Raw genomic sequence first — 57671 nt, 5'->3', positions numbered from 1 at the left:
AACTGAAGGCTCCTCCCTTGTCAATTCTTCTATTTTAGGATACATACTAAAAATTCCAATAGACATTATTATAAATATTAAAAACGATATTATATTCTTACTATAAGTTCTTATACCCTTTTTTAATTGTATTTTATTATTTATATCACTCATTATATAACTCCTTTAAACTCTATTAATTTCCATTTCAAACTTACATGTTGCACTATAATTTAAAGCATTGTAAAATCTAATAATTTTTATTTTTTACTCGAGTATTAATCTTATTATAATTCAATATCTTTAAGAATTTCGGACTATAAAAATAAAGAAATTCTAAAGAAATCATAAATGATAATTTAAAATTATTATACCAAAAATAAATTTTCCAAATTAAATAAAGGTAACAAAAATTAGTTAATGTTACCTTTTAATTCGTTATTATTATTGTTTTTCAACTTTGTATCCAATTCCCCAGACTACTTTTAAATATTTAGGATTTTTGGAATCAATCTCTATCTTTTCTCTGATATTTCTGATGTGAACCATTACGGTATCTGTATTAATAGCGGCTTCATTCCATACTCTTTCATAAATTTCCTCTGCTGAAAAAACCTTTCCTGCATTTTTCATTAATAGATGCAATATTTTAAATTCAATAGGAGTAAATTTCACTAACTCACCATCCAAAAATACTTCTTTAGTATCTGTATTTAATTCTAATCCCCCAATTGTGAAGTTATTATTTTTTTCTTCGAAATTATTTAATACACTTAAGTACTTAGAATACCTCCTAAGCTGCGAATTCACCCTAGCTAATAGCTCCATTGGATTAAATGGCTTAGTCACATAATCATCAGCCCCAATATTGAGCCCCATTATTTTATCCATTTCTTCTGATTTAGCTGTGAGCATTATTACAGGAAAATCATAATTTTCACGAAGTTTCATGACCATAGTTATTCCATCCATTTTAGGCATCATAATGTCTACAATGGACAAATGCAGATCTACCTTCTTAATAATTTCAAGTCCTTCTTCACCATTACCAGCCTTAAATACATTATATCCTTGATTCTTCAAATAGATTTCAATACCATCACATATTTCCTTTTCGTCTTCCACAATTAAAACATTATATAAATTCATCATTATTTTACATCCTTACATATTTAATTCATAAATGAAAACTTTCACTTCTATTATGTATATTTAATTTGTCTATACTTACCTAATACTTTTGAATATATTAAAATTATATACAACTAATATAAAAATAACTATGAGAACTTTCTAAAGAATTTCTAAAGTTTTCTTAAATCAATAATAAAAAAGATTATCTTGCAATAAAAAATTCTTTTTAAATAACAAAACAATCCTTTGATTTTTTATTAAGTTTTAATAACTACTTAGGCATAATAATTTAATAGCTCTCTATATTCATCATTTAAATTTAAATACTTGTCCATCAAGTCTTTAGAATCCTCCAATGCCTTTTCAATAATATAGTCATAATTTTTTATAAATAAATTTGTTATACTAGAATCTATTTTATTAAGATTTATCATATTTTTAAGTATTTTAATTACGTTATCTTTATCAAATTCGTTTTTATAGCTTCTAATTCCAATTAGTGCACTAACAATATCACTTATTGCTACAATCCTCATTTCCTTAGTAATCTCTTTTTCTCTTAGACCAAAAGGATATCCTGTTCCATCTAATTTTTCATGATGAAGGGTACCAATATCTCTTATATCATCTATATTTAAATCACTTAGTATATTATATCCTATAATTGCATGGCTTTTCATAATTTCAAATTCTTCATCTGTAAGTTTTCCTGGTTTTTCCAATATATCTACTGAAATTCCTATCTTACCTATATCGTGAAGTGCTGCAGCAAGTTTTATTTTTAGTAGACTTTCTTTGTTTATGTCAAACAATTTAGCTATTTGATAACTTATAGCTTCAACAATTATTGTATGTTTAACAGTTGCTTCACTTCTAAAATCGATACAATATGCTAGCATTTTACTATATGCTATTACTTCTTCTCTACTAAGGACTTTGCTATCAAAAAATCCGTATAATTCCTCAACATATGAACCATTAAAAATCTTATTTAAAAAATCAAATCTTTTATCTGCTTCTACAAATAACGAAATATGCTCTTTTAAATAATCATTTTGCCTTCCTAATATGTAACTTTTAACTGAAGTCTTCTCATTTTGATATACAAAATCTATATCATCTGCAAAGTTTAGCAATAATCCTTCTTTAGATATTACTTTCATATTCTTTCTTTTGAAGAATTTATGTGAAAAATGATGAGTTAATACTATTTCATATAAGTCACTAAGAGGTGAAAAATATTTTATAAATAATGAGCCATAAATAGCATGTTCAAATGGCGTTGTTGATTGATCAATTTCTGCTAATTTATCACTTTCTCCTACCTTATATGCACCTATATCATGAAATATAGATATAGCACAAATATTAATGATTTCTTCATCACTATAATTTCCTTCTGCTCTTAATAAATTCAACATTATATATGCAACTTTTTCTCCATGGTTCAAAAGTTTTGTCTCTGTTGAATTAATAGCCCTATGTATGATTGTTATCATTTGTCTTAATGTAACTTTTAAATTCTCTTTCATCTGTCCCCTCCGTATGTTGCCGCTAAATTCATCTATTCATTCCAATATAGGCCTTTTTTTCATTATAGCATCATACTTTACCATAAAAAAGCTTTTATTAATCATGTTTACTAAAATAGAAAATATCTTGGTTTGTTTACCTAGACTTACATGCAAAAAAGCTGCGGATATTACTCCACAGCTTAAAAATTTAACAATAAATTAAATGCTTATTTCAAAATTATCATGTCATGTTAATTATTGTTGAGCATTATAATGATTATCTTTTAATACTACATCATGTGAACTTCCTTCTACAATACTGGTTGCAGAAACTAATGTTATCTTTGCCTTTTCCTGTAATTCAGGGATAGTAAGCGCTCCACAATTACACATTGTAGATTTTACTTTATTTAAGGATATTGTAACATTATCCTTTAGACTTCCTGCATATGGCACATAGGAATCTACGCCTTCTTCAAAAGATAGCTTTTTATCTCCACCGAGGTCATACCTTTGCCAATTTCTTGCTCTATTAGATCCTTCTCCCCAATACTCCTTCATATAGTTTCCATTAATATTAACTTTATTAGTTGGACTTTCATCAAATCTAGAAAAATATCTTCCAAGCATAATAAAATCTGCTCCCATAGCTAAGGCTAAAGTCATATGATAATCATGAACAATACCACCATCTGAGCATACAGGTATATAAACTCCTGTCTTTTCGAAGTATTCATCTCTAGCCTTTACTACATCTATAAGTGATGTTGCCTGACCACGACCAATTCCTTTTTGCTCACGTGTTATACAAATTGAACCTCCACCTATGCCAACTTTAATAAAATCAGCTCCTGCTTCAGCTAAGAATAAGAAACCCTCTCTATCAACAACATTTCCAGCACCAACTTTAATATTTTCACCAAAGTTTTTATGTATATAATCTATTGTTATTTTCTGCCACTCGGAAAAACCTTCAGATGAATCAATACATAATGCATCAGCTCCTGCTTCAATTAAAGCTGGTACTCTTTCTGCATAATCTCTAGTATTAATCCCTGCTCCTACCATATATCTTTTTTGTGAATCAATAAGCTCCTTTGAGTTTTCCTTATTAGCTGAGTAATCTTTTCTAAACACCATATACTTTAGTTTTTGATCTTTATCAACTAATGGCAGCATATTCAACTTATTATCCCAAATAATATTATTTGCTTCCTTTAAGCTTATATTAGCATCAGCATAAATCAGTTCATCAAAAGGTGTCATAAATTCTGAAACTTTGGTGTTTAAGTCCATTCGAGTTATTCTATAATCTCTGCTTGTAACTATACCAAGGAGCTTTCCATTAGGAGTTCCATCTTCAGTTACCGCCATAGTAGAGTGACCGGTTTTTTCCTTTAAGTCAATGACTTCCGCAAGTGTAGTATCTGGTTTAAGGTTTGCATCACTTGTAACAAATCCAGATTTATAATTTTTAACTCTTGCAACCATAGCCGCTTCATCTTCAATTGATTGAGAGCCATATATAAAAGAAATTCCTCCTTCTTTTGCTAAAGCAACTGCCATTTTATCATCTGATACTGATTGCATGATTGCTGAAACTAAAGGAATATTAATGCTTAGAGATGGTTCTTCCCCTTTTTTAAATTTAACAAGTGGTGTTTTTAAGTTTACATTTTGTGGAATACAGTCCTTTGAGGAATATCCAGGAACTAATAAATATTCTCCAAAAGTATGTGACGGTTCATTAAAATAATATGCCATTTTATCTTACTCCTTCTTCACAATTTATAGATATTTTATTGATAATAATATCTATATTTCCTGCCATTGTCAATATAAAAACTTATAGAGCATTTAAATATCTTGAGAAGTTTTCTCTATCCATTAAATAAATATTTGCTTTTCTATCAATTTTAATACTTAAAATTTCAACTTATTGTATCCATTTTTTGCCTCATTGAAAAATATTTATTGCGAACTACTCAATTCTCTAACTATTCCTTATCAAAATCTCTTCCAACATCACTGGCTGTATGAGAATCTGACCCATAAACTTTTTTTACATCATATTGATCTACCAATTCTTTAAAAATGCCAGATACATATATTTCACCACAATATGGTTTTCTAAGGCCAGCTGTATTTACATCCACTTCATAATCTCTATTTTTAATTTCCTTTACTATTTCTTCTAAAAGCTCTTTGTTTTTATATTCTATCGGATATAAATTATTAAATATTCTTATTAAGTTTGGATGTCCAATGCGGTGCGGCTTATATTTTCCTAAATCTGCTTTTACTGCTTTAAGTAAAGTCTCATAATATGCATTATAAACTTTTTCTGTAGTCCCCAAGGCTTTTAAAGCTGCCTCAAATCCATCTTTTCCATCAATCGCTATATATTCATCTCCTATTTTTATGAAATGTACAGAAAGCAATCCATCATCAAGCTTTGGACCATAAGTATTTAAAAGATTCTTTGTCTTCTCTTCATATCCTTCAATAAAATCTACTTCTAAACCTAAATTTATTTTTATCTTTGCTGAATATTTTTCTTTTAGCCTTTCAACATCTCCAAAATACATGGTTATAGCTTCATCATTTGGAGCACATTCATCTAAAAATTCTTTATCTTCTATAAAATACCCTGGAAAAGGCATATGTTCAGTAAAAGTCATTTCTTCTATTCCTTCTCTTAATGCCTTTTCTATGTATAATTCAAAATCATCTTTAGTTCCATGAGGACAATATGGTGAATGAATATGTCCATCTCTTACTATTTTTTTCTTTTCCATAATACTCTTTTAAAGAAAGATTAATTTTCTTCATCTCTCTTTAAATACTCACATCCCTTCTATTCAAATTTATTGTACTAATTTCATTCTATTTTTCATATTCATACATGTGATAATTGCATTCACTCATTCCCAAGGGCTCATATGTAGCTTTAGCATTGTGATTTTCTTTTTCAACATATAACCTGATTCCTGCTAATTCTTTATTCTTATCACATGTATTTTTAACATAAGCATATAACTCTTTAAATATACAGTTTCTTCTATACTCCTCATCAACATATACACTTTGAACCCAGAGAAACATTCCATTTCTCCAATCACTCCATTCATATGTATACATAATTTGTCCAACCTTATTGTTAAATTCTTATTTATATTATCTATAATACCTCCAAATTTTCTTTATTATATATATTTTAGCATTATAAAATAATCATATACAGCATTTTTTATTAACGATTATGAAAAAACAAAACCTATGTTTAGATTTTGCTAAACATAGGTTTTAAATTTTATATTACATCGCTATCTAAATTGCCTCCGCTAAACTGGCTATTATAAAGATCAGCATAAAAGCCATTTTTATCTAACAACTCTTGATGATTACCCATTTCAATTATACTTCCTTTATTCATAACAAGTATTAACTCAGCATCTCTGATTGTAGAAAGTCTATGAGCAATTACAAAACTTGTTCTATTTTTCATAAGATTATTCATAGCTTTTTGAATATATACTTCTGTTCTTGAATCAACACTGCTTGTAGCCTCATCAAGTATCATTATTGTAGGATTCGCAAGTATTGCTCTGGCAATAGTTAGAAGCTGCTTTTGACCTTGAGATATATTTGAAGCTTCTTCATTTAATATTGTGTTATATCCATTTGGAAGAGTTTTTATAAAATGATGAGCATGAGCTGCTTTTGCTGCCTGAATTATTTCTTCTTCTGTAGCTCCTTCTCTTCCATAAGCAATATTATCCATTATAGTACCATTAAATAACCATGTATCCTGAAGAACCATTCCAAACATATTGTGAAGCGCTCCTCGTTTTATATCTTTTATATCAATCCCATCTATTGTTATGCTGCCAGAATTTATCTCATAAAAACGCATTAGCAGATTAACAAGAGTAGTTTTGCCTGCTCCAGTTGGTCCAACAATTGCAATTGTATGACCCTGTTTTACATCCACGTTCATATCTTCAATAAGTGGTTCTTCCTTCTTGTAACTAAAATCAACATTATTGAATTTAACATCACCTTTAGGAAATTCTATAACCTTCGCATCTACTGAATCAGGCACTTCTTCATCTTCATCTAAAAGTTCAAATACACGTTCTGCAGATGCTATTGTAGATTGAATTACATTAGCAATATTAGCTGTTTGAACTATAGGCTGCGTAAATTGATTAGAATATTGAATAAACGCTTGTATATCACCAATACTAATTTTACCTAATGTAGCCAAATATCCACCGACAACACAAACTATCACATAACCTATATTACTTACAAATCTCATCATTGGCATTATTACGCCGGATATAAACTGTGCTTTCCATCCAGCTTTATAAAGTCTATCATTAATATTTTGAAACTCTTTAATTGAATCTCTTTCATGACCAAAAACCTTAACAATTTTATGACCTGTATACATTTCTTCTACGTGACCATTAAGAGCTCCAATTTCTTTTTGCTGAGCTGCAAAATATTTTTGAGAATACTTTGCAATTAAGGTAGTTATACCAATATAAAGAGGTAATGTCAAAACTACTACTAATGTAAGCAATGGACTTATAGTTAACATCATTATAATAATTCCAACTATTGTAACTAAAGAAGTAATAAGTTGTGTAAGACTTTGTTGCAATGTTGTTGCAATATTATCAACATCATTTGTTACACGGCTTAAAATTTCACCATGAGTTCTTGAATCAAAAAATTTGAGAGGTAAACGTGAAATTTTATCTTCAACTTCTTTTCTTAAATTATAAACAGTCTTTTGAGCCACACCTGCCATAATATATTGTTGAAGAAAACCAAAAATTGTACTGATTAGATATAATCCTAAAAGTAATAAGAGAATATTTCCTATATAACTAAAGTCTATCCCTGGTACTTCAATATTCGCTGGCCTTCCCGCTTTAAGCAATTGAGTATTTTGAGCTATTGCAGTGTATTTACCTACTATACCTTCGACTAATTTAGTTATAGCTTTACCTGATATTTTAGGTCCTACTATATTGAATATAGTGCTCATTATGGCAAATATAAAAACTAATATAAAATTCATTCTTTGCGGTTTCAGATAATTTAAAAGTCTTTTTAACGTTCCTTTGAAATCTTTTGCTTTAACTACTGGTCCACGTGCAAAAGAGCCCATTGGTCCCCCGCCAAAACCGCCTTGTCTTCTGTTTCCTTTATTACGATTTTCACTCATGATAATTCCTCCTCTGATAGTTGTGATGAAACAATCTCAGAATATACTTTGCAGCTATTTAATAGTTCCTTATGAGTTCCAATACCAGCAATTTTGCCTTCATCTAAAACCATAATTCTATCCGCATCCATAACAGTTGCTACTCTTTGAGCAACAATGATTACTGTAGATTTAGAAGTCTCATTTTTTAGTGCTGCACGAAGTTTTGCATCAGTTTTAAAATCAAGTGCTGAGAAACTATCGTCAAAAACATATATTTCCGGCTTCCTAACAAGAGCACGCGCTATTGATAAACGCTGTTTCTGTCCTCCTGATACATTAGTTCCTCCTTGTGCTATTATATGATCATATCCATCTTCCATTCCATTTATGAAATCTGCTGCTTGAGCTACAGCTGCTGCATGTCTAATTTCTTCTACGGAAGCATCATCCTTACCATATTTGATATTTTCAGCAATAGTTCCAGAAAAAAGAACAGTTTTTTGAGGAACAAATCCTATTTTAGCTCTTATACTTTCTTGACTCATCTGTCTAACATCAATACCATCTACAAGAACTTCTCCATTAGTTACATCATAAAAACGCGGTATCATATTTATTAATGTTGATTTTCCAGAACCAGTACCGCCTATTATAGCTGTTACTTCTCCAGGCTTAGCACTAAATGATATATTACTAATAGCATCTTGTTCCGCACCTGGATATCTAAAGCTTACATCTTTAAATTCAACATAACCACCTTCATTTTCATTTATCACTGGCTTTTCTGGATCTAAAATTTCCGATTTCATGTCTAATACTTCATTTATTCTAACTGCTGAAGCTTGTGCTCTTGGAATCATTATAAATACCATACCAAGCATTAAAAATCCAAATAAAATCTGCATTCCATATTGCATAAATGCTATTAACGAACCAACTTCCATGCTTCCTGAATCTATTCTTATGCTTCCAAACCAAATTACTGAAACTGTTGTAACATTCATTATAAGCATCATTATTGGCATTAAAATTGCCATTATTTTATTTACCTTTATAGCATTATCCATTAAATCTCTATTTGCATCATCAAATCTAACTTTTTCAGTATTAATACGATTAAAAGCACGAACTACTCTAATTCCTGTAAGATGCTCACGTAATACTAAATTTAACTTATCTATTTTAACCTGCATCAATTTAAATAGAGGCATTGCAAATTTTAGAGTAAGTAAAATGATAATTGCAAGTAGTGGAATTACTACCGCAAATATCCATGTCAAAGTTTTATCTTCTCTTAAGGCCATAAAAACTCCGCCTAAAGCTGTTAATGGTGCAAAAAGCATAATTGAAAACATCATAACCATCACTGATTGAACTTGCGTAACATCATTTGTTGTTCTTGTTATTAAAGTTGCTGTTCCAAGTTTATCAAATTCATGTAGTGAAAAACTTTCAACCTTTGCAAATAACTTATTACGAATTATTCTTGCAAATCCTATAGCTGTTCTTGATGATAGAAATGAAGAGACAATTGAACAAATTGCACCGCCTAAAGAAACAAGCAGCATAATTGCTCCTATCCTTAAAATATAATCTACTCCCTTATATTCTCCAGTATAGCCCCAAAATGAGATAGTTTGAACTACGTCCTTTTGAACAATTCCTTTATCAACTATATCCGCCATCAGTGTAGGCAAATACAAGTTTGCAAGTACTTGTGTAAAAGTTAATAAAACTATTATTGTTATATGAATTGCATATTGTTTTAAAAATTTGAACAATTTTATCATTAGCGCTTTCTCCTTTAATTATTATTCTTTTTCCTGCTCGTTTAAAAGCTTTTTTAAAATATATAATCCTTCAAAAATTTTATTAAGTTCTTCTGTGTTTCCCTTGCTTAATATATTTTCAATATTCTTTTCTATCTTTTTATGAAAATTTTTATATAGCTCTTCAGATTTAGGGGATATACTCACATACACAACTCTTTTGTCTTCTTCACTTCGTTCTCTAATAACCATTTCTTGTGCTTCAAGCTTATCTATAAGTCCGGATACTGTACTGTTTGATAAATGAAGATGATTACTTAATTCTGTGACCTTCATTTTTTTATTGTGAGCTAAAAGCCCCATAATCATACCTTGAGGCATTGACATACCAGTTCCTTTAATTATTTTCTTCATATTATTTCTGAATAAACCCATTACTTCTTGAAATAACCTTGCGACTTCTATGCTTTCATTAATACTTTCCATATTCCCCACTCCCTAGAATTTATTTCGATTTAGAATATTTCACTATCGAATATTTCGCTTTCGAAATAAATTATATACTCTTAAATATATTTTGTCAAACAATTAAAATAGAGAGTATCTAACATTATAAATTATCATTAAAATAACTTCTTAATTTTAATAGATGCCGTTCTGTAAAATACTTATTTTAAATATAAAAAGCCAGTAGAACAAATATACTATTATAATATATATATCCTACTAGCCTTTATTAACTGTGAGGAAAGGAATCACAGCCTTTGGAGAAATAGTTATTCGCTATGTTTTTAGCTTACTTATTATTTTAAGCCTTGTTCATAGCTTTCAATCATGTGTTTAACCATGAAACCGCCAACGCTTCCATTTTGTCTTGAAGAAAGGTTTCCTTTATCTGTGCTCTCATAGTTACTTAATCCTATTTCTGAAGCCACCTCAGTTTTTAAAGAATTTAAACCTTGTTTTGCTTCTGGTATTAATGTTCTGTTTCTTCCACTATTATTAGACATATATATCTACCTCCCTTAAATTTAATAAATTTTGCTTGGCAGTAATATATTAACCAATACCACAAATTATAATCTATTAAAATGTTAACAAAAGTAGTATTAATACCTTCTACTAGATAACTTTAGATTTTTTCTTTTTTCACACTAAATTTTTCTATATATTGCTTAAGATGCTCATAAATGTGATTAATCTCTTCATTTTCTGGCAAACAGTTAATTAATATTTTTAAAACTTTTTTCTCTCTTATATAATTAAAAGAAGCAAAATAATTCAAATCTTTTATCCAACTTAATTCATATAATTTCCTATCATTATAATTTTTTAATGAAGAATTGCTAATTCTTTTTCCAGAGAGAATATCTTCTAAAAATTCACTATTATAACCTGATGTAAAAGGTAAATTATCCAAAGCAGGATTGGGATTCTCTTTTCGCTCTTGCTCATATTCAGCAATTATTCTAAAGATATCCAGCTTATCAGCATCTCTAATCAGTTTACAAAACACCTTATCTTCTTCATTTAATGCTTCTGGTAGTTCCTTCGTATTATGAAGACCTATAGCCTTCATAATAGTTTTTTTCCTCCATTCTTTTAACTCATCTAATACCTTGTTTTCTTTTAAAACCTTAATTCCAAGAGATGCGTGATTTACAGATATAAAATCCTTAAATGTTTTATATGTTTTAAATTGTTCAAATCGCCCTACATCATGAAATAAACCTATTATTTCTGCTGTGTTAATTTCATCTTCTGATAAATTTAGAGACTTAGCTATATTCACACAATGTTTTGCAACGTTCAAAGTATGTTTCGCTTTAAGCTCTATATTTTGATTTACTACACTATCTTCTCCGTAAAATTTCTTAACATATGAATTAAACCAATCATAATATTTTTCAACTATTTTATCGTCCATACTAATCTCCTTACACAACTCTAATTAATCACCTATTTTTTCTGTATTCACCTATTATAATATACTTATTGTCACAAATTAAAAAGGCTATTTATTTTAATGTTTTATTAAAATAAATAGCCGGACTGCATAAGGTTAAGATATATAGTTAGAGTTTTATATTTATTAATGATATTATCTTATTACCTTTACACTAAGTGCTTCTATAACGTCTAGAGCCTTATTATGCAAACTTTCGTCAAAGCTTGCGCAAAGTGTTCCATCGACAGTCAAATTAGCATTTATATATTGAGCTTGAAATATTATAACATTGCTTATAACACACATATTAGTTACAACACCTACAAATTCTATTTCATCCAAATCTTCTCCAAGTTCTGACGCTATTTTAAGCATATCTTTTGGAGCTATTCCAAAAGCACTCTTATTATAATGCATAGTATTTTCAGATCCCACAAATTCCTTCAATTTCCCATATAATTCATGCCCATCAGTATGAATATAACAATGTGGAACTGGCAAGCTTTTTCCTTCCCTTGTTTCCAAGTAATTCTCAAAATGAGTGTCATAAGTAAATAATACCTTATTGTCATTGTCTAAGTACTTTTTCACTTTTATATATATTCCTTCTTCTAAAGTCTCAGCCTTCTTAAATCCCAATGCACCATCAACAAAATCTTTTTGATAATCAATCACAACCAGTAATTTTTTCATAATATTCTCCTACTCTCATAATAATTTATTTTCTAATACCATTGTATATAATCTCTGAACAGGAAATTCTAAAATCTTACTCATGTGTTGACCTTATATCTATAAATGTTATTTGTCAAGTTTTAAGTAAAATACTTGGATAAGGTCCTATATAATTAAACTAGTTATCTTATATAACTTTATATAACAATCATCTGCAAAAAAATCCAAAATTCTCCTTTTTATTTATCACAATAATTTCACATCATGCATAAATTAATTATTAAGTAAGTAAGCCACTAATGAAGGAGTGAACCCCTTATGTACAGACATGATGACTGTATGTGTAAACAAAAAGAATATGCTCGTGCATATATATTACCTCAAAAATATGAAAATCTCTTTTCTTGCAAAGAAGGATTTTCTAAAGGAACAATATTTAAAGATCTATATAGACCATACCACGATCACCATCACCATGATCACGACTGTGAATACGGCTGTGAAAAAGGCTATATGCCCAACTATGAATATAAAAAAATTAAATATGAGAGGTGATAGTATATGAGTCCGAGAGATATGTTAAATAGTATAATGATATATCAGTTTTGTGCCGTAGAGCTAAATTTATTCCTTGATAATTTTCCAGAAGATAAGAATGCTAGAGAAGATTATTCCAAAGTATCTTGTAAATTGACTAGCTTAATTAATGAATATGAAAAAAATTGTGGCCCTTTAACAAATTTCGGTTCAGCTTTTGTAGAAAATCCAAAAGCATGGGTTGATCAGCCTTGGCCATGGGAAAATTATAAATAGGAGGAATATGAGTTTATGTGGTACTATGTAAAAACCTTGGAATATCCTGTAAATCTTAAATGTAAAGATCTTAATATGGCCAAATATTTAATAACACAATATGGTGGTCCGGATGGAGAGTTAAGTGCTGCTTTAAGATATCTCGATCAACGCTATACAATGCCAACAGGCAAATCAAAAGGATTACTAACTGATATAGGCACAGAAGCAACAATGACGTAAAAGTAGAAACACTTTTCTAAAATATTCATAAAAAACATACATGATTTATTAACATACAACTAAAAATAAGATATATGGCTTGTAATTGAGCCATATATCCTACTAAATTCTTATTTATAGAAAGCTATTTACAGAAAAACTTTCGCATACTCTATTAGACTATTATCATGAAAAGATGCTTACGAAAAACTTTTCATACAGTCTTTCATACTTTTTTTCTATCTTCTACTTTTTTAGCTATTTCCTTTGCTTTTTTTTCTGCAATTCGTGATGCTTCTGTCATTGCTTTTGCTTGTCTTTTTCCTTTCTCTTGAGCATTTTTCTGTGCTTCTTCTGCCATTCTTCTTGCTTCTTCCTTCGATCTGTTAGTTGCTTTTGCCCCCATTTCTATATTAGCCTTAGCTTCTTCTATCGATCTCTTTCTAGCAGCTTTAGCTGCTTCCTTTGCATTCCTACCAGATTGGCTGACTGATTTCTTTATACTTTTTAACATTAAAAATTCTCCCTCCTGATTTAATTAATTTAAAATAAATATTTATAATTAATTATGTTATAAAAAATTCATTAAAAATTATCGTTAGGATTTCTTATTATAAATATATTCAAAAGTGAAAAATTATTTAAATAAAAATTAAAGCATACTTATATCATTTAGAAAAATAATGATAGCAAACAATATTTCTACTGTTAACTATCATTATTTTTTGGTACTAGATTTGTGTCTTTTTTATCTTCTAGGGAATTATACTTATTACAACCTAATAATAGCATAATAATTTAATAAATAATTACATTTTTCTTAAAACACCTATTATCATGCTTAAAAGATACATATTTAATTCTTTCACTTTTACTGCTATAACTTTTCTTTTTATACCAATAAACTATTCTCAATAAAGTAAGAGGCAGCAATTAATTTACTCCATTTCTATACCTTTTCTTTTTAATCTTATATATACTTCTTTACGAAACAAGACATAAGCAACTGAGGAAATAGGAATAAATATAATCATGCCAGCTACACCTAATAATTTGCCTCCTAAAGTAATTGCTACTAATACCCAAATAGCTGGTAACCCTACTGAGCTTCCTACGATTTTGGGATAAATTAAATTATCCTCTATTTGTTTGATTACTAAAAAAACAAGTAAAAAAATTACTGCCTTCACGGGATTAACCATTACAATTAATAATACACTTAAGATACATCCAATTGCTGAACCTAATACAGGGATAATAGATAAAATAGCAATTAAGATACTAATTACTAAAGCATATGGTACTCTTAGTACCATAGTTGCAATCAAAAACATTATTCCTAAAATTGCAGATACAGTACATTGGCCTATAAAAAAATTTGAAAATGTCAAACTTGTAAATTTTAATACAGACAAAATAGAATCTACTTTTTCTTTTTTCATAAAAGCATACAATGCTTTCTTAAATTGGCTTCCCAACTTATTCTTTTCTGCTAATAAATATATAGCAAATATAAATCCCAATATAAGTTCTAAAGTAGTACTTGCAAAAGCAGTTGCTGCTTCTATTGTTGATATTAATGCTGAACTCATGCCATTAAAAATAGTTGACTTCACATTATTTAAAATGTTGTTCCAATCAATTCCTGCATTATTAATTAAATCCATAAAATTATTAGATAGCCAGCTATTGCCATCCAACCATTTTTGGAACATTGTTACTGATCCATCAAAAGCAATTGGCAATATTTTAGCGGTTTCAATAATATTGGGAATAATTATTGCTGAAATTAATGTAAAAATTACTATTATAATGATGCATGAAATTATTATACTTATAGCTGTGATATGTTTCTTAATTATCTTTCCTATACTATTATTAGGTAAATGTAATAGCTTTTGAGAAAAAAATGTAACTGGAATATTTAGAATAAATGCAATACATCCTCCTAAAATAAATGGAAAAACCAAATCATATATTTCTGTTAATATGCCTGTAATATTGCTCCAATAATTAAATACTATATAAAGTACAAACGCTAATACTATAATAATAGCAATTTTGTTTCTAATTTTTTTTTCTAATTCCACTATTGTATCCTTCCTTCTATTAATTGTATTTTTTATATTCCCATTTACTCAAATTTAAACTAATATCATATTTTTATATTATCATATCAATGTATAAATTATAACATAATATAGAAGTTTGTTTATTTAACCAAAAATATAATATTAATTAGGTAAATAGAATATTAAATTAACAATAAAACACTTGTAAGATGGATGAATAAAATTCTATCTTACAAGTGTTTTATTGTTACCTATCCTTATTCACATGGATATATATAGTTTGCTTTGGTGCGGACATTTAATTTATCAAGATCACAACTATAATTTTCTGGAATCACAAATACTATATCACGTTCAATAGTTCCACATGACTTTGTACTACTAGCATCTCTAGAAACCGTTGTAATAAACCCTTTAAATGCAAGTATTTTATTATTTTCATCATATACAACACATGCAACAGCAACTTTTTTTCCAAGGCATACATTATTTATTTTTACTTTTGCTGTAACTAATTTCGCACCATGTCTTTCCATATCTATTGGATCTGCATTAATTGTTCTACATAATTCACATGAATCTTTGGTACATCTAGTAGAATTAAAATATTTCCTCATTCAATACAACTCCTTTGTACTTCTAAATTTAATATAAGATAATCATTTGAATAATTCGTAATTTTATATATACATATATCTTAGTATAATTTTTAATACGATATATGTTTCCATTGTAATATTAATATCTGTAAAATTTTTCTTATACAAAATTCAGAATAGTTCTATCAATGAGTTTATATAAAGTTTTTATTCTATACCACAATATATAATTATAATCACTATTTTGTGCTTTCAAGATGTATATATGTTTATTTATATAAATCATTTCACATGCCTATCAAGCATATATTTAAATTAACCATATGAAGTACTATATATTTTACTACAATAATAACAAATGGGGCTGTCGCATTAAGAAATGCAGCCGCAATATGTTGTTTTGAAATTTAAAAATCTAATACAACATATTGTGGTTTTTATTCATTGTGCGACAGCCTCATTTAATAAATATAGGTATATAATAGGAGTAATTCCAATGACATAATAAGGGGTACTGTTATTGGAATTTATCCTTTCAATATAATATACATTCAAAAATTTCATTTTCCGTCCTAAAAAGTCGAATTTAAGAAAATTTATAATAAAAGATAAGTTCCATAATACAATTTAATATAATATACTTAATATTTAATATTGTTTAAATTCATGAGTCTAATCAGCTTTTTTACTAAGTTTTTTTAATTTTCTTTTTCATATATTCAAATAATTCGTCTACTTTTTTTTCTCCTAGCTGTTTTTCTAAAATATCAATCATAGCTTCTGCTTGAGACTTCTTTAGTAGCTCTATTCCTTCTACTGTTTCTGGGTAATGAACTCTCACTGTTATAGCTTGCTTAGATTTCATCTTATTCCTCCATTATATTTGCTTTTATAATATGCAAATATAAAAAAATAGTTCCTAACAATTCTTTTTACAAATTTGCTTTTGCTTATAGTATTTTTAACTATTATTCTATTAAGTCAGGACCACCTGTCAAACGGGTGGCTTGCTCTGCGGCTGTAAGCCTAAAAAATACCTCAAATTCAATTTTGAATATTGAGGTATTATAAAACTCATTATATCTTCAGAATATGAGCGGTAATTGTAAATCTGATGCAATTTGTTTTTTAGTCTTTTTGTCCAAAACACCACCTGAAACAGCATTAATAATATAGTTGTCTATCTCATCATTTGCTTGATTCTTTTTAATCAATATTAGAGCATTCAATATGTCCATCAATATAGGTTTTCTCATTGTTTCTCTAAGATTCCAAATGTTTAAAGACATAATCTTATTTGCGATTCTATTATTTAAATGCTCCTTATATGGAATTATATTTTGTATTGATTGTAATCCTTGCCGTATTATTATTAATTTATCATCATTTAGAAAATTAAAATATTCATCAAATATTTTTTCAAACTTATTATCTTCATCCCACTTTACATTATCTGCAATAAGCTTTAATCCGATAATTCTTTGATATGAATTTTTGTTCCTAAGTTTTTCTATAAATACATCCCAAAAGAAGTATACGTCCTTAAAATATGCTGAGTAATTCTCTAGCAGTAACAATGAATTATATCTTACTTTATCATTTTTTTCAGATAGCCATTCAACAAATTGTGATATGTCATTTTTGTTAATAACTTTAGATATATTCTGTATATCATTCTCTTTTAAAATCATTAATTGATCAGCTGTAATCATTATAACTCTCCTCGTATAATTTATTACTCATTAAATCTACTATATCATAATAAAATCGAATTGTTAATCATTTACATTTAACTATTTAATATAATATTTTATTAATATTAAGGAGCATCTGCATTTCTACAAATGCTCCAAGAAGTCAAATAGCATTAATATTTAAAATTAGTAAGTATATACATGACTTTTCGATAAATTATCTTATTTTTTTATTTTCACCTATATTATTTATAATAGTTTACTATTTTGACTTGCAGTGCTTTGAAGTAGGTAGAAATTAACTTAAATATTATCCTTATCTTCTAAATTTCTTATTTTAATTAACAGTCTTTTCTTATCACTTTTTAATGATTTATTTCTCAAAATAAAATATACAAACAACAAAATAATAACTAATGCAATTAATTTGCTTACAATTGTGGATCTTACTTGTGTTATGATATCGTAATTTACCTTTAATTTTTGAAGCTTAGCTATCAAGTTTCCATCATCTATATTAAGTGTATATAGTGTTTTAGCTTTGTATTCTGAATTATCTCTTGGTGTTATTTTTATTTCCTCATCCATTATAACAACTTTTGAAACTTGATTCTCATCTAGTAGACTCATGAACTGATTGTAGCTAATCTCTTTAGTTGTATTTGGTTTTCTTAAATAGTTAAATCCAATTAGAAAGACTACTAATATTGTAAGAAATATAACAACCATTTTCATAACCTTGCGTTTATTTTTATGCATTTATCTTTACTCCTTTCAAAAAACAGTGCCATATACAATCTCTATTTATTTTCAGTAAAATATTGTAATTACTATAACATACATATTAAATTAATATTTTATTCTTAAATAGTTCAACGATCCATCTTTAAATTTCCTTAAGTATGCATTAGCATATAATAACAAAAATATTTTCTAGAACTTATAATTGTATTCTAAAAAATTACACCTTTATAAATATCTATATTAGGTCATTTATCCCCTCCCATCCTAATAAGATAACTATAAATAAGTATTTAAATTTAATTACTATAAGCTCTAGAAAGGATTGATTCAGATTGAAAGCAGCAATATATTCTCGTAAAAGTAAGTTCACTGAAAAGGGTGAATCTATAGATAATCAAATTAATATGTGTATACAATATGCTAAAAGTATTGGCATAGATGAATATGAAATTTATGAAGATGAAGGTTTTTCTGGTGGTAATACGAACAGGCCTAAATTTCAGAAACTTATGAAAGATATAAAGTCTAAAGAATTCACTCATCTTATATGCTATCGACTTGATAGGATATCTAGAAATGTTGGTGATTTTGCAAGCACTATAGAAGTATTAAATGAATATGATATAGCATTTATATCAATTAGGGAGCAATTTGACACCTCTTCTGCTATGGGTAGAGCTATGTTGAACATTTCTGCTACTTTCGCTCAGCTTGAAAGGGAAACAATTGCTGAACGCATACAAGATAACTTACGAGAATTATCAAAGACTGGAAGATGGCTTGGTGGTCCTCCTCCACTTGGTTATAAATCTATTGAAATCCTTAATAACAACTTAAATGGTAGAAATAGAAAAAAACATATTCTTGAAGTTAATCCTGCTGAAAGTCATATTCCCAAACTTGTTTTTGAATTATTCATGAAATACAAAAGTTATCAAAAAGTAAGTAGATTATTAGAAAGCAAAGGGATACTTAGCAGAAAAGGCTCTCTTTTTTCAAGAAATCTAGTTAAGCAGACTATTAATAATCCTACTTATTCAATTGCAGATAAAAAAATATTAAATTATTTTAAAATGTGTGGTGCCGAAGTATTTGGATATGAAAACATAAATGGTATTAATGGCGTTATGGCTTATAATAGACGAACTGAAAAAGGAGGCTTTGCTCCAATTAAAAAGTGGATTATCTCTGTTGGCGAACATCCAGGAATAATTTCTAGTGATACGTGGCTTAAATGCCAAATGATTGCTGATGAAATAAAAGAATCTAATACATCCAATAGGAAAGGAACAAGTCAACAAGCTTTATTATCAGGATTAGTTATATGTAAAGAATGTAACTCAGCTATGGCTCCTAGGCAAAATTTAAATGGCAAATATACATATAGGTATTATTCATGTAATTTACGGAATTCTAACGCTAATAATTGCAGTAATGATTCACTGAATGCCTATGATGCTGAAGATTACGTGGTGACCACCTTAAAATCATTAACTCATGAAGATATAATAAAAAATTATGAGGAACTCAAGAAAAAAAATATAATCCAAATTAATGATCAATCTGAGCTTACTTACTTTACAAAAGAAATTGAAGGCAATAAGAAATGTATTAATAATTTAGTATCAAAAATGATTTATCTTGATAATGATCCAGAATTACTTGAACCATTTAAAATAGAACTAAAAAAGCTTACAGACAGAAATAAAGAACTTAATTCATTAATTTATCACTTATCATCAGCCAATAGACAAATTGAAAATACTGATGAATCTTTAGATGAAATTTTGAGTATTTTAGATAATTTTAAAAAGTTCTATGATTTTGTTGAAGAATTTGAGGATAAAAAAAGATTAATCAAGAGTCTTGTTAAATATGTTGTTTGGGATAGTAAAACAAGAACTTTAGATATTATATTAATTGGTTCAAGTAAAGAACGTCCACGACAAGTTCTTTTACCTTTAAGCAATAGTAGCAGAAGAAATGGCTCATGTTGAGATTATTGCCACTATGGTATATCAACTTATGGAAAATGCAACTATAGAAGAAATAAAAAAAGCTGGACTTGCTGGACATTATGCTGATCATAGAAAGGCGCTATTTTATACCGATGCAACTGGTAATCCATGGACAGCAACGTATATACAAGCAAAAGGCGATGCTATTGCAGATTTGCATGAAGATTTAGCTGCCGAACAAAAAGCTAGAGCTACTTATGAAAATTTAATACACCTAACTGATGAACCTCAAATTAAAGAAATATTAACTTTTCTAAGAGAGAGAGAAGTCGTTCACTTCCAAAGATTTGGAGAGTGTTTAGACCATGTTCAAGATGCTATGTGCATGAAAAAATAATTTGTATTTATATAAAGTATTATATAAATAGAAGACTGCCTTAAAATGATATAACTCATTCTAAGGCAGTTCTTACATTAATAACTTATAAACTATTTTATAATTAGTGTTTTCAATTTATAATATAAATTTCCTACGTTTATCATACATTAAAATATTAACTTAGCTTTTCTTCCAATTGTTCTAAATCTCGTATAATCATATTTATTACCTCTATCTTTGATTTAGCATATTCGTTTTGTGGCAACCATTTCAATCCACTTTCTAAACATTCCCTTGTATTTCTATACTCAGCTAATAACTGATCTATATTTTCTGCCATTCTTTTAAACACATTCCTCTCTGAAGCAATCTAAAATCATTTTATTTTCTTTGATATCTTATTTTTATTATTTCCTCTTTTAATAAAATTTATGCTATTCTCTACATTTATATAAATTTTCTGTGCCATATATTCCAATATAATACTTTTAAATTATCAAATAAATCGATTTCTAAGAAACTATAGTTTAATATATAACCTACATTAAACAGTAGTGAACTCTTTGATTCCATGTTATACTCAGGCCATATCCTTAAGTTAATATTATACCTTAGTTCACGCTACCTAATACTTACTACTTATTGAACATTTATACCATATTATTCATTCATAAATTCAATGAATTTTTCCTTCTTCATTAATAATGATAAATATGCTCCTGATAAAGTAAAAAATATATTTATTATTGGCACAATAGCAATAACAATTAAACTAAGTAACATCTTCCTATTATATTTACTATTTTTTAAATTAATATTTTTCTTATTTAAAAGTATTCTAATTAGAAATAATATTAATACTATAAAGCTAAATCCTATTGATAACGAATATAAATAGAACATGACATCCAACTCCTTTAAATATAATTCTCTCTCATTTCTTATTTACATTTTATACCATTACATAATCCTTTTCTATCACAATTATGTACTTATTTTCACTTTTTATCCTCATTTTTTTCGTATTTATCACATGTTCCTCCAATTCCACTTTTAGATATTGAATTATATTCTATTTTATTTTGGTAATAACTTACATTGTAGGTAAAATTATATTGGGTAAGTGAACTTATATTTGAAATACATAATAATATTAATTTTCTAAAAAAGAAGCTGCAAATTTACATGCTTACTTTAAGACGTGTAAATTTGCAGCTTAAACTTTTCCATTTAACTTAAAATTGATATTTTCAAAAAAATATTCACCATTCTCAACCTTTGATAATTCCCAAAACATCTTATGCTTCTTTGATTCGTTATTGAATTCCTCTTGAATATTTTTGTTGCTATTTTTAATAGAATTTATAATTTTATTAATATTACTTCTTCTCCAATTATTATAATCAAATTCCATTTCAGAAAGTACTTTAAATGTTGATGATATTTCAATACTTGGGCCTCCAAGGTCCCTCTCTAGATTCCTAAGGGTATATGAATTTTGACCTGGATCTAAAATTATAAAGTATCCATAATCAAAAGTGCTTCGGATTAATCTTCCATATATCTGCTTAGTTTTTACGCATACTTGAGGATAATTTACATCCTGATACCCCTTTTTCTGATATGTAGTTACAGCTCTTAAAATAGGATATTCAGGACTATAATTCGGAATTTTATCTAACATAACACAGCTTAATGCATCCCCAGGTATATCTATTCCTTCAAAAAAACCCTTACTTCCAAGTATTATCACTTGTCTATTTTTATCGTTAAGAGCTGCTACAGATTTTTTGCTATTATGAACTTCTATTTTAGATCCCCTTGTAATTAAATCTAATTCCTCACTTACAGCATTTCTCCTAGCATTATTATTAAATAATACAAGTATATGGCCATTTATTTTTTGTGCAACATTATATATGAATTTTGAAACATTTTTTATATAAGAAAAATCATCATATCTTCCTACATCATTTATTGCAAAAATTTTTGTTCTTCTTTTCAAATCGAAGGTTGGTGGAATGACAAATTCTTTGGCTTTTTCCTGACCTAAATGTTTTTTTATCTTATTAAATGAATTTTCTATTCTAAATGTAGCTGATAAAAAAGTTGTACTTTTCACATCTTTAAGCATATGCTCATTGACTAATTCCCCAACATTCAGAGGAACACTCCTAAATTTAAATTCCCTATATTCAGAATCTACTTCTAAAATTTTAGCATAAAAAACTGAACTTTCTAAAAATCTATCAAGCATGTCGAAATTAGCTTTGAGCTTTGCTATATAATCAGATAAATTTTTATTATCCGTGTCTCCACTCACTTCATCATCCAGTGTAATATTAGAAACATAGTCATTTAAAATTTTATATAGCGGATATATACTTTCTTTTAGAACTGAAATTTCAGTTCCAATAGCTTTTGTTAGTCCTTTTAGTTCTTCCCTTGGAAGAAAAAATTCAGTCGTAAAATTGTATTCGCCACTAACAAGCCTCATGCTCCTAAAATCATTTAGTAATATATTCATATTAACTATTATTTCACTAACTAAATATGTAAGTTTATCTTTTTCTATAGTTTCTCTGTATCCATAACTTGCATTTAAATTTAGAAGCATTCCTATGATACTTGGATGCCCTTTTTCTATCATATCTAGAAGCTCTAAAAATTGCAGATATGAAAACTCTTCTGCAAAAAAGTCATAACATTTTTCCATTAAATTATGACCTTCATCAATTATAATATGATTTATTTTCTTTTTTTCACCATAAGGCCAGCAGGATAATAATGAATGATTTATCACAGTTATATTTTCTTCTGGAAGCTCATTATACCTCTTCCTCAAAAAACATGCTCTTGTACATTTATCTAGCTTGCATTGCTCACTATCACAATTTATTTCATTAATGTATTTATCCAATTCAAAATATTTCTGCATAGAATAATTTATATTTTCCATGTCTCCATAATTTCCATTTTCACAAAGTCTTCCAAGAAAAAGCTTTGTCAAATTGCCTTTTTCACTGAACTCAAAATCTTCACATTTGCTCAATCGCTCTATGCAGAGATAATTTCCTTTCCCTTTTATGGCACCATACTTTAATTTGTCTTCTAATCTTAACTTTTTAAGTATAGTTGGGATATCTCTTTCTATGAGCTGATTTTGAAGTTCTTTTGTGTTCGTAGATATAATAAAGCTAGAATCATCTTTTCTATTCTTCTGTTTATTTAAATAAGTTTCTATTGCTGCTATTATTACATATGCAAAAGTCTTACCACTACCTGTTGGAGCTTCGATAAATATTCTCTCGCCTTTTTCAAAATTCTCTCTTATTTTTCTTGAAAATTCCTTCTGATCCTTTCTGTATTGGTAACCAAAATCTCCTCCATTATTCCAAATATCTTCATTCTCAAGTAAATTCTCATATAATGTATAATCTATAGGAATTTTCTTTAAGTTAGTCTCTTCCTTCTTACTATCCTCATAATTTACATATTCATGTTTTTCGTATGTAAAAAATGGAGGTTTTAATAAGTACTTAGTCCATGACCAATTATTTAGATATTTATATTCTTTTATTATAATTTCATATAACGATTTATTTCTCTTTATATACTTCTCTTCTCTTGCCCATTGCCTTAATAGAAGGGCATTTACTACCTTTAACGTATCAATTGAATCTGATAATCCTCTATGGTTTTCATCTTTTCCTAAGTTAGTAACTTCCTTTATTAATGAATCCAAATTAAACTCTTTTCGCCATGGTTCCAAAATTGCTGCAAGCTCCATTGAATCCATTATAGCATTCTTAATTTCAGGGATATGAAAACCTAAGAATTTCTTTTCAAAGGCTGCATTATGACATACTAAAGGGAAATCTTCTAAAAATTCTAGGATTTCTTGTCTTATTGAATTTAAACTTGGAGCACTTAACAACTCTTTTTCATTTAATCCCTTACATAAACTATAAGTACTTACAGGCACTCTTCCTCTTGGTCTAATTAAGGTTTCATACGTAGTAATAATTCCATCCTTAACCTTAACGGCACCAATTTCTATAATTTCTGAACAACTTTCATCGAGCCCAGTTGTTTCAATATCCAAATATATAACATTATCTAAAATACTACTTAATTTGTTTAGCATAATTTCTCCTAATTAAACACCTTCCAATTCCTATTCCCTTATATTTTTATTTAATCCATTATAACATAAATAGAATAATTGAACATCTGTTCTTATTATTTTTTACACTAATTTATAAATTAATTTGTATGTATTTAGTATATACAAAAACTGGAACAAAATACTTATTTTGTTCCAGTTTTTGATAAGTTATTATTTCTATATAGATAATCCTGAGATACTCTAATAAATTCCTGCATATTACAATTTCCAGACCTTTCTCCAATACCATCTAGAGTGCAATCTACATATTTAGCTCCACTTTTTACAGCTTCTAATGAAATAGGAATTGCCATCCCAAAATCATTATGAGCATGTATTTCAATCTCCATACCAGTCTCTTCAATGATTGTTTTAATCGGTTTTTTAACTAAAGAGGGCATTAATATTCCTACTGTATCTGCATATCTTACTCTTTTTACCCCCATTTCTCGAACTATTTTACATAAGCTTATAAGATAACTTGTATCTGCCCTTGAAGCATCTTCAAATCCAATCGTAACTTCATAATTTTTATCTCTAGCCAAAAATACACATTCTTTTAAATTCTGCCTAACCCATTCTTTATCTTTATTTAAATTTGAATAAATCTGTATATCAGATGTTGGAACACTAATATGAATAATATCAGGTTTACAATCTATTGAGTTTAAAATATCATTTTTATTCATTCTATTCCAGGTTGATATTAATGAATTTTGTCTTATATTTAAGATTCTCTTAATACACTCTTTTTCTATATCTCCCATAATTGGTATTCCTGCTTCTATTTGATAAATATTATTTTCATCCATATATTTTGCTATTTCTACCTTTTCATCAATTGAAAAAGCACGTCCAGCACATTGCTCCCCATCCCTTAATGTAGTATCTACAATACGTATATAATTATTGTATTTTTTTTCAAAAATCATAGCCTCTCACCATCCTTATGGTAAATCTATCCACAGCATTTCTTATAAATTTCTTTAATTTCTTCATTATTTAATCCTCTGCGTTTCTGCATACTGACCTTTCTTACATCATCTAGCATAATCTGCAGATTTTCAGAATTGTAATGTATATTTAATTCTTTAAGCTTTATTTCTAGTGAACTAATTCCAGAATGTTTTCCAATTATAATATTTCTCTTCCTTCCAATTTCACTAGGATCATAAGGTTCATACGTACTTGGATTTTTAGCAATTCCATTTACGTGAATTCCGGATTCTACATTAAAAATATCTTCCCCTATAAAAGGCATATTTGAGTGGAGTTTAGTTTCTATTATTTCTTCAAAAATACTAAGTGCTTTTGGAAGTACTTTAGGATTTCCATGCATTTTCATTTTTTCTAAAAACATAAGTGAACCTAAAACTTCTTCTAAAGGCGCATATCCACCAATTCCTGCAAAGGTTGTAACAACCTGTTTCCCTCCTGATTTAATCCATTCTAAGGTCATTGCTATTGCTGAATCATATTTATTTCTAATACACAATTCAACATTTTCTCCAAAGACATTTTTTATTGTTACAAATATTTTCTCATATTCATCAAAAATCAAATCATCTAGACCAATAATTCTACGGAATTTTCTATTGTTCTTCTTTGCATCTTCAATAACCTTATGAATATCCCTGGTATCCTTTATTTCAATAATGTTATTACCGCATATGGTAAATTTAATTTCTTCAGGTAATGGTGATAATTCAGCATGGAGTTCTGGAGTGATTTCTATATAATCACTCCCTATTGTATGCAGAAGTTCAATTAACTTTTTAATTTCGGGAATTTTTTCTTTTAATTTGCTACCGTAAATTTCCTTTAAGACAACTATAGTCTTATCTATAATCTCTACCATAATCTCACTCCCATAATCTTTATGAAAAAATTAATTTCTTCCTGTCTATGCTCTAAGCATTTCCTTAACCTCAGTCCCCTTTAAAATGGCTTCAGCAGCTTTTACAACTGCAGTTTCGATAGTTTCACAGGTCATAAACACTTCTACGCCCATATTTTTGAATTTATTTTTAGGTTCATCCCCAATTCTAAGGCATATAACTCCTGCACAATCATTAACTACTTTGGAGAGTTTAGTAAATTTATCTTCTTCTTCTTCACATACTTCCTTACCATTGCAGAATTTATCTACATCCCTTTTTTCAATATATTTCGCATCTCCGTTTTTATATTCATAAATAAGGAATTCTGTTGCATGTCCAAAATGCATATCTACTCCAACCCCACTCTTTGAAGCTATTGCAAATCTAAGAGTTTTTTCCTCTATATCCTTAATTTGAGGCTTATTAAATTTTTGAGATTGATCATCACCAAGTAATCCAATAGCATCAGCTCTGCATTGCTTACAATGATACATCTGTTCTAAATGTTCACCGCATTTATTTCTTAAGTCCATTATTTCTTTATTGCTTGTAAGAGGCATGTTTTCAAACACACTTCCCTTTACAGGTATCATTTGCATTATATTTGTAATTCTAGCACCTAATGTTTTAACTTTCTTAACAACTTCTTCTATGTGCTTATCATTAATTCCTTTAAGCATCACTATATTAACCTTACACATTATACCTCTGTCAGCTAAATATTTAAGCCCAGACAATTGATTGTTTAAAAGAATTTGTGCTCCTTCTTCCCCTGTATATGTAACCCCTAAATAATCTACGAATTTATATACCTTAGCAGTTATTTTAGGATCAATAGCATTCATAGTTATTGTTACATGGCTTACTCCTAAATCAATTAACTCTTGAGCATAGAATGGAAGCATTAAACCATTTGTTGATAAGCAGAAAGTAACTTCTGGATCATGTTCTCTTATAAGTTCAAGAGTCTTTTTAACATTATCAAAATTTGCAAGTGCATCACCTGGACCTGCTATTCCGACAACCTTTAGATTATCCATTTTAGATTTTACTAACTTATATTTTGCAAATGCCTCTTCTGGCGATAGTACTTCTGTTGTAACTCCTGGTCTGCTTTCATTGACACAATCAAATTTTCTTAAACAGTAATTACAACTTATATTACATTTTGGAGCTATTGGAAGATGCATTCTTGCATACTTATGAGCTGATGAACAGCTAAAACAAGGATGGGTCTTAGTCTTCTCTTCTACTACATTTCTATCTACAACTTTAAATTCCACTTTTTTCTCCCCCTTAAGTTCTAACTCTTCACTTTTTCCAGTTAGTTCTATGTTTTTTTCTTCTTTATAATATTCATTATACAAATCTTCTCTAAACGTTGATTCTGTTTTAGCTAGCATAACATTTGCAATTTTATCGCTTAAATCAAGAGAACCTTCATATCCAATGGATAATATTCTCTGTCCGCCAACTCTGTCATGTATTGGGAATGATGCCCTTACTAACGGCACCTTATGTTTCTCTTCTATTCTCCTTCCATCAGAGCTTCCGAGCATGACATTTACATCGTTATTTAGTACATAATTTTCTATATCTTTAAAGTCTGCTTTATCTAAAATTGTACATTTTTCTGCAAATAGGTTATCAGAAAGTTCATCAACTTCTTTTCTCAAACTTTTTTCAAGTCCTGGGCATACATCTGCTGTTGCAATTAAAGCTGGAACTGATCCATTTTCCACTGCTAATCTTGCACAAGAATAAACAAAATCTGGTTCTCCAAATATAGCTATTCTCGCTTCTGCATTATATTTATGAGAATCAATCATAGCATCCAAATATCGTCCTCGTTCTTTTATATACTTTTCTGGAATTTCTTTTCCAGAAATTTCAGCTAATACTTTTAAGAAATTATCAGTATCTCTAAGACCTCTAGGCATGTTGATTCTATGATTTGTTACTCCAAAAGCTTTTTCTAAGTAGCTGCCAACAGAATATTCTTCCTTTATAAATGTAGAAAGTTCTATTGTAGCTTTGGCACCTCCCATATGTTTGATTTCGTCTATACTGGTTCCATTACTTGGCAGTCTATTATACTTTTTACTATGAACGCCATCTAAGTTTTCAGATATATCTGGAAGTAATATATAATCTATATTAAAATCCTCTAGCATTGTCTTTAAATATCTAGTATCTGCACTACTTATTGGTCCAGTAACCACGTTCACTTTTTGATTCTTAGTACTATCCATTTCTGTATTTTCAACTACCGCTCTTAATGCTGTAAAATATCCACCATATTGAGTTCCTCCATATCCTGGAGATTGTATTGGTATTAATTTAATCTTACTTTCAGGATGTTTTTCATAAAATATCTTAGATAATCTTTTTACATCTTCTCCAATGGTTTCAGCAAGACAAGTTGTCCCTATTCCTATTACCTCTGGATTATATAATTTAATTAAGTTTTCTACACCCTTAATTAAGTTATTTTCCCCTCCATACACAGTACCTTCTTCTGTCAGTGAAGATGAGGCAATATCTACAGGTTCATTAAAATGAGTTGCCATATGTCTTCTAATATATGTGCTGCAGCCTTGTGAACCATGTAAAATCGTCATACAGTTTTTAATTCCATAAAGTGCTGTAGCAACTCCCATAGGCATACACATTTTACATGGGTTAACAGTTAGATTTACAAAACTTTCTTTAGCTGTCTTCATTATCTTCACTCTCCTTTACATATTTCCATACAGGACTGTTTATTGAAAGATTTATCTCTTTAGCAAAATTTACTGCTCCGATAAAGCCACCAAGAGGATGCTTTCTTTCATGGTTATGATCGCAAAATGCTACTCCTAATTTATAAGCAAGAGGCCTTTCCTTTACTCCTCCTACTAAAATATCAACATCCTGTTCAATCATAAATTTTTCTAATTCATAAGGATTTGCATCATCTAAAATTACAGTTCCTTCATTAACTAAGGAATTTATAATCTCATAATCTTCTTCCTTTCCAGTTTGTGTTCCAACCATTACTGTGTCTATTCCAAGTTCATTAAATTGTTTTATCAAAGATATAGCTTTAAAACCGCCACCTACATATATAGCAGCCTTTTTGCCTTTTAAATTTTCTTTATATTTATTTAAAATAGGCATTATCTTTTCTTCTTCCTCTTTAACTAAAGCTTTAGTCCTTGCCATCATTTCTTCATCATCAAAAAGACTTGCTATTCTGATCAGAGAATTTTTAGTATCTTCTAAACCAACAAAACTAATCTTAACGAATGGAATTTCCATTTCCATTTCCATTCTTTTTGCTAAATATGTCATGGAGCCTGCACATTGGACTACATTAAAACTTGCACTGCTAGATTTAATTAATTTATCATAGCTTGCATCTCCAGTAATAGTTGATATTACTTTAACGCCCATCTTGCGCAGATACTCTTTGACAATCCAAATTTCTCCTGCCAAATTAAAATCCCCAAGCATATTTATTCCTTTTTCTTTAGGTAATATATTTCTTGAAAACAAATTCATTAGTGCATTGCATGCCATTTTATAACCTTTAGATTTGTTTCCTGAAAAGCCTGGTGCCATTACTGGTATAACAGGTACTTTATACTTTTGCTCAGCTATTTTGCAAACAGCTTTAATATCATCACCTATTACTCCAACGATACAGGTAGCATAAACAAAGATTAATTTCGGATTATGCTTTTCCATTATCCCTTCAATTGCAGCAGTTAGTTTCTTTTCTCCACCAAAAATAACATCCTGCTCACTTAAATCTGTTGAAAAACTATTTCTATATAAATCTTCACCACTTGAAAGACTTCCTCTTATATCCCAAGTATAGCTTGCACACCCTATTGGTCCATGAACTATGTGATATGCATCAGTTATTGGATTCAAAACTACTCTTGCACCACAATAAACACAAGCTCTTTGGCTGACTGAACCTGAAACACTATTTCCATCACACTTCATAGAATTTTTATTATTGCCTTCCTTAAAGCAAACGAAATCTTCTCTTTCTTCAAGAAGCGAATTACTTATTCTCTTTTCCATAAAGTTTGCACCACCTTTCATAAATGTAAAATTAAACTCTTGAAATTTTATGCTATTTAAAAAGCTTAGAGTTTAATAAAACCTGAAAATTAACAGTTAACAACGAACAGCTAACATTAAAAATATTATATATTCAGGCATTTTTCGTTAATTGTTAACTCTTAACTATTAACTTGCTTTACCTTATTTCTTTAAATAATGATTTTTTATTGTCTTTAAGAAAATTACATTTTTTATAAGAAAAATGAGCAATTGCTATGCTTTAACATATACAATTGCTCATCATTGAGTTTATTTATAACAACACATATCTTGTATTTGAGGGGTATTATTTTGGTTAATACTTATATTATTTTGCACACCTTTAGATTTTAATTTACATTACTAATTCAAAATCTTCATCCTTAGAATCTCTATCCTGTCTGTCCATTAATGCACCAAGCATTAATTCTAGTAATCTCATAGCACCTCTGTATCCAAATGTTGGCATATAAGAATGAACGTATCTGTCTAATACAGGGAAACCAATTCTAACTAATGGAATGTCTTCAGCTTTTGCTATATATTTACCATGAGTTCCACCCATTAATAAATCTACTGATTCATTCTTTATTAATTGATGTAATTCAAAAAGATCAGTATCTTGTTTTGCAATACAGCCTTCAACACCAAATTCATCAAATAATTCTTTCATTTGCTTTTCAAATACATTGGATGGAGTTCCTGTAATTACATACTTAGGAATCATTCCAAGTTCTAGCAAGAATTTAGATAAAGAAATTAGTACATCTGGATCTCCATATAAAGCCACTTTTTTCTTATCATAATATGCATGAGCGTCAATCATTATATCAACTAATTGTCCTCTTTCTTCTTCAATTTCATATGGAACTTCTTGCTTGCTAAACTTGCTTAATTCCATAATTAAATCATCTGTAGCACCAACACCTATTGGCATTTTTAAAGTTGTATAAGGAACTTTATATAATTTTTCAAGTGTAGATGCACCTGCTTCAGAAGCAAAGCTTCCAAGGGCTAATGTTTTTTCACAGTCACCTAATTCAATAATATCTTGAATCTTTGTACCGCCCTTTGGATACATATCATATTTTCCAGTCATTGGAGCATCTAAAACTCCACTTGTATCTGGTAACATTGTAAAATCTACACCCATAAGTTTTAACAATCTCTTTACTTCACGCATATCACCAGGATTGACAAATCCAGGTATTACGCACATTTTTCCATTTTTCACTCCAGTTGTTTTAGATAAACCTTTAATGAAACCTGAAACCATATTAGAAAATCCAGTAATATGTGATCCAACATAACTTGGGGTATTTGCATGTAACACGTATTTTCCTTCTGGAATATCTATATCCTCAATAAAGCCTTTTAAGTCATCACCTATAGTTTCCGATAAACATGTAGTGTGAACAGCAATTATTTCTGGATCATACATATCAAAGATATTTTTTACAGCAGTTTTAATATTACTACCACCACCAAATACGCAGGCACCTTCACTAAATGATGAACTCGTTGCTATAGCTGGCTCCTTAAAATGTCTAGATAAGACTGTTCTGTGGTATGAACAACATCCTTGTGATCCATGACTGTGTGGCATACATCCATGAACTCCAAGAGCTGCATACATAGCACCAACAGGTTGACATGTTTTACTAGGATTAATAGTAATAGCTTCTCTTTTCTTAATTTCTTTAGGAGTTAAATCTAACATTATACCTCACCTCCAAATGTTCCTTCTAAAATTGATTCTGTTTTCCATGGAGCTACAGTGTATCCCCATGCTGGTGTATATAAACTCATAGTTAAATCTCTACCAAAGTTTACAGCACCTCTAAATCCTGCATAAGGTCCGCTATAATCATAAGAGTGCAATTGTCTTGATAATACGCCACCTTTTTGAATGATATATTTATCCTTGATACCAGAAAAGAACATATCAACTTTTAATTGTTTAATGAATTCTTCAGTTTCAAATTCATTTAAATCATCAACTACAATTGTACCTTTCTTCATATCTTTCATCATACCTGGATAATATTCTAAGTTAATTATTTCTTTCTTTAATTCTTCTAATTCCTCGTCAGTTTTTACTGGTCTGTATTTATCAGCAATCTTTTCTACTTCTAATACTTCAATGTTCTTTAAATCTGCATCTTCAACTATAGTTGGTATAACTTCTCTACCTTCATAGTCATCTCTATGAGCAAATTCAAAACCTGCAATTAATGTTTCTACGCCTAAATCATTTAATAACATTTGATAATGGTGAGACCTTGATCCACCAACATATAAACCTGCAGTTTTTCCAGTAAGCTTGCTTCTATAATACTCCATAGGTTCTTTAAGTTCTTCAAGTTCTTCTGCTATTACTTGTTCAGTTTTAGCTGTTATTTCTGGATCATTGAAGAATTTAGCCATATCTCTTAAAGTTCTTACTGTACAATCAACACCTATAAAATCAACTTTTATCCATGCAGTTCCATATTGAATTTTCATCATTTCTGCTATATAATTAATTGAACGGTGACACTGAACTAGATTTAATTCTGCACAATGAGCTTTACGTAAATCGTCAATACTACAATCACCAGTCATGACAGATATTACTTCATAGCCTATTTTATCAAGAATTCTTTCTATTTCCCAAGCGTCACCACCTATGTTATATTCTCCAAGAATATTGACACTATGTTTGCTTGTTTTGTATTCTTGAGTACCTATTACTGATTTAATAAGTTTGTTATTTGCAATATGGTGACCAGCTGATTGTGACACACCTTTATATCCTTCACAAGGGAATGATATACAATCAATTCCATATAATTTTTTTGTTTCTTCTGCAACAGCTGGAAGGTCATCTCCAATTAATCCAACTGGACATGTTGCACATATAAATATTGCTTTTGGATTAAATATATCTACAATTTCCTTAATTGCTTGTTTTAATTTCTTTTCTCCGCCGAATACTATATCACTTTCACCTAAATTTGTACTAAAACAATATTGAATGAAGTTTCCATCACCTTTTTGTGGTAAAGCCTTATTTCTTCTTGTTCCCCATGAATAATATCCACATCCTATTGGTCCATGAGTTAAAAGTACAATATCCTTTAATGGTCCAAGAACAACTCCTTTACATCCTGCATAACAACATCCTCTATGTGTCATAATTCCTGGTATAGTTCTTCTATTTGCATCTATCTCTTGTGTTTCTTGTTCAAGTTCAAGCATATGTTTTTTTCTATTTTTGTAGACTTTTGCACTATATTTGTCTAAAACGCTATCTACTTTACTCATTTTTTCACCTCCATATATTAGATGGCTTCATCGCCCGCTTGTCCGTCTCTTACTCTGTATACTTCTTCAACTGGTATTACAAATATCTTTCCATCTCCTGGAGTCCCAGTCGAATTAATATCAATTACTGTATCTATTACTGTTTTTACTTCTTCATCTTTTACTACTAATGTAATAAATCTCTTAGGAATTAATCTTCCTCTTTCTGATAAGTTTTCTCCATATGGTGTTGGTGGTATTTCCCCAGCTTCCATATAAGCTTCAACTAAAGCCTTATCTATGGATTTTTTACCTCTTCCAAGTACTTTTCTGCAAGTAATTGATGGGAAACCAGCTTCAGCAAGTGCTTCTTTAGTTTTATTAACTTTATTCAAACGAATAATACACATAACTTCTTTCATAAAGCTACTCCTCCTAATTTTATAATAATGCTTTCCCGCTACTTACAGTGTATGCTTCTTCAACTGGTGAAACAAAGATTTTACCATCACCAAAAGCACCTTTTTCTCCTGTTCTAGAATTTCTCATTATAACTTTTATAACATCATCTTTATCTTCATCTTTAACTACAATTAAAAGCATTTCTTTAGGTAATTCATCATAATGAATTTCACCTACTTTAATTCCTTTTTGTTTACCTCTTCCATATACGTTCATTTTAGTTACCTCTGGAAACCCCGCATCCAATAATTCTGAAAGTACAGTGCTAACCTTTTCTGGTCTTATTATTGCACGAATCATATACATATCTCTCTATCTCCTTTTATTATATATTTTGCTTTTAGATGTTATTTATTTTGAACATATACATTTCAAATTTTTTATCCTAGATATCCATTAAGCCATATTCCATTAAGATTTCTTCTAATCTCTCTTGTTTCATTGGTTTTGGAATAACAAACATTTTGTTCTCATTTATATTCTTAGCTAATGTTCTATATTCATCTGCTTGATCTGCTTTTGGATCAAATTCTATAACTGTTTGTTTGTGTATTTCAGCTCTTTGAACCATATTATCTCTTGGTACAAAGTGAATAAGTTGGCTTCCAAGTTCTTTTGCAAAAGCTTCTAATAAGTCTAATTCTTTATCAACTTTTCTGCTGTTACAAATGATACCGCCTAATCTTACTCCACCAGTTTTAGCATATTTTTGAATACCTTTTGAAATATTGTTAGCTGCATATAATGCCATCATTTCTCCAGATGCAACGATGTATATTTCTTGAGCTTTACCTTCTCTGATTGGCATTGCAAATCCACCACATACAACGTCTCCTAATACATCATAAAATACATAATCTAAATCTGGTGTATATGCTCCTAATTGTTCAAGCATTCCTATTGAAGTAATTATTCCTCTACCTGCACATCCAACTCCTGGTTCTGGACCGCCTGATTCAACGCATCTAATATTTCCATATCCTGTTTTCAAGATTGCATCTAATTCGATTTCGTCTCCTTCTTCTCTTAAAGTATCTAGAACTGTTTTTTGTGCTAAACCTCCGAGAACTAGTCTTGTAGAATCCGCCTTAGGATCACACCCTACTATCATTATCTTCTTTCCCATTTCAGCTAAAGCTGAAGTTAAGTTTTGTGTGGTTGTAGACTTTCCTATACCACCCTTTCCATAAATAGCTACTTGTCTCATATAAGTTTCCTCCTCTAAATTAAAATAAGTTTTATATAAGCCCATTTGGGACATTATAACTTCTTTGATGTAATATAACTAAATTATTGTAAAAAAAGAATCTATTCCTTAACTTGTTACAGTTACAATAGAATAGACTCCGTCGTCCTTCATTATAATAAAAAAAATCTAAGATTTAACTTCCTCATTGAGTTAATTCTTAGACTTCATTGCCTTAATGATAGGTAAATTGTTTCTCATTTAGTTATTAAAACTATAATATCATAAATAATTAGTTTTGCAAGCTTTTTTTGAAATTTCTATTACTTTTTTAATGATAACGATATATTATTGATAATATATCAAAAATATTCGTATTTTTAAAGCTTAAATGAGTCTTACTTATTTATATCACCACTAAGTGTGAATTTTTTTTCTCCAAACCGCTTTATTTCAAATTTATTCTCAGCAATTTTATACTCATACTCGTCATCTATTATTACTTTATTATTTTTAAATTCAAGTTTTAATGTTATTGTATCCATAACTTCACTATTAGAATATAATCTAATTTTCTTAGGAGAATGAAAAATCTTATCACCTTCTTTAGTTAAAATCGTTATAGTACTTGTAGATGTAATAAGAGACTTAATAGATCCATCTTCATAAAAATTCAAGGAATTACTATCACCATGAATTCCTAACGCATTTATATCATAAGCCTCAATTTCTCCTATAGGCGTATTTATATTAATAGGTCTAAAAGGTTCACAAGATTGAATTTCTCCATTTTTATACAATGAAAATCCTATTCTTCCTATAAAACTATAATTATCAATATTTAATTTAATTCTTTCTTTGGGCCATAAAGTGATACTTTTTAACTCCTTAGTTCTATAAAAATGCAGTGATATTATCTTAGCTTCAAAGGATGAAAATTTAAAATCAAATTTATATGGCTTTGCTAAATTATATTCATCATCTTCTGACCAATACCCAGACAATTTTCCATCTAATAAGAATAATCTATTAATCTGCCCTTCTTCATAAAATGTTATTTTTTCTACGTCAAATTCACCTAACACTGTATTAATTTTATTTGATTCATTTAGCGATATGCTTTTTATATTTCCACTCCTAAATACTTTTACAGGTGGAAATTCTTTTCTTCTCTCATCAGAAAAACCATATAAGGGTATTAATCTATAACCTGAAATATCCAATTTACTTTCTTCCTCAACTTTATACGCTTCCGGCTCTCCAGTATAATAATAGCTTGCAACAATTGCATCATTTAAAACACCATATTTAGTTTTTATTTGTTCCATGATACTTCTCCTCCATTCTTATAAAATTAATTTTTTTCAATTATTACTTTGTAATCATTTCTTCCGATTTCACTAACTTCTAGTTTTATTTCTCCATTATCTTTCTTATTAACTAACCACGGCGGCACATGACAGCAGCGCACCTCAATTCTTTCAACTTCCTCTTTTTGAAGATATGGTATTATTGCTTTTTTAGATGATAGCTCTGGATTTATTAATTCTAATTCCTGTAGATCTATCAAATAATATCCATCTGTAAGTTTTTTTCCTACTTCTGCTTCCTTTGAATCTTCCTCTTCCTGATCATTTTCTTTTTTTATAATTTCATCTAAATGTTCAATAGGATTTCCTTCTAGCTCCCAAACACTAAAATCCTCCGTATAAAAAACACTATATGGAATTCCGAAAGCTTTAGTTACTACTATAATTTTACACTCTCCCATCTGCTTTACTAAGTTCTTATACTCTTCCCTTATTTCATTTAATCCTTTTATATTGCTTGTCCTATTAATTGATATCTCCTTCTTAATCTTCCACTTTCCTTCTTGCTCAAATATTTTTACATACTTAGCATCTTCAAAGGAACTTATATTGTTTTCTTCATTAAGAAATACACCTATTTCATTCATAACATCACTCCTTTTCATATTTTTAAATAACACAAAAAGACGCAGTAAAATTACTGCGCCCTTGCACCTATGTGTATTCATTTTATATTATAATTTATGTTTTAGCAAGTATTTTACCAATGTCCTTTAAATTATAGCCGCCTAAACTTTCTATTTCTCTTTTAAATTCTTTACTTTGAATTGTATTTATTACTAATTTATATATTGGATATTTTAAATCAGCTTCTCTAATAACCAGATCATATCTTTCTTCCTGAATTGGTATAAAATCAATATTAGTAACCTGGCTTGCTGCTTTTTCATTTCCAATTCCAACATCACCCTCGCCTCTAGCAATACTTCTAGCTACAGCGAAATGGGATTGTCTAACTGTATTATATCCATTAATTTCCTCACTCTTTATATTATTAACTCTCAATTTTTCATCTAACAAAATTCTTATTCCTGATCCTTTTTCCCTATTCACAATAGAAACATTCCTCTTCAGTAGATCCTTCCACGTAGTAATCTTATAGGGATTCCCTTTAGCTACATAAAACCCCACGGTTCTATAAGCTAAATTAATAAGCAAACAGGGTATTCCCGGGAGCATTTTCCTAACAAAAGCAGTATTATATTCATTAGTATCTCCATCCCATAAATGTGCTGATGAAATAGCTATTTTATCATTGTATAAATCATAAAGACTTGCATAGCTTCCTATATTTGATCTTAAAATTCTTATATCATTAACTTTTTCTCTTATATTTTCTGCTAAAATATCTAAAATTATATCTTGCCCTGATATTATAATATCCTTATTATTTTCTGATTTATTTAATTCTTCATCTTTAAATTGCTCATTGTCATTATAATATTCATTTTTTAATCCTGTCATTTGACTTTTATTTATCTTATTTATTTTTTGACTATTAATATAGGTCTCAACATCTTCTCTATCTATTCTTAATTTCTTGCCTACTTTATAGCCAGGTAATTCTCCTCTTTTTACTAATTCATAAACAGTATTTTTGGTTATTTTTAACATTTCAGCAACTTCTAATGCTGTTAGGGATTCTTCCTTATCCATAGAACTTCCCTCCTTCTCTATAATATCTTATTTTAGCATTTAGGAGTAAGAATTTCTAGTAATTCATAATTTACCTAATTTAATCTAGACCAATCAAAATTAAAAATATGAATTTAATTCTAATAATAATTTATTTACTTTATTATTCTTTATAAAATCCCATCCTAACCAATTTAATTTGTAATTATTTTCCTTTAGATATTCTATATAATCTGTTGGATGTGGTAATGATGCATTTTTACATATATTTCTTACCTCTTCACTAAGAAAAAATTCCACAACTTTTTCTAAGCTTTTTGTAATATCGCTTTGAACCAGCAAAGTTATCGGACTAACTATTGCACCTTCTTTGGGCCATATAATTTCAGCATTTTTATTATGTTTTAATAATTTTGCATAGAAATATGGAATGACACTTATTGTTGGTGAATTCTCAAGTCCTTTCCCTATGTTTTTTACCATTTCTGCTGGATGTCCACCAAAACCAACAAGCTCCATTAACTTTTTTATTCCATCCATACCATAATCTTTATATATAGCTAAAAGAGTTGTTTCACAATACTTTCCTTGCTTTCCTCTTATAGCAACTTCTTTTTTGAACTCACTATTTAAAAGTTCTTCCCATGATTTAGGAATATCTCTGTTATTTAATTTAGTTAGATCCACTACCATAACTAAATAGTTTAATGCCATAATATAATAATTGCCTTCTAAATCACTAAATTCATCTTTATTTTCTTCAATTAACCTAATTTTTTCAAAGTAATGGTCGTGTATAGCTTTTGTTCTAAAATCTTCTCTATAAAAGCTATTTACTCCAGCACTTATAATAATTTTAGGTAATTCTTCTTTAGATGGTATATGCGACGACTCATCCATCCACATAACATCATAATTAGCATTACCTTCCACAAGATATTTAAAATCACACTCGTTTTCCAAATTATTTACCATTTGATTAAATTCAGCTTCTATTGGTACTTTAATAGGACATGGTAATAGTCCAAGTACATCATATTCTGATTTATCAATAATATTTTTTATCTTCCCCATACTTATGCCTCCAGTCATTTATACAATTAGCAGTTAAAACTTTAAAGCATTACTCTAACATTGCTTTCCGAAACCTTTTCACTCTTTATTCATCTTCCTCAAAATATTCTTTCATATTCCAGTCTATTATTTTTCCATTTCTTAAAGCATTTCTAAGCTCTAACATCTTATTATCAATTTGTTTCATAATCTTTAAATTATCTTTCTCTTTCTTTTGAGTCGTTATTATTTTACTTATAGCTCCATTTTTTATTATTATTCTTTTATCTCCAAGCAATGCCAATATGGGATCGTGAGTAGATACAAAAACTATTTTTCCCTCTTTAACTAATAACTCCAGCGCTCTGCTTCTATCTACTCCTGCATTTTCAATCTCATCAATAAGAACAATTGGAGAAATACTTAAAAACGCTGTATCCGCAATCATTAATGCTCTAGACTGTCCACCACTTAATGATGTTATAGGCGCATCATAATCGAACTGTTCTCCTGCAAGCTCATTTGCATATTTTATTATTTTATCAGTAATTACTGTAATTCCGTTAATTTCCCTACTCTTAGCATGCAATTGTATAAATTCTTCCACTGACACATCCATTACAAAATTCATATTTTGAGATAGCTCCGCAATCAGCTTCCCGTCATTTATATTTTCGCCATTTATCCTTATAATCCTTCCTGTTGGTGTATCCCCCTTTGCAATACACTCGATGTCTTCAAGTAACCTACTCTTTCCTGAACCAGTTGGCCCGACTATGCAGATTACTTCCCCACAGCTTATTGTTAATTCTATTTCTTCCTTTTTTCTATTTTTATCATATCCACCTATTATAGTAATAGATTTAATAATTGCATTACCTGCTTTTTTTATTTCATCTTCATCTCTCAAGTAATTCTCCTTAATTTGAGTTTTACCTTTAGATTCTTGAAAATTAATTTTTTTTGTATTACCAGTTTGATAATCTTCTCCTATTATTGTTTCTCCTAGACAATATGAACACAATGCTGATGGCATTGTAAACCTCAATTTCTCTCCCTCAAGGCTTTCTATTGACTTAGCTTCTTTTAGATATAAGCTTAATTCATAGGCGCCTTGTCCAGTAAGACCATTAACATATACTATTTTTGCTTTTGTATTTATTTCTCTAATCATAAAAGCAAATACTTCTCTTTCAGCCTGAGATACTATATCACCTTTAGTTATCACTATAATATCTGCAAATTTTAACATTGGTCCAATTTTTTTTGGAGTATTTACTCCAGATAAATTATCTATCACACATACTGCTAAAATATCTTTTATATGAGGTGAACACCTATTGCACAATCCTGCACTTTCACTTATTAATAAATCAAAACCTTTTTCTATACCATGCTTAACACCATCATCGATATTACTTATATAGAAATGATCAGGACAAAGGTTTCCAGCCAACCCTACCATAATATCAATTCCTGCTTTCTTATAAAGTAAATCATCATAAGTTGTCAGACAATCAAATTTGATTACACCAATTTTTTTCCCATCACTTTTTAAACATTCAATAGCTTTCAATATAACAGAAGTTTTTCCAGATGATGGGGGTCCTGAAAATGTAACAAATTTCACACTTATCCCCCCATTATTTGTGATAATTAAATATATTTCCTTTATTTAACTTTTCATAAATTTGTTTTTTTATTTTTAACTCCCAACCTATATCATATTTATATGAACTCCCCTCACTTATCAATACCATCCTCATACCATAAATACTTTTTTCTTGTATTATAATCTGTTCATCTCACTCCTTTACTTTTAAATTTCACAAAAAAAGCTCCCAAAGAATCTAATACATATGTATTCTCCTCTTTGAGAGCTTAAATATAATACCATATTAAAACATAGCTAAACATGATTAAACATAACTTTATTTATTATAATAACACCATAAATTAGTTTGTCAATAGTATTTTATAAATATACATTTAAAAACACTTTTCTTATTTTAATTGATATATTAAATATATTTTTTACATATGATTATTAACTAGATAATACAATTAAAATATTTTAATTATATTGATTTTTAATATAATTAATGCTAGTATAATTAATAAATCACAATAAAACTTAGCAAAACATTATAAAACACAACATCGAATTTAATATATGAATGTGAGGTTTTATTTATGAAAAAAAGAATTATTTTGTCTACATTAATGACCTTGATTTTATCCGTATCAATTATTTCATGCAGTGCACAAAAAGCTTCAACTACATCATCTAAAGACACTTCCTCTAGCGAACCTGCAGTTGAACTAAATATTTCAGCTGCTGCCAGTTTACAAGAAGCAATGGCTGATATCCAAGCTGAATATCAAAAAGTTAAACCTAATGTTACTTTAACTGTTAACTTTGGTGCTTCTGGTTCTTTGCAACAACAGATAGAGCAAGGTGCTCCTTGTGACATTTTTATTTCAGCAGGTCAAAGCCAAATGAAAGCTTTAGATGACAAATCCTTATTACTTGAGAATACTAAAAAAGACTTAGTTAAAAATGATTTAGTTATGGTTGGTCCAAAGGATACCACTTTAACAGGACTTTCAGATTTAACTACTGATAAAGTTAAAAAAATTGCTGTTGGAGAACCAAAAAGTGTTCCTGCCGGACAATATGCAGATGAAGTTTTTCAAAATCTCGGTATCAAAGATGCTATAACTCCAAAACTCGTTTTTGCTAAAGATGTAAAAGAGGTCCTTGCTTGGGCAACTTCTGGTAATGCTGATATTGGGTTTGTATACAAAAGCGATGCTTTAAGCAGCAACGATGCAAAGATTATTGACACAGTTCCGGAAGACAAGCATTCACCTATAACATATCCGGTTGGAATAATTAAAGCTAGTAAGAATCAAGATGCTGCAAAAGCCTTTGAAGATTTCTTATATACTGATACCTGTAAAAAGATTTTCGAGAAATATGGTTATGGCTTAGCTTAAAATGATAATTTAATTTATTTTGTACATTTAGGCACATATAAAATTTATAAACCGAAGATGGTTATATTTTTAATGTGCCTTTATTGTATATTTATGTAAGGAGGAATTAATATGGATTTTGCCCCCCTAAGGATTTCTGTTGAAACAGCTGTTCTTTCAACCGTAGTAACATTTTTTTTAGGTATTATAATCTCTTATTGGATGGCAAATTTTAATGGAAAATCTAAAGGAATAATTGATGGACTGTTTACCTTGCCATTAATTCTCCCACCAACTGTCGTAGGTTTTTTTCTATTACTGATTTGCGGTAAAAATGGCCCTATTGGTAAAATATTAGAACTTTTTAATACTTCTATAATTTTCAGCTGGAGTGCTACAGTAATAGCTGCTATCGTAGTATCTTTTCCAATGATGTATAGAACTACTCGTGCAGCCTTTGAACAAATAGATATAAACATTCTTTCTGCTGCTCGGACTCTTGGCCTTAGTGAGTTTAAAATATTTTATAAAATTTCTATTCCACTTGCTATGCCCGGTATTATAGGAGGATTAGTTCTATCCTTCGCTAGAGCTATAGGTGAATTTGGTGCAACCTTAATGTTAGCTGGAAATATTCCTGGCAAAACTCAGACTATGCCTCTCGCTATATTCTTTGCTGCTGAAGGTGGAGATATGGAAAAAGCGCTTCTTTGGGTAATTATAATTGTTGTTTTATCCTTAGTCTTAATATTACTAATGAATTATTGGGCAGAGATTCAACTAAAACTTATGGGAAGGAGGTCATAACAATGTCATTATATATTGATATAGAAAAGCATCTTTCCTCTTTTAATTTAGATGTTCATTTTGAGCATGAAAATGGAATTTTAGGATTTTTAGGTGCATCTGGTTCAGGAAAAAGTATGACCTTAAAATCAATAGCTGGGTTAGTAGCTCCTTCTCAAGGCAAAATAGTAGTTAATAACAAAATATTTTATAATTCTGATGCTAAAATTAATCTAACTCCTCAAGATAGAAGGGTTGGATACTTATTTCAAAATTATGCTTTATTTCCGAATATGAATATCATTGATAATATTGAGATTGGTGTTTCTAACCTAAAAGATACAGAAAAAAAAGCTCTAAGTAAAGATTATATTAAAAGACTAGGTCTTTCTGGATTGGAAAAGCGTTATCCATGGCAATTATCCGGAGGTCAACAGCAGAGAGTTGCCTTGGCTAGAGCACTGATAATTTCTCCTGACATACTACTGTTAGATGAGCCTTTTTCCGCATTGGATCAGCACTTAAGAAACAATTTAGAAAAAGAATTAATGTCCATGTTAAAAAATTATAATGGCAATGTTATTTTTGTAACTCATGATATAGCAGAAGCATATAGAGTCTGTGATGATATTATTGTTTATGAGAACGGTAAATCTCTAAAAAAAAGAGAGAAAAAAGAATTATTCAAACATCCCAAAAATCTTTGTGAAGCAACTTTGACAGGATGCAAAAATATTTCCAAAGCAAGAAAAGCTGGAAAATATACTATTTACGCTGAGAATTGGGGCCATGAATTTATAGTGAATAATGAAGTTCCTGAAAATGTTCAATATATATGCATACGAGCCCATGATATAGAAATTTGCAACAGTAACACTAATAGTAACACATTTTCATATCAGGTGGATAATATTATAGAGAATCCCTTTGAATATACTTTATACATGAAAAATAGAGATAATCCTATTTCAACTTTAATTGAATATAAGCTCGAGAAAAAAAATATGACGTTCTCTTTAAATGATACCATTTCTTTAACCTTTTCAAAGGACAATATATTTTGCTTTTGAATCTTTCTTAAAAAGCAATATTTATAAAATAGTATTACAAAAAAGTAACGAAGAATCACTATATTAAGGATTCTTCGTTGTTTTCTAAGTATTAACAAATATAATACTAAGCCATAATCATAACTGATGTAGCTTTAATAACTGCGGTAGCATCTGATCCAACCTTTAATTCCAAATCTTTTACTGCTTCCATAGAAATAGTAGCTGAAATAACTACATCCTTTGTAATTTCTATCTTCACTGTTGCATTGACTGCTCCTTCATTTATCTCCAAAACTTTTCCTTTGAACTGATTTCTTGCACTTAATTTCATTATTATCTCTTCCTATGATTTAAATTATCTTTATTATATATTATGTATTAGAACATTCAAATATATTTATTAGAATTTTATGAAATTATTTATTTTTTTTCATATTTATGTAATATTATTTTCATAATTATTTATAAATGACTATCAATTTTTTCTTATTGATCTAAAAAATATATTTAATTATAAAATTGCCACCGACTTAAAATGTTGGTGGCAATTTCTCAACTTTTTCAATATGTTATTTACGTCAGCAACTAAATATCAAGCTCTTGGATGGGTATGCATGTATATATAGTTAATTTTATCGTTGTTTATAATTTCATAATATGTGTCCATGTATGTTAGAACTTGGTTACCAAGTAATTTCTGCACCGCTCTAACATTGGCTCCGTTTTGAAGTAAATGAACTGCAAATGAGTGCCTAAAAGTATTTAGATTCACATCTTTATCAATACCTGCTTTTCTAGAATATTCCTTAACAATTCTCCAGATTCCTTGTCTTGTAAGTTTATTCCCATTTAAATTCACAAAAAGATTATTTACTCCGCACTGTGCTATTTTATATCGTATACTCAAATACTCTACTAATGCCTTGCATGCACTTCTTCCTATAGGGATAAGTCTTTCAAGATGTTTGTTATCTGTACATCTAACAAAATTCAAATCAAGATTAACATCATCTACATTTAATCCAATAAGTTCAGACACTTTCATTCCAGTAGCATACATTAATTCTAATAGTGCATTATCTCGTATGCCTTTAGAACAATCTTTTTCTACTACCCTGATTATTTTATCTACTTCTTCAATGGTTAATATCTGTGGCAATTTTCTATTATTTTTAGAACTCTTATATTCTATTTTAGGGATTTCATTTATTAATGCTTCACTTTTTAAATATGAATAAAAATTTCTGAGGCTAATTACTATTCTATTTATAGATCTTTCTGATTTTCCTTGGTTAATGAGGTTTTGTATATAAGACATAATTGTTAATTTATCACTCTTATATAAATCAATTTTTTTTCTATTTAAAAATTTAAGGTATAAACTAACATCAGTCACATATGCATATATAGTGTTTTCACTCTTACCACTTTCTAACAAATAATCTTTATAATTATTTATACTATTTATCATTATTATCTCCTATACCATTGATTAAGATTAGTATTCGACAAAATTGTCAATTTTCCTTTTTTTAATTTTTCATATGTTTATATTCTTCTTTATAAATAGAATTTTCTAGCCACAAATCTTATTAGAGATGGTGATATATAAGTTTCAATTAACATCCCAAATATAAATAGTACCCCAACCACAATTAACTTATTTAATACACCATCTAGAAAAGGATCCTTATTATTCATGCGTTTAAAGAACTTTCCCTTAAATTTTTCTGTAGAGATAGACAAACTGATGACACTTAACGCTATAAAGCATGGAATATATATTAAATTTTGAGGAATAACAGATGCTAAAGCTAGTCCAATTCCTTTTCCATCAAAGGTGGTTATGATAAAAGAAAAAGTATACCCGAGCGTAAAACCTTTTAATAAATCTAAAATTAATATTATAGGAGCTCCAAAAAAAGTTAAACCTAATATAAATATAGGTACAATGATTAATATATTTTTCTTAATAACCTCATAAAATAAATTTCCATAATTAACTGGTTGACTTCCTATTGAATTCGTAAAACTAAAAAAATAATTGGCTAGATCCTTTTTATCTGATGCTCCCATGCATCTAACAGTATAAAGTCCAAAAGATATCCCTAAACAAAACATGATTAATACAATGAAAAAATAAGTCTTCTTATCTCTAAACGTAGAATTTAGTTTACTAATTAAATAATTCATCTCTTATTCCTCCTTTAGTTACTCTACTTTATACTATGTTTAATGTTTCAAATTTATTCCCACACTTAATGATAAATATGTAAAATAACAAAAATAATTTTATCTAAATTTTAACTTTAAATTGAATGTTTTCTTATGAAATCAGGTTATTTTTTAACTTTATCAATTTTTTTTATTGACAACCTATAGAATTTTTTTTGTAGATAATTAAATATTTATTTAAAATAAAATAACCTTATGTTCATTAAAAATAATTTTAATGATGCACATAAGATTATTATCAACTTTATATATTATTTTTTGATTCAAATATTGTACTTCCATCCATTATCGTTATTGTAAATCATCAATTTTGCCATGCCACCTTTTTCAGCAGCTCTATTATATAATATAACTCCTCAATTCTATATTGAATTTTACATTGGCTGCAAAACTTTAAGTTTCTCATATGCCTTTTGAGCGTATGGCGTTGGCACTCCAACATCTCTCCCCATACGGCATAAATCTCCACAGAATAACTCAAGTTCAAATTTTTTGCCACGTGCAACATCTCTATGCATAGAACTTATGCTTTTCTTAGATAGACTTTTTAAAGTATTAATTGTAGTTTCATAGATATTATGTGGCAATTTAATACCTTTAATTCTTCCAACTTCTTCACATTCTTTAGCCACATTGCAAAAGGTTTCAAATTTCATTTTATCTTCAAGTATTCCTTTTACTTTAACATCATAATATGAATCTGTTACATTAAATGCACAGTTAAAAACATATTTATTCCAAGCCGCAACTTCAGCATCTCTTCTTACTTCACATATTATATTTGCTTTGGATAAAATATTATAAATTTTTTCTAAGTGTCTTTTATGAATAGGTCGATTTCTATTTGAAGATACTACAATTTTAGCATTCTTACTTGTTTGTTTTATTATGCAATCCGCTTCAATCTTTGAGCTAATATACATTACAGCATCTACTATTTTTCCCTTTCCTAAATACGAGTATAATTTACTTCCTCCGTCTACTCCATTAATAATTGGAATAATCAGCGTATGCTCATCTAACATTGGTAAAATAGTCCTTGCTGCCGCTTTTAAAGAATATCCTTTAACACAAACAAAAATAATATCCATAATTCCAATTTCACTTGCATTATCAGTTGCAAGGCTTGGATATACATTAAAACTTTCATTTAGTTCATTTTTTAAAGTTATACCATTATTTCTAATGCTGTTTAAAGTCTCACCCTTTGCTATAATATAAACATTTTCTTTACTCTTACAAAGCATTGCACTAATATATCCTCCAATAGCACCAATTCCTATTATTCCAATTTTCATAATGTGCTCTCCCTTTCTTATCAATTTTGACTTATTTCTCTTAACTTATTTATATTCTACATTATCTTGATGTATAATGAAAATATATATTAGTTATGAATACTATAATTAGGAGTTATATTATGATTATTGATTTAAATTTATATAAAACTTTTTTTACAGTGGCAAAGTATAAAAATATATCCCATGCTGCCGAAGTACTTTTTGTCTCTCAGCCTGCAGTAAGCAAATCAATAAAAACTTTAGAAAACCATCTAAATCTAAAGTTATTTTCCAGAAGTTCAAAAGGAGTAGCTTTAACACCAGAAGGAGAAATATTATTCAAACATATTAATAATGCTTTAAGCGAGCTTAGCTTAGGAGAACATATTTTAGAAAAACTTAAAAATAAAGAAATAGGAAATATTAATTTAGGTGTAAGCACTACTATAGGTAAAAGCTATTTTTTACCCGAATTCGAAAAGTTTACAAAAGAATATTCAGATTTTAAAATAAAAATCATAAATCGGCCTACTCTTGACACCATTAAACTAATACAAGAAGAAAAGTTAGATTTAGGCATTATTGGAACAACTTCAAATAAAGTTGATGTTAAATTTGTTAAACTTAAAGAAATGCATGATATCTTAGTTGCAAGTAATAGTTATCTGGAAAAATCAAATTTTAAAAATACAAAAGATATTTTTAATAGGGGTTCATTTATGTTGCTAGAAAATCCTAATGCCACCCGCGAGCATATAGATAACTACTTTGCTTCGCAAAATTTATCCATCACTCCAGACATTGAAGCCAGTAATATGGATTTTTTAATCGAATCTGCAAAAATCGGACTTGGAATTACCTCTGTAATAAAAGAGTTTTTAGATAGTGAACTAGAAAATAAAACACTTATAGAAATTCCACTTAAACATCAGATTCCACCTAGATACATTGGTGTAATTTATAAAAATTCATCTAATTTATCTATTGCAGCAAAAACGCTTATCGATTTCTTAAAGAAATAAATTTATATAAAGGAAAGTTTTTTAAATAAAATATTAGGCTCAACATCAAAATATGTTCTTGACAGCTTAAGCTGTCAAGAAATGGTTATTACATTCTAATAAAATTCTTCCTTTGTAGTAGTCTTTATTCCTTGTAAAATAGTGTCTGCGTTGAATTGCTTTAATTTTACCGTTTCTACCTTCAACAGCGGCATTGGTATATCTACAATGATGATAGTTAATTATTTCTTGTCTCCAGTTTTCAAAAGTAACCAAAGCACGTTCTACCTCAGGTATATTTAGTGAATGTCCTTTTTTACACCATTTATCAAATACATTTGTTGCCTGTATAACACTTGAACAACAGTCATACCACTCAATAAGTTCCTCTTTCCACTCATATACTGCTTTTAGGTCAGGTGATAATGACAACAACTGCTGGAGCATCTCAACCTCTTTTGATGTAAGATATTCATTCCGTTTTTCAAGTACTGATTTATTTCTTTTCAATACTGTCCGTGCCGCAGGAGTTAAATCACAACTTATGCGTTTTCTTACGCCTCTAAGAGCTTCCATAGCATAGCTATTAACATGAAACCTATCCGCAATACGTATAGCATCTGGGTATACTTCTTTTGCAAATGTGTGATAATATGGAGCCAAATCCATTACTATAGCAAAAGGTCGGAGCTCAAAAAGTTCTGGATTTACAGTCTTATGACTTCTAAGCTCTTCAAGTTTTCTTCCTGGAATTATTTCAAGTAATGTTCCGTTACGAAGGTCATGAATTCCAGTATTATAACTATGTCCTTTCCTTATAGCAAAATCATCCATTCCAAGTATAAGCTTGTTAGTGTTAGAACTTTCTAATATAACTTTTGCTTGCAATTGTGGAACAACATAGTCAATATAATTTTTATATATTCTTTCAACTGTAGAATATGGTATTTTCAATGTTCTAGCACAGTGAATAACCGTTGCTCCTGGTACTTTAGTTGCAATAAACTCTTGAAATTCATTAGTATAACGACTCTTTCCAGTCAGGAATGAATATTGCCATGAAAAAGAGGCATTACAATCCTTACAGGACATTCTTATTTTAGGAACCTTTAATATTACCTCGTTTTGAAATATAGGAAGATGCCTTACTCTTCTAATTCCAGATGAGCCTCGTCTTATTATTTTAAAACTCTTACAGCACGGACAAGGTTGAGTATATTCTGTAGGTTGGATTTCAATACAAATTCTATCTTCAAAACCATAGATAAAATTGATAACATTTATTCCTTGTAAATTTAATATATTAGTGATATCCTGTAATTGCATTTAAACTCCTTCAATTCTATTGGATTAGTCACTTATAGAATACAGGAATTTGAATGCATTTTTCATTTAATTTTATAATTATTTTATGTCAAGCACAGTTTTTAGTGTTGAGCCAAATATTATTTGTATGTTATAATTTTAGTTATTATGATTAAACCTATATTGGCACTTTAATTATAATAGATTTAAAATAAATATAACTTACTTATCAAGGAGGCAAACAAATGGCTTTTAAAGAAATTGAAATTAAGGACTTAAACATGAATCCTTTTACACTAATTGGCAATGAATGGCTGCTAATCACTGCTGGAAATGAAAACAAATTTAATACTATGACTGCAAGCTGGGGAAGCCTTGGTGTATTCTGGGGAAAAAATTCAGCTACAATTTATGTTAGACAAAGTAGATATACAAAAGAATTTATAGATTCAAATGATACTTTTACTTTATCTTTCTTTAGTGAAGATTATAAGAAGGCCCTCGGTATTTGTGGAAGTCTTTCAGGAAGAGATGTAAACAAAGTAGAAAAAGCAAATCTAACTCCTGTATTCGATGAAATTAGTCCTTATTTTAAAGAAGCAAAAATGACTATGATATGTAAAAAAATGTATCACACCGATATAGAACTTGCAAATTTTGATGAACCAAAATTTAATGAAACAATGTATCCTGATAAAGATTATCACACAATTTATATTGCTGAAATATTAAAAGTGTTGGTTAAGGAATAACTTTCTAATAAAAAAGCTTGCCTAAAAATGTCTTTAAGCAGGCTTTTTTATTACTTTAGTATATTCATAAGTTATGCTAAAGATCGTAGTTTTTCAAATATCTCGGAATGACTTTTTTTAATGTTAATTATTTTAAAATCATTGTTTACAAAAACATGTAATGTACTTCCTTTAGCAATTTCCTTTTTATCCTTTTCTCTAATTACTGAATAGCTAAATTCTACTTTAACTGGTGTCAATTCTTTAATCCAAGTTTTAATAATTAACTCATCTTCATATTTTGCACCAACAATATACTTACAGCTACTTTCAGCTAAAGGAATTAATATCCCCTTTTCTTCCATTTCACTATAGCTAATATTACTCCCCTTAATAAAATCTGTTCTGCCTGCTTCAAACCAAATCAAATAATTAGAGTGATGAACTATACCCATTTTATCTGTTTCAGCATATCTTACTACAATTTTTGTTTCGCTTACATACAATTTAGAGCACTCCTTTTTCCAGAATAATTAAATATATAAATTCTTTAACCTTTTACAAGTTCTGCAATTTTCTTGTTTGGATTTTTAGTAAATACACCTCCATGATAACATATAACTGTTTCAATATCATATTGAGTAAGCTTCTTTAATGATTTCTTTGCTTCATCTATATCGAATGTATATTCAGGGTTTGGTCCAACTAACTCACCATTTACTACATTTAACGCATCTCCTGTTACTAATGTTTTATATTTTTTTAAATAGAAACAAGTATGACCGGGCGTATGTCCTGGTGTATGAATTACCTTTATTCCCCCACAATAATTAAATTCTTCATTATCCTCAATAATCTTATCAACTTTAGTTTTAAGATTACGAATCTGTTCTAGCATTTCATTGCGTTTATCTTCCGGCATAGAATTAAGACGTTCTGCTGTAAATTTTATTGGTGTCTTTTCCCCTTCAATATAAGGTTTTTCACCAGCACTTGCTAATACTTCTATCTTATTCTTTGAATTCTGAGTTACACTAGCTAAACTGCCAATATGATCTAAATCATGATGCGTTATAAATATTTTATTTATCATTTCAAAATCCACACCTGCTTTTCTAACTTCTTCATAAATGTTTTCTAATTGTCCAGGCAACCCAGCATCTATCAAAATTACATTTTCATCGTCAAAGATAAGTGTAGGATTCATTCTTCTTTCTTGTATACCTAATTCAAGTACATGCAAACCTTCATAAATTTTCATTTTTTCGCCTCCTTAATATAAGATGATCATTTCACACTCAAACTATATTTTTAGATATTTATATTCTGTTGTTAATTTTTTATTTGAATAATCATCTTAACCTCTTCATTTTTAGTAGTGTATTATTATTATACTACAGAATTATATTTATTTACTTATAATCGTAAAATATCCAAGGAATAAGCTCCTTAATATTTCATGTATTGATATTCTTCTTTTTTATAATAATAATACTATAGTTATGTTTTATTTAAAGTTATCTATATAATTTTTCTACATATTATATATGAAAAAATCTTAAAATTATTGTTAGGAGTGATTTCTATGAGCAAACAAAATACGCCAGATGGTCCATCTCCAAAAATTTACGATACTGAAAAGATAATTGACATTCATTCATCAGAATTTGATCCGAGTTTTAATTCTAAAAAAGTTCGCCAAGTTAATAGTCATCTTTCTCCATCAAAATATACTAAGAATTCAAATAATAAGAATAATTTAAATTCTACTTCGGAACTGTCAACATTTGCAGGATATTCTGATTCCAATAAAAATAAAAAAACAAATGTGTATGATTATCATGGAAAGTTAAAATAATAAATTAATTACTTATATATCTTAATAAAATCATCAATAAAATACCGTTAGACACTTTTTACATAGGTATCTAACGGTATAACTAAACACTTCTTTTTGCTCCATATTCAATTAATATACTTTCAATCTTCTTATTTTTACATAAATTTAATGGTGTTTGTCCAGAATTATTCTTTGAATTTATATCTAGGCCTAAAGAGAGAATAACTTTTAAATATTCTTCGAAATCATCAAAATCACCACACATTACATAATCATCATGTAAAATAGTATTGTTACACTTATCGGTATGCTTGATATCTGCATGATAATTAAGAAGAAGATTCAAAAGCTCTACCGAAAAACTAAAATTACAATAAAAAATAGGAGTTTTTCCTGTTATATTTTCAGCGTTTACTTCAGATCCATTCTCTAATATTAATTTAATTACACTCATATTAGGTCTTATTCTTGCGCAGACTCTATGTAATGGTATCTCTTTATAATAACTTTGATTGCTGTTTATATCCGCACCATTTTTAATTAAAAGCTCTATTATTTCAAAGTAATTCTTTCCACAATTATCTATAGCAAAATGAAGCAGGCTCTTGTCGTCATATTTTTCATTAACATTTCCTCCATTTGTTATGAAGTTATTGAGTTCATCTAAATTCCCTTTTTCTATTATTTTCAAAATAGATTTTGGCCTTGAACCAAATAAAATTTCATTAATCTTCATGATAACTACCTCCAAATCACTTATTAATATATGCATATTAATTTAGCTTCTCAATTTATCTTCTCAATTTATAAAATCATTTTTTTAGTCTTATACTTTCTTTATATACAGTTTACCATATATTCTACGGATAGTTCAGAACAAAGTAAGTGCTTATACATAAATCATCTTTAATTACTATTACTCATTATAATTTTTCGTAAAATAAAAAGGTAGTTTAATTAACCACCTTTTATATTACCCCGCAACGTCCTACTCTGCCACACAGTCTCCCATGCAGTACCATCGGCGCTATAGACCTTAACTTTCCTGTTCGAAATGGGAAGGAGTGTTACCTCTATGCCATCATCACGAGATGCTAGTTCATTCCAAATCTCTGATTTGGTTAAATGAACTGTACACCAACGAACGAATGTGAGTTAGTGTTTCCTTTAAAAAGAAACTTTAATTCATACTATTCATTTGGTTTTCAGTATTCACATACTTGCTTGAAAAAACATTTTGTTCTTTCAAAATTGCACATAGTTACTTAATGTATATTACAACTTGATTATATTGGTCAAGCCCTCGACCTATTAGTATCAGTCAGCTAAATATGTTACCATACTTACACCTCTGACCTATCAACCTTGTAGTCTTCAAGGGGTCTTACTAGCTTATGCTATGGGAAATCTCATCTTGAGGTGGGCTTCACACTTAGATGCTTTCAGCGTTTATCCCTTCCCGACTTAGCTACCCAGCTATGCTTCTGGCGAAACAACTGGTACACCATAGGTCAGTCCATCCCGGTCCTCTCGTACTAAGGACAGCTCCTCTCAAATTTCCTACGCCCGCGACGGATAGGGACCGAACTGTCTCACGACGTTCTGAACCCAGCTCGCGTGCCGCTTTAATGGGCGAACAGCCCAACCCTTGGGACCTACTTCAGCCCCAGGATGCGACGAGCCGACATCGAGGTGCCAAACCTCCCCGTCGATGTGAACTCTTGGGGGAGATCAGCCTGTTATCCCCGAGGTAGCTTTTATCCGTTGAGCGATGGCCCTCCCACGAGGTACCACCGGATCACTAAGCCCGACTTTCGTCCCTGCTCCACTTGTAAGTGTCGCAGTCAGGCTCCCTTCTGCCTTTGCACTCTTCGAACGATTTCCGACCGTTCTGAGGGAACCTTTGGGCGCCTCCGTTACATTTTAGGAGGCGACCGCCCCAGTCAAACTGCCCACCTAACAATGTCCTGTCACCAGTTTCATGGCATCCAGTTAGAACTTCAATACTATCAGGGTGGTATCCCAACAACGACTCCTCCAAAGCTGACGCCCTGGTATCCCAGTCTCCCACCTATCCTGTACAGACAATACCGAAATTCAATGCTAAGCTACAGTAAAGCTCTACGGGGTCTTTCCGTCCAATCGCGGGTAGCGAGCATCTTCACTCGCACTACAACTTCGCCGGATTTGCAGTTGAGACAGTGCACAAGTCATTACGCCATTCGTGCGGGTCAGAACTTACCTGACAAGGAATTTCGCTACCTTAGGACCGTTATAGTTACGGCCGCCGTTTACTGGGGCTTAAGTTCATACCTTCGCTTGCGCTAAGTATTCCCCTTAACCTTCCAGCACCGGGCAGGCGTCAGCCCCTATACATCAGCTTTCGCTTTAGCAGAGACCTGTGTTTTTGTTAAACAGTTGCTTGTGCCTATTCTCTGCGACCTACGTTTCCGTAGGCACCCCTTATTCCGAAGTTACGGGGTCAATTTGCCTAGTTCCTTAACTGCAATTCTTCCGTCGGCCTTAGGATTCTCTCCTCATCTACCTGTGTCGGTTTGCGGTACGGGCACTACTTCTCTCTCTAGATGCTTTTCTTGGAAGCATGGAATCAGATACTTCGGTTCCGTGGAACCTTCCCCATCACGCCTCAGAATTGTTGGAACGGATTTGCCAATCCCAACTCCCTAAACGCTTAGACTAGCATCCAATAGCTAGCACATCCTATCCTTCTCCGTCACACCCTCGATATTAACGATGATAGTGGTATTGGAATATCAACCAATTGTCCATCGGCTACGCCTCTCGGCCTCGCCTTAGGTCCCGACTAACCCTGAGAAGACAAACTTTACTCAGGAAACCTTAGATATTCGGCCTGTAAGATTCTCACTTACATCTCGCTACTAATGCCAACATTCTCACTCGTAATCAGTCCACCGCTCCTTTCGGTACGACTTCAGCCCGATTACGACGCTCCTCTACCGCTCACGCAAAAGCGTGAACCCGTAGCTTCGGTGGTAAGTTTGAGCCCCGGACATTTTCGGCGCAGGATCTCTTGACTAGTGAGCTATTACGCACTCTTTTAATGAGTGGCTGCTTCTAAGCCAACATCCTAGTTGTCTTAGAAATCCCACATCCTTTTCCACTTAACTTACACTTTGGGACCTTAGCTGACGATCTGGGCTGTTTCCCTTTTGACCATGGAACTTATCTTTCACAGTCTGACTGCCGGACTGATAGTATATGGCATTCGGAGTTTGATAAGGTTCGGTAAGCGCTATGCCCCCTAGCCTATTCAGTGCTCTACCTCCATTACTCACATTTTCCGACGCTAGCCCTAAAGCTATTTCGAGGAGAACCAGCTATATCCGAGTTCGATTGGAATTTCTCCGCTATCCACAGCTCATCCCATGCTTTTTCAACAGCAACGTGGTTCGGTCCTCCACGAGGTTTTACCCTCGCTTCAACCTGGCCATGGATAGGTCACCCGGTTTCGGGTCTACAGCATGCAACTAGTCGCCCTATTAAGACTCGGTTTCCCTTCGGCTCCGTACCTTAAGTACTTAACCTCGCTACATACCGTAACTCGTTGGCTCGTTCTACAAAAAGCACATCATCACACACATAAGGTGCTTTGATCGGTTGTAGGCACATGGTTTCAGGTTCTATTTCACTCCCCTCCCGGGGTTCTTTTCACCTTTCCCTCACGGTACTGCTTCACTATCGGTCATCAGGTAGTATTTAGCCTTGGGAGGTGGTCCTCCCTGCTTCCCACAAGGTTTCACGTGTCTCGTGGTACTCTGGTGCAGAACTGCTCATTATAGTTTTTATTTACAGGACTATTACCTCCTACGGTCCAACTTTCCAGTTGTGTTCAATTAACTATAATTTCACGTTATGTTCTGTCCGCAACCCCAGAGATAAATCTCTGGTTTGGGCTCTTTCCTTTTCGCTCGCCGCTACTAAGAAAATCGATTTTTCTTTCTCTTCCTCCAGGTACTTAGATGTTTCAGTTCCCTGGGTTTACCTTCATAAAGCTATGTATTCACTTTATGATACATGGGGTTTCCCATGTGAGTTTCCTCATTCGGAAATCTTCGGATCTCTGACTATGTGCGTCTACCCGAAGCTTATCGCAGCTTATCGCGTCCTTCATCGGCTCCTGATGCCAAGGCATTCACCATGCGCCCTTTGTAGCTTGACCTTTTGCTTGCTTATTGAATCTTATCACTTCGTCAGCTGCAAAAATTATTCATTCGCGTACGCTTAAGTACTGCTCATTTCATAATTTTTTTGCTTCCTCGTGCTAAGCTCCAATAAGCTGCGCAAATTGGTTCGCATTTATAGTATATAGCGATATACACTATATGAATGCTTACAATTTGTTTTTAATCATTTCACAAAGAATATTTATTCTTGGCTTTGTTGTATTTTATATACATTAATCTATGTGCAATTTTCAAAGAACATTTGCTTGCTTATTACCGCCAATTGTTTCGTCAGCTGCAAATTTTACTCATTCACGTACGTGAAGTACGCTTCATTTCATAAAACTTTTGCTTCCTCGCACTTGTCGCTACTAAGCTACGCAATTTTGAAAGACTTAGTCTTTCAAAATTGAACAGAAA

51 protein-coding genes, 2 rRNA genes and 3 pseudogenes (1 of these 56 cut by a window edge) are annotated in these 57671 nt (G+C 29.9%); 11 read left to right on the top strand and 45 right to left on the bottom strand.

Annotated elements, in window-relative coordinates; genetic code table 11:
* The 12 genes from CDLVIII_RS16315 to CDLVIII_RS16260 form a co-directional block, all read right to left on the bottom strand.
* Positions 1–153: the 5' end (the start) of a sensor histidine kinase gene (locus CDLVIII_RS16315; protein ID WP_009170548.1), read on the bottom strand. It extends 2025 nt beyond the left edge of the window; only the first 153 of its 2178 coding nucleotides appear in the window; its start codon is at positions 151–153; its stop codon lies off the left edge, out of view.
* Positions 154–423: 270 nt separating this feature from the next.
* A complete protein-coding gene (locus CDLVIII_RS16310; protein ID WP_035302377.1) occupies positions 424–1128 on the bottom strand; it encodes a response regulator transcription factor in 705 nt (234 codons plus the stop codon).
* Between the two features lie 260 nt (positions 1129–1388).
* Positions 1389–2645 carry an HD domain-containing protein gene (locus tag CDLVIII_RS16305; protein ID WP_009170546.1) on the bottom strand — a complete coding sequence of 419 codons (1257 nt, stop codon included), beginning with the start codon at positions 2643–2645 and terminating at the stop codon, positions 1389–1391.
* A 237-nt stretch (positions 2646–2882) separates the two neighbouring features.
* A complete protein-coding gene (locus CDLVIII_RS16300; protein ID WP_009170545.1) occupies positions 2883–4391 on the bottom strand; it encodes an IMP dehydrogenase in 1509 nt (502 codons plus the stop codon).
* Positions 4392–4624: 233 nt separating this feature from the next.
* Positions 4625–5425: a histidinol-phosphatase HisJ gene (gene hisJ / locus CDLVIII_RS16295; protein WP_009170544.1), complete on the bottom strand. Its 801-nt coding sequence runs from the start codon at positions 5423–5425 to the stop codon at positions 4625–4627.
* Between the two features lie 88 nt (positions 5426–5513).
* Positions 5514–5768: a GNAT family N-acetyltransferase gene (locus CDLVIII_RS16290; RefSeq protein ID WP_083825358.1), complete on the bottom strand. Its 255-nt coding sequence runs from the start codon at positions 5766–5768 to the stop codon at positions 5514–5516.
* A gap of 172 nt (positions 5769–5940) precedes the next feature.
* Positions 5941–7869: an ABC transporter ATP-binding protein gene (locus CDLVIII_RS16285; RefSeq protein ID WP_009170543.1), complete on the bottom strand. Its 1929-nt coding sequence runs from the start codon at positions 7867–7869 to the stop codon at positions 5941–5943.
* The gene (locus CDLVIII_RS16280) at positions 7866–9641 is read right to left on the bottom strand and encodes an ABC transporter ATP-binding protein (protein WP_009170542.1); all 1776 of its coding nucleotides are present in this window, start codon (positions 9639–9641) and stop codon (positions 7866–7868) included. The genes CDLVIII_RS16285 and CDLVIII_RS16280 overlap by 4 nt, the downstream gene beginning before the upstream one ends.
* Positions 9642–9662: 21 nt before the next feature.
* Positions 9663–10106: a MarR family transcriptional regulator gene (locus tag CDLVIII_RS16275; protein ID WP_009170541.1), complete on the bottom strand. Its 444-nt coding sequence runs from the start codon at positions 10104–10106 to the stop codon at positions 9663–9665.
* Between the two features lie 317 nt (positions 10107–10423).
* On the bottom strand, positions 10424–10630 hold the full coding sequence (locus CDLVIII_RS16270) for an alpha/beta-type small acid-soluble spore protein (RefSeq protein ID WP_009170540.1): 207 nt from the start codon (positions 10628–10630) through the stop codon (positions 10424–10426).
* A gap of 122 nt (positions 10631–10752) precedes the next feature.
* Entirely contained in the window at positions 10753–11547 is a 795-nt protein-coding gene (locus tag CDLVIII_RS16265; RefSeq protein WP_009170539.1) for an HD domain-containing protein, read from the bottom strand.
* A gap of 174 nt (positions 11548–11721) precedes the next feature.
* On the bottom strand, positions 11722–12261 hold the full coding sequence (locus tag CDLVIII_RS16260) for an isochorismatase family protein (protein WP_009170538.1): 540 nt from the start codon (positions 12259–12261) through the stop codon (positions 11722–11724).
* A 300-nt stretch (positions 12262–12561) separates the two neighbouring features.
* Between CDLVIII_RS16260 and CDLVIII_RS32745 the strand changes: the two are divergent.
* The 3 genes and pseudogenes from CDLVIII_RS32745 to CDLVIII_RS16245 all read left to right on the top strand — a co-directional run.
* Positions 12562–12708: pseudogene (locus CDLVIII_RS32745) on the top strand (spore coat associated protein CotJA); the annotation flags it as partial.
* A gap of 96 nt (positions 12709–12804) precedes the next feature.
* Positions 12805–13056, top strand: coding sequence for a spore coat protein CotJB (locus CDLVIII_RS16250; RefSeq protein WP_009170536.1), 252 nt, complete (start codon positions 12805–12807; stop codon positions 13054–13056).
* A 15-nt stretch (positions 13057–13071) separates the two neighbouring features.
* Positions 13072–13263, top strand: a pseudogene (locus tag CDLVIII_RS16245) (manganese catalase family protein); the annotation flags it as partial.
* Between the two features lie 220 nt (positions 13264–13483).
* Here the strand turns inward: CDLVIII_RS16245 and CDLVIII_RS16240 are convergent.
* The 6 genes from CDLVIII_RS16240 to CDLVIII_RS16220 all read right to left on the bottom strand — a co-directional run bounded on the left by CDLVIII_RS16240 (position 13484) and on the right by CDLVIII_RS16220 (position 18381).
* On the bottom strand, positions 13484–13771 hold the full coding sequence (locus CDLVIII_RS16240) for a hypothetical protein (RefSeq protein ID WP_009170535.1): 288 nt from the start codon (positions 13769–13771) through the stop codon (positions 13484–13486).
* Positions 13772–14195: 424 nt separating this feature from the next.
* A complete protein-coding gene (locus CDLVIII_RS16235; RefSeq protein ID WP_009170534.1) occupies positions 14196–15347 on the bottom strand; it encodes an AI-2E family transporter in 1152 nt (383 codons plus the stop codon).
* 239 nt (positions 15348–15586) lie between these two features.
* A complete protein-coding gene (locus tag CDLVIII_RS16230) occupies positions 15587–15946 on the bottom strand; it encodes a hypothetical protein (protein ID WP_009170533.1) in 360 nt (119 codons plus the stop codon).
* A 670-nt stretch (positions 15947–16616) separates the two neighbouring features.
* A complete protein-coding gene (locus tag CDLVIII_RS31390) occupies positions 16617–16793 on the bottom strand; it encodes a hypothetical protein (RefSeq protein ID WP_009170532.1) in 177 nt (58 codons plus the stop codon).
* Between the two features lie 220 nt (positions 16794–17013).
* The gene (locus CDLVIII_RS16225; RefSeq protein ID WP_009170531.1) at positions 17014–17640 is read right to left on the bottom strand and encodes a hypothetical protein; all 627 of its coding nucleotides are present in this window, start codon (positions 17638–17640) and stop codon (positions 17014–17016) included.
* 285 nt (positions 17641–17925) lie between these two features.
* Positions 17926–18381, bottom strand: a complete 456-nt coding sequence (locus CDLVIII_RS16220; protein ID WP_009170530.1) for an ATP-dependent metallopeptidase FtsH/Yme1/Tma family protein — start codon at positions 18379–18381, stop codon at positions 17926–17928.
* Positions 18382–18698: 317 nt separating this feature from the next.
* Here CDLVIII_RS16220 and CDLVIII_RS16215 point away from each other — a divergent pair, with 317 nt between their 5' ends.
* Positions 18699–20363, top strand: coding sequence for a recombinase family protein (locus CDLVIII_RS16215; RefSeq protein WP_009170529.1), 1665 nt, complete (start codon positions 18699–18701; stop codon positions 20361–20363).
* Positions 20344–20721, top strand: a pseudogene (locus tag CDLVIII_RS16210) (manganese catalase family protein); the annotation flags it as partial. The gene CDLVIII_RS16215 and the pseudogene CDLVIII_RS16210, both read left to right, overlap by 20 nt.
* A gap of 157 nt (positions 20722–20878) precedes the next feature.
* Here the strand turns inward: CDLVIII_RS16210 and CDLVIII_RS31385 are convergent.
* The 17 genes from CDLVIII_RS31385 to CDLVIII_RS16130 all read right to left on the bottom strand — a co-directional run bounded on the left by CDLVIII_RS31385 (position 20879) and on the right by CDLVIII_RS16130 (position 41467).
* A complete protein-coding gene (locus tag CDLVIII_RS31385) occupies positions 20879–21055 on the bottom strand; it encodes a hypothetical protein (protein ID WP_186005611.1) in 177 nt (58 codons plus the stop codon).
* Between the two features lie 308 nt (positions 21056–21363).
* Complete coding sequence (locus tag CDLVIII_RS16205) at positions 21364–21606, bottom strand: hypothetical protein (RefSeq protein WP_009170527.1); 243 nt, start codon at positions 21604–21606, stop codon at positions 21364–21366.
* Between the two features lie 313 nt (positions 21607–21919).
* On the bottom strand, positions 21920–24850 hold the full coding sequence (locus CDLVIII_RS16200; RefSeq protein ID WP_009170526.1) for a helicase C-terminal domain-containing protein: 2931 nt from the start codon (positions 24848–24850) through the stop codon (positions 21920–21922).
* A gap of 164 nt (positions 24851–25014) precedes the next feature.
* On the bottom strand, positions 25015–25803 hold the full coding sequence (locus tag CDLVIII_RS16195; protein ID WP_009170525.1) for a homocitrate synthase: 789 nt from the start codon (positions 25801–25803) through the stop codon (positions 25015–25017).
* A gap of 26 nt (positions 25804–25829) precedes the next feature.
* Positions 25830–26729, bottom strand: a complete 900-nt coding sequence (locus tag CDLVIII_RS16190) for an isopropylmalate synthase (RefSeq protein ID WP_009170524.1) — start codon at positions 26727–26729, stop codon at positions 25830–25832.
* 45 nt (positions 26730–26774) lie between these two features.
* Positions 26775–29474 carry a nitrogenase cofactor biosynthesis protein NifB gene (gene nifB, locus CDLVIII_RS16185; protein ID WP_009170523.1) on the bottom strand — a complete coding sequence of 900 codons (2700 nt, stop codon included), beginning with the start codon at positions 29472–29474 and terminating at the stop codon, positions 26775–26777.
* Positions 29461–30825, bottom strand: coding sequence for a nitrogenase iron-molybdenum cofactor biosynthesis protein NifE (nifE, locus tag CDLVIII_RS16180; protein ID WP_009170522.1), 1365 nt, complete (start codon positions 30823–30825; stop codon positions 29461–29463). Before nifE ends, nifB begins: the two co-directional genes overlap by 14 nt.
* A 376-nt stretch (positions 30826–31201) precedes the next feature.
* The gene (gene nifK, locus CDLVIII_RS16175) at positions 31202–32566 is read right to left on the bottom strand and encodes a nitrogenase molybdenum-iron protein subunit beta (protein ID WP_009170521.1); all 1365 of its coding nucleotides are present in this window, start codon (positions 32564–32566) and stop codon (positions 31202–31204) included.
* Positions 32566–34152 (bottom strand): nitrogenase component I subunit alpha, encoded by a 1587-nt coding sequence (locus CDLVIII_RS16170; RefSeq protein WP_009170520.1) that lies wholly within the window; start codon positions 34150–34152, stop codon positions 32566–32568. The genes nifK and CDLVIII_RS16170 overlap by 1 nt, the downstream gene beginning before the upstream one ends.
* Before the next feature lie 17 nt (positions 34153–34169).
* Positions 34170–34553 carry a P-II family nitrogen regulator gene (locus tag CDLVIII_RS16165; protein ID WP_009170519.1) on the bottom strand — a complete coding sequence of 128 codons (384 nt, stop codon included), beginning with the start codon at positions 34551–34553 and terminating at the stop codon, positions 34170–34172.
* A 19-nt stretch (positions 34554–34572) separates the two neighbouring features.
* Positions 34573–34899, bottom strand: coding sequence for a P-II family nitrogen regulator (locus CDLVIII_RS16160; RefSeq protein ID WP_009170518.1), 327 nt, complete (start codon positions 34897–34899; stop codon positions 34573–34575).
* Positions 34900–34978: 79 nt separating this feature from the next.
* Entirely contained in the window at positions 34979–35800 is an 822-nt protein-coding gene (gene nifH, locus CDLVIII_RS16155) for a nitrogenase iron protein (protein WP_009170517.1), read from the bottom strand.
* Between the two features lie 377 nt (positions 35801–36177).
* Complete coding sequence (locus CDLVIII_RS16150) at positions 36178–37107, bottom strand: hypothetical protein (protein ID WP_009170516.1); 930 nt, start codon at positions 37105–37107, stop codon at positions 36178–36180.
* Positions 37108–37133: 26 nt separating this feature from the next.
* Positions 37134–37736 (bottom strand): Fe-only nitrogenase accessory AnfO family protein, encoded by a 603-nt coding sequence (locus CDLVIII_RS16145; protein WP_009170515.1) that lies wholly within the window; start codon positions 37734–37736, stop codon positions 37134–37136.
* A 94-nt stretch (positions 37737–37830) separates the two neighbouring features.
* Positions 37831–38805, bottom strand: coding sequence for a helix-turn-helix transcriptional regulator (locus tag CDLVIII_RS16140; RefSeq protein WP_009170514.1), 975 nt, complete (start codon positions 38803–38805; stop codon positions 37831–37833).
* A gap of 99 nt (positions 38806–38904) precedes the next feature.
* Positions 38905–39858, bottom strand: a complete 954-nt coding sequence (locus tag CDLVIII_RS16135; RefSeq protein ID WP_009170513.1) for an ABC transporter substrate-binding protein — start codon at positions 39856–39858, stop codon at positions 38905–38907.
* 85 nt (positions 39859–39943) lie between these two features.
* The gene (locus CDLVIII_RS16130) at positions 39944–41467 is read right to left on the bottom strand and encodes a GTP-binding protein (RefSeq protein WP_009170512.1); all 1524 of its coding nucleotides are present in this window, start codon (positions 41465–41467) and stop codon (positions 39944–39946) included.
* Between the two features lie 563 nt (positions 41468–42030).
* Between CDLVIII_RS16130 and modA the strand changes: the two genes are divergently transcribed.
* The 3 genes from modA to CDLVIII_RS16115 all read left to right on the top strand — a co-directional run bounded on the left by modA (position 42031) and on the right by CDLVIII_RS16115 (position 44672).
* The gene (gene modA, locus CDLVIII_RS16125) at positions 42031–42837 is read left to right on the top strand and encodes a molybdate ABC transporter substrate-binding protein (RefSeq protein ID WP_009170511.1); all 807 of its coding nucleotides are present in this window, start codon (positions 42031–42033) and stop codon (positions 42835–42837) included.
* Between the two features lie 105 nt (positions 42838–42942).
* Complete coding sequence (gene modB, locus CDLVIII_RS16120; protein ID WP_186005599.1) at positions 42943–43623, top strand: molybdate ABC transporter permease subunit; 681 nt, start codon at positions 42943–42945, stop codon at positions 43621–43623.
* 2 nt (positions 43624–43625) lie between these two features.
* Positions 43626–44672 carry an ATP-binding cassette domain-containing protein gene (locus CDLVIII_RS16115; protein WP_009170509.1) on the top strand — a complete coding sequence of 349 codons (1047 nt, stop codon included), beginning with the start codon at positions 43626–43628 and terminating at the stop codon, positions 44670–44672.
* Between the two features lie 106 nt (positions 44673–44778).
* Here the strand turns inward: CDLVIII_RS16115 and CDLVIII_RS16110 are convergent, their stop codons facing one another.
* From CDLVIII_RS16110 to CDLVIII_RS16095, 4 genes are all read right to left on the bottom strand, one after another.
* Positions 44779–44985, bottom strand: a complete 207-nt coding sequence (locus tag CDLVIII_RS16110; protein ID WP_009170508.1) for a TOBE domain-containing protein — start codon at positions 44983–44985, stop codon at positions 44779–44781.
* Positions 44986–45246: 261 nt separating this feature from the next.
* Positions 45247–46125: a tyrosine-type recombinase/integrase gene (locus CDLVIII_RS16105; RefSeq protein ID WP_009170507.1), complete on the bottom strand. Its 879-nt coding sequence runs from the start codon at positions 46123–46125 to the stop codon at positions 45247–45249.
* 89 nt (positions 46126–46214) lie between these two features.
* Positions 46215–46847, bottom strand: a complete 633-nt coding sequence (spoIIM, locus tag CDLVIII_RS16100; protein ID WP_009170506.1) for a stage II sporulation protein M — start codon at positions 46845–46847, stop codon at positions 46215–46217.
* 416 nt (positions 46848–47263) lie between these two features.
* On the bottom strand, positions 47264–48187 hold the full coding sequence (locus CDLVIII_RS16095; RefSeq protein ID WP_009170505.1) for a 2-dehydropantoate 2-reductase: 924 nt from the start codon (positions 48185–48187) through the stop codon (positions 47264–47266).
* Between the two features lie 122 nt (positions 48188–48309).
* Here CDLVIII_RS16095 and CDLVIII_RS16090 point away from each other — a divergent pair, with 122 nt between their 5' ends.
* Entirely contained in the window at positions 48310–49191 is an 882-nt protein-coding gene (locus CDLVIII_RS16090; RefSeq protein ID WP_009170504.1) for a LysR family transcriptional regulator, read from the top strand.
* Between the two features lie 66 nt (positions 49192–49257).
* Here CDLVIII_RS16090 and CDLVIII_RS16085 read toward each other — a convergent pair whose 3' ends face one another.
* Positions 49258–50496: an ISL3 family transposase gene (locus CDLVIII_RS16085; protein WP_009167586.1), complete on the bottom strand. Its 1239-nt coding sequence runs from the start codon at positions 50494–50496 to the stop codon at positions 49258–49260.
* 224 nt (positions 50497–50720) lie between these two features.
* Here CDLVIII_RS16085 and CDLVIII_RS16080 point away from each other — a divergent pair, with 224 nt between their 5' ends.
* Positions 50721–51227, top strand: coding sequence for a flavin reductase family protein (locus tag CDLVIII_RS16080; RefSeq protein ID WP_009170503.1), 507 nt, complete (start codon positions 50721–50723; stop codon positions 51225–51227).
* A gap of 71 nt (positions 51228–51298) precedes the next feature.
* Here the strand turns inward: CDLVIII_RS16080 and CDLVIII_RS16075 are convergent, their stop codons facing one another.
* Both CDLVIII_RS16075 and CDLVIII_RS16070 read right to left on the bottom strand, forming a co-directional pair.
* The gene (locus CDLVIII_RS16075; RefSeq protein ID WP_009170502.1) at positions 51299–51712 is read right to left on the bottom strand and encodes a YbgC/FadM family acyl-CoA thioesterase; all 414 of its coding nucleotides are present in this window, start codon (positions 51710–51712) and stop codon (positions 51299–51301) included.
* Between the two features lie 44 nt (positions 51713–51756).
* Positions 51757–52467: an MBL fold metallo-hydrolase gene (locus CDLVIII_RS16070; protein WP_009170501.1), complete on the bottom strand. Its 711-nt coding sequence runs from the start codon at positions 52465–52467 to the stop codon at positions 51757–51759.
* Between the two features lie 324 nt (positions 52468–52791).
* Here CDLVIII_RS16070 and CDLVIII_RS16065 point away from each other — a divergent pair, with 324 nt between their 5' ends.
* Positions 52792–53064: a hypothetical protein gene (locus tag CDLVIII_RS16065; RefSeq protein ID WP_009170500.1), complete on the top strand. Its 273-nt coding sequence runs from the start codon at positions 52792–52794 to the stop codon at positions 53062–53064.
* An 82-nt stretch (positions 53065–53146) separates the two neighbouring features.
* Here the strand turns inward: CDLVIII_RS16065 and CDLVIII_RS16060 are convergent, their stop codons facing one another.
* The 3 genes from CDLVIII_RS16060 to CDLVIII_RS16050 all read right to left on the bottom strand — a co-directional run bounded on the left by CDLVIII_RS16060 (position 53147) and on the right by CDLVIII_RS16050 (position 57247).
* The gene (locus tag CDLVIII_RS16060; RefSeq protein ID WP_009170499.1) at positions 53147–53782 is read right to left on the bottom strand and encodes an ankyrin repeat domain-containing protein; all 636 of its coding nucleotides are present in this window, start codon (positions 53780–53782) and stop codon (positions 53147–53149) included.
* Positions 53783–54021: 239 nt separating this feature from the next.
* Positions 54022–54138 (bottom strand): 5S ribosomal RNA (rrf, locus tag CDLVIII_RS16055).
* 199 nt (positions 54139–54337) lie between these two features.
* A 23S ribosomal RNA gene (locus tag CDLVIII_RS16050) occupies positions 54338–57247 on the bottom strand.
* Positions 57248–57671: the final 424 nt, after the last annotated feature.

The sequence above is a fragment of the Clostridium sp. DL-VIII genome, from assembly GCF_000230835.1.
GTDB lineage: Bacteria > Bacillota > Clostridia > Clostridiales > Clostridiaceae > Clostridium.
Note: the sequence above shows the minus strand (reverse complement) of the source record. Positions and strands in the feature narration are given on the sequence as shown.

What these genes read in the sequence shown, in the direction of transcription:
- CDLVIII_RS16305 (WP_009170546.1), bottom strand. Translation starts at nt 2,645, where the DNA reads ATGAAAGAGAATTTAAAAGTTACATTAAGACAAATGATAACAATCATA.
- CDLVIII_RS16300 (WP_009170545.1), bottom strand. Translation starts at nt 4,391, where the DNA reads ATGGCATATTATTTTAATGAACCGTCACATACTTTTGGAGAATATTTA.
- CDLVIII_RS16060 (WP_009170499.1), bottom strand. Translation starts at nt 53,782, where the DNA reads ATGAAGATTAATGAAATTTTATTTGGTTCAAGGCCAAAATCTATTTTG.
- CDLVIII_RS16205 (WP_009170527.1), bottom strand. Translation starts at nt 21,606, where the DNA reads ATGTTCTATTTATATTCGTTATCAATAGGATTTAGCTTTATAGTATTA.
- CDLVIII_RS16105 (WP_009170507.1), bottom strand. Translation starts at nt 46,125, where the DNA reads ATGATAAATAGTATAAATAATTATAAAGATTATTTGTTAGAAAGTGGT.
- CDLVIII_RS16275 (WP_009170541.1), bottom strand. Translation starts at nt 10,106, where the DNA reads ATGGAAAGTATTAATGAAAGCATAGAAGTCGCAAGGTTATTTCAAGAA.
- CDLVIII_RS16160 (WP_009170518.1), bottom strand. Translation starts at nt 34,899, where the DNA reads ATGTATATGATTCGTGCAATAATAAGACCAGAAAAGGTTAGCACTGTA.
- CDLVIII_RS16070 (WP_009170501.1), bottom strand. Translation starts at nt 52,467, where the DNA reads ATGAAAATTTATGAAGGTTTGCATGTACTTGAATTAGGTATACAAGAA.
- CDLVIII_RS16285 (WP_009170543.1), bottom strand. Translation starts at nt 7,869, where the DNA reads ATGAGTGAAAATCGTAATAAAGGAAACAGAAGACAAGGCGGTTTTGGC.
- CDLVIII_RS16080 (WP_009170503.1), top strand. Translation starts at nt 50,721, where the DNA reads ATGGCTTTTAAAGAAATTGAAATTAAGGACTTAAACATGAATCCTTTT.
- CDLVIII_RS16170 (WP_009170520.1), bottom strand. Translation starts at nt 34,152, where the DNA reads ATGAGTAAAGTAGATAGCGTTTTAGACAAATATAGTGCAAAAGTCTAC.
- CDLVIII_RS16065 (WP_009170500.1), top strand. Translation starts at nt 52,792, where the DNA reads ATGAGCAAACAAAATACGCCAGATGGTCCATCTCCAAAAATTTACGAT.
- CDLVIII_RS16290 (WP_083825358.1), bottom strand. Translation starts at nt 5,768, where the DNA reads ATGTATACATATGAATGGAGTGATTGGAGAAATGGAATGTTTCTCTGG.
- CDLVIII_RS16145 (WP_009170515.1), bottom strand. Translation starts at nt 37,736, where the DNA reads ATGAATGAAATAGGTGTATTTCTTAATGAAGAAAACAATATAAGTTCC.
- CDLVIII_RS16240 (WP_009170535.1), bottom strand. Translation starts at nt 13,771, where the DNA reads ATGTTAAAAAGTATAAAGAAATCAGTCAGCCAATCTGGTAGGAATGCA.
- CDLVIII_RS16250 (WP_009170536.1), top strand. Translation starts at nt 12,805, where the DNA reads ATGAGTCCGAGAGATATGTTAAATAGTATAATGATATATCAGTTTTGT.
- CDLVIII_RS16110 (WP_009170508.1), bottom strand. Translation starts at nt 44,985, where the DNA reads ATGAAATTAAGTGCAAGAAATCAGTTCAAAGGAAAAGTTTTGGAGATA.
- CDLVIII_RS31390 (WP_009170532.1), bottom strand. Translation starts at nt 16,793, where the DNA reads ATGAAATCTAAGCAAGCTATAACAGTGAGAGTTCATTACCCAGAAACA.
- CDLVIII_RS16090 (WP_009170504.1), top strand. Translation starts at nt 48,310, where the DNA reads ATGATTATTGATTTAAATTTATATAAAACTTTTTTTACAGTGGCAAAG.
- CDLVIII_RS16310 (WP_035302377.1), bottom strand. Translation starts at nt 1,128, where the DNA reads ATGAATTTATATAATGTTTTAATTGTGGAAGACGAAAAGGAAATATGT.
- CDLVIII_RS16095 (WP_009170505.1), bottom strand. Translation starts at nt 48,187, where the DNA reads ATGAAAATTGGAATAATAGGAATTGGTGCTATTGGAGGATATATTAGT.
- CDLVIII_RS16280 (WP_009170542.1), bottom strand. Translation starts at nt 9,641, where the DNA reads ATGATAAAATTGTTCAAATTTTTAAAACAATATGCAATTCATATAACA.
- spoIIM (WP_009170506.1), bottom strand. Translation starts at nt 46,847, where the DNA reads ATGAATTATTTAATTAGTAAACTAAATTCTACGTTTAGAGATAAGAAG.
- CDLVIII_RS16200 (WP_009170526.1), bottom strand. Translation starts at nt 24,850, where the DNA reads ATGCTAAACAAATTAAGTAGTATTTTAGATAATGTTATATATTTGGAT.
- CDLVIII_RS16140 (WP_009170514.1), bottom strand. Translation starts at nt 38,805, where the DNA reads ATGGATAAGGAAGAATCCCTAACAGCATTAGAAGTTGCTGAAATGTTA.
- CDLVIII_RS16190 (WP_009170524.1), bottom strand. Translation starts at nt 26,729, where the DNA reads ATGGTAGAGATTATAGATAAGACTATAGTTGTCTTAAAGGAAATTTAC.
- modA (WP_009170511.1), top strand. Translation starts at nt 42,031, where the DNA reads ATGAAAAAAAGAATTATTTTGTCTACATTAATGACCTTGATTTTATCC.
- nifH (WP_009170517.1), bottom strand. Translation starts at nt 35,800, where the DNA reads ATGAGACAAGTAGCTATTTATGGAAAGGGTGGTATAGGAAAGTCTACA.
- CDLVIII_RS16135 (WP_009170513.1), bottom strand. Translation starts at nt 39,858, where the DNA reads ATGGGGAAGATAAAAAATATTATTGATAAATCAGAATATGATGTACTT.
- CDLVIII_RS16260 (WP_009170538.1), bottom strand. Translation starts at nt 12,261, where the DNA reads ATGAAAAAATTACTGGTTGTGATTGATTATCAAAAAGATTTTGTTGAT.
- nifK (WP_009170521.1), bottom strand. Translation starts at nt 32,566, where the DNA reads ATGTTAGATTTAACTCCTAAAGAAATTAAGAAAAGAGAAGCTATTACT.
- CDLVIII_RS16085 (WP_009167586.1), bottom strand. Translation starts at nt 50,496, where the DNA reads ATGCAATTACAGGATATCACTAATATATTAAATTTACAAGGAATAAAT.
- CDLVIII_RS16195 (WP_009170525.1), bottom strand. Translation starts at nt 25,803, where the DNA reads ATGATTTTTGAAAAAAAATACAATAATTATATACGTATTGTAGATACT.
- CDLVIII_RS16150 (WP_009170516.1), bottom strand. Translation starts at nt 37,107, where the DNA reads ATGGAACAAATAAAAACTAAATATGGTGTTTTAAATGATGCAATTGTT.
- CDLVIII_RS16270 (WP_009170540.1), bottom strand. Translation starts at nt 10,630, where the DNA reads ATGTCTAATAATAGTGGAAGAAACAGAACATTAATACCAGAAGCAAAA.
- nifE (WP_009170522.1), bottom strand. Translation starts at nt 30,825, where the DNA reads ATGGAAAAGAGAATAAGTAATTCGCTTCTTGAAGAAAGAGAAGATTTC.
- CDLVIII_RS16220 (WP_009170530.1), bottom strand. Translation starts at nt 18,381, where the DNA reads ATGCATAAAAATAAACGCAAGGTTATGAAAATGGTTGTTATATTTCTT.
- CDLVIII_RS16165 (WP_009170519.1), bottom strand. Translation starts at nt 34,553, where the DNA reads ATGAAAGAAGTTATGTGTATTATTCGTTTGAATAAAGTTAATAAAACT.
- CDLVIII_RS16225 (WP_009170531.1), bottom strand. Translation starts at nt 17,640, where the DNA reads ATGATTACAGCTGATCAATTAATGATTTTAAAAGAGAATGATATACAG.
- CDLVIII_RS16230 (WP_009170533.1), bottom strand. Translation starts at nt 15,946, where the DNA reads ATGAGGAAATATTTTAATTCTACTAGATGTACCAAAGATTCATGTGAA.
- CDLVIII_RS16265 (WP_009170539.1), bottom strand. Translation starts at nt 11,547, where the DNA reads ATGGACGATAAAATAGTTGAAAAATATTATGATTGGTTTAATTCATAT.
- CDLVIII_RS16115 (WP_009170509.1), top strand. Translation starts at nt 43,626, where the DNA reads ATGTCATTATATATTGATATAGAAAAGCATCTTTCCTCTTTTAATTTA.
- nifB (WP_009170523.1), bottom strand. Translation starts at nt 29,474, where the DNA reads ATGAAGACAGCTAAAGAAAGTTTTGTAAATCTAACTGTTAACCCATGT.
- hisJ (WP_009170544.1), bottom strand. Translation starts at nt 5,425, where the DNA reads ATGGAAAAGAAAAAAATAGTAAGAGATGGACATATTCATTCACCATAT.